Annotated in this window: 42 protein-coding genes and 2 pseudogenes; 25 read left to right on the plus strand and 19 right to left on the minus strand. The window is 62.8% G+C overall.

Features of this window, described 5'->3' with window-relative positions; genetic code table 11:
- The 3 genes from GSQ88_RS19660 to GSQ88_RS19670 form a co-directional block, all read right to left on the minus strand.
- A partial coding sequence (locus tag GSQ88_RS19660) for an ATP-binding cassette domain-containing protein (protein ID WP_159009368.1) occupies nucleotides 1-267 on the minus strand: 267 nt, incomplete at its 3' end.
- 4 nt (nucleotides 268-271) lie between these two features.
- Nucleotides 272-970, minus strand: a complete 699-nt coding sequence (locus GSQ88_RS19665) for a GntR family transcriptional regulator (protein WP_159009369.1) — start codon at nucleotides 968-970, stop codon at nucleotides 272-274.
- Nucleotides 971-980: 10 nt separating this feature from the next.
- Nucleotides 981-1904, minus strand: coding sequence for an ABC transporter substrate-binding protein (locus GSQ88_RS19670; RefSeq protein ID WP_159009370.1), 924 nt, complete (start codon nucleotides 1902-1904; stop codon nucleotides 981-983).
- An 88-nt stretch (nucleotides 1905-1992) separates the two neighbouring features.
- Between GSQ88_RS19670 and GSQ88_RS19675 the strand changes: the two genes are divergently transcribed.
- Both GSQ88_RS19675 and GSQ88_RS19680 read left to right on the plus strand, forming a co-directional pair.
- On the plus strand, nucleotides 1993-2991 hold the full coding sequence (locus GSQ88_RS19675) for a fumarylacetoacetate hydrolase family protein (RefSeq protein WP_159009514.1): 999 nt from the start codon (nucleotides 1993-1995) through the stop codon (nucleotides 2989-2991).
- 36 nt (nucleotides 2992-3027) lie between these two features.
- The gene (locus GSQ88_RS19680; protein ID WP_159009371.1) at nucleotides 3028-3804 is read left to right on the plus strand and encodes a cyclase family protein; all 777 of its coding nucleotides are present in this window, start codon (nucleotides 3028-3030) and stop codon (nucleotides 3802-3804) included.
- Nucleotides 3805-3999: 195 nt separating this feature from the next.
- Here GSQ88_RS19680 and GSQ88_RS19685 read toward each other — a convergent pair whose 3' ends face one another.
- Nucleotides 4000-7281, minus strand: coding sequence for an Rne/Rng family ribonuclease (locus tag GSQ88_RS19685; protein WP_159009372.1), 3282 nt, complete (start codon nucleotides 7279-7281; stop codon nucleotides 4000-4002).
- A gap of 727 nt (nucleotides 7282-8008) precedes the next feature.
- On the opposite strand from GSQ88_RS19685, the gene GSQ88_RS19690 reads away from it, so the two are divergent.
- The 6 genes from GSQ88_RS19690 to GSQ88_RS19715 all read left to right on the plus strand — a co-directional run bounded on the left by GSQ88_RS19690 (nucleotide 8009) and on the right by GSQ88_RS19715 (nucleotide 20492).
- Complete coding sequence (locus GSQ88_RS19690) at nucleotides 8009-9379, plus strand: N-acetylmuramoyl-L-alanine amidase (RefSeq protein WP_159009373.1); 1371 nt, start codon at nucleotides 8009-8011, stop codon at nucleotides 9377-9379.
- A gap of 251 nt (nucleotides 9380-9630) precedes the next feature.
- Nucleotides 9631-12126 carry a penicillin-binding protein 1A gene (locus tag GSQ88_RS19695; protein WP_159009374.1) on the plus strand — a complete coding sequence of 832 codons (2496 nt, stop codon included), beginning with the start codon at nucleotides 9631-9633 and terminating at the stop codon, nucleotides 12124-12126.
- 210 nt (nucleotides 12127-12336) lie between these two features.
- The gene (locus GSQ88_RS19700) at nucleotides 12337-14826 is read left to right on the plus strand and encodes a penicillin-binding protein 1A (RefSeq protein WP_159009375.1); all 2490 of its coding nucleotides are present in this window, start codon (nucleotides 12337-12339) and stop codon (nucleotides 14824-14826) included.
- A gap of 212 nt (nucleotides 14827-15038) precedes the next feature.
- Nucleotides 15039-16170 (plus strand): peptide chain release factor 2 gene (prfB, locus tag GSQ88_RS19705; protein ID WP_159009376.1). Its coding sequence is split into 2 segments (ribosomal slippage): nucleotides 15039-15107 and nucleotides 15109-16170, totalling 1131 coding nucleotides; the frame shifts between segments, so codons are not numbered across the junction.
- A 3-nt stretch (nucleotides 16171-16173) separates the two neighbouring features.
- Nucleotides 16174-17058 (plus strand): NAD(P)-dependent oxidoreductase, encoded by an 885-nt coding sequence (locus GSQ88_RS19710; protein WP_159009377.1) that lies wholly within the window; start codon nucleotides 16174-16176, stop codon nucleotides 17056-17058.
- Between the two features lie 257 nt (nucleotides 17059-17315).
- On the plus strand, nucleotides 17316-20492 hold the full coding sequence (locus GSQ88_RS19715) for a CHAT domain-containing tetratricopeptide repeat protein (protein ID WP_159009378.1): 3177 nt from the start codon (nucleotides 17316-17318) through the stop codon (nucleotides 20490-20492).
- On the opposite strand, the pseudogene GSQ88_RS19720 reads toward GSQ88_RS19715, so the two are convergent.
- Nucleotides 20489-20593: pseudogene (locus tag GSQ88_RS19720) on the minus strand (IS5/IS1182 family transposase); the annotation flags it as partial. The gene GSQ88_RS19715 and the pseudogene GSQ88_RS19720 overlap by 4 nt on opposite strands.
- 101 nt (nucleotides 20594-20694) lie before the next feature.
- Here GSQ88_RS19720 and GSQ88_RS19725 point away from each other — a divergent pair.
- Together GSQ88_RS19725 and GSQ88_RS19730 are read left to right on the plus strand one after the other, a co-directional pair.
- Complete coding sequence (locus GSQ88_RS19725; protein WP_159009379.1) at nucleotides 20695-21576, plus strand: AraC family transcriptional regulator; 882 nt, start codon at nucleotides 20695-20697, stop codon at nucleotides 21574-21576.
- 191 nt (nucleotides 21577-21767) lie between these two features.
- Complete coding sequence (locus GSQ88_RS19730) at nucleotides 21768-23003, plus strand: ABC transporter substrate-binding protein (protein WP_159009380.1); 1236 nt, start codon at nucleotides 21768-21770, stop codon at nucleotides 23001-23003.
- A 206-nt stretch (nucleotides 23004-23209) separates the two neighbouring features.
- Here GSQ88_RS19730 and GSQ88_RS19735 read toward each other — a convergent pair whose 3' ends face one another.
- Both GSQ88_RS19735 and GSQ88_RS19740 read right to left on the minus strand, forming a co-directional pair.
- A complete protein-coding gene (locus tag GSQ88_RS19735; protein ID WP_174248061.1) occupies nucleotides 23210-24577 on the minus strand; it encodes a M23 family metallopeptidase in 1368 nt (455 codons plus the stop codon).
- A 138-nt stretch (nucleotides 24578-24715) separates the two neighbouring features.
- On the minus strand, nucleotides 24716-25594 hold the full coding sequence (locus GSQ88_RS19740) for a peroxiredoxin family protein (protein WP_159009382.1): 879 nt from the start codon (nucleotides 25592-25594) through the stop codon (nucleotides 24716-24718).
- 217 nt (nucleotides 25595-25811) lie between these two features.
- Here GSQ88_RS19740 and GSQ88_RS19745 point away from each other — a divergent pair, with 217 nt between their 5' ends.
- Nucleotides 25812-29552, plus strand: a complete 3741-nt coding sequence (locus tag GSQ88_RS19745; RefSeq protein WP_159009383.1) for a YhdP family protein — start codon at nucleotides 25812-25814, stop codon at nucleotides 29550-29552.
- A gap of 186 nt (nucleotides 29553-29738) precedes the next feature.
- On the opposite strand, the gene GSQ88_RS19750 is transcribed toward GSQ88_RS19745, so the two are convergent.
- The 3 genes from GSQ88_RS19750 to tyrS form a co-directional block, all read right to left on the minus strand.
- Nucleotides 29739-31433, minus strand: coding sequence for a methyl-accepting chemotaxis protein (locus tag GSQ88_RS19750; RefSeq protein WP_159009384.1), 1695 nt, complete (start codon nucleotides 31431-31433; stop codon nucleotides 29739-29741).
- Nucleotides 31434-31517: 84 nt separating this feature from the next.
- Nucleotides 31518-32765 (minus strand): MFS transporter, encoded by a 1248-nt coding sequence (locus GSQ88_RS19755; RefSeq protein ID WP_159009385.1) that lies wholly within the window; start codon nucleotides 32763-32765, stop codon nucleotides 31518-31520.
- A 55-nt stretch (nucleotides 32766-32820) separates the two neighbouring features.
- Nucleotides 32821-34074 (minus strand): tyrosine--tRNA ligase, encoded by a 1254-nt coding sequence (gene tyrS, locus GSQ88_RS19760; protein ID WP_159009386.1) that lies wholly within the window; start codon nucleotides 34072-34074, stop codon nucleotides 32821-32823.
- Nucleotides 34075-34233: 159 nt separating this feature from the next.
- Between tyrS and GSQ88_RS19765 the strand changes: the two genes are divergently transcribed.
- Entirely contained in the window at nucleotides 34234-35337 is a 1104-nt protein-coding gene (locus GSQ88_RS19765) for an anhydro-N-acetylmuramic acid kinase (protein ID WP_159009387.1), read from the plus strand.
- Between the two features lie 19 nt (nucleotides 35338-35356).
- Here the strand turns inward: GSQ88_RS19765 and GSQ88_RS19770 are convergent, their stop codons facing one another.
- Both GSQ88_RS19770 and GSQ88_RS19775 read right to left on the minus strand, forming a co-directional pair.
- Nucleotides 35357-35869 (minus strand): DUF1697 domain-containing protein, encoded by a 513-nt coding sequence (locus tag GSQ88_RS19770; protein WP_159009388.1) that lies wholly within the window; start codon nucleotides 35867-35869, stop codon nucleotides 35357-35359.
- Nucleotides 35870-35879: 10 nt separating this feature from the next.
- A complete protein-coding gene (locus GSQ88_RS19775) occupies nucleotides 35880-36527 on the minus strand; it encodes an alpha/beta hydrolase (protein WP_159009389.1) in 648 nt (215 codons plus the stop codon).
- On the opposite strand from GSQ88_RS19775, the gene GSQ88_RS35305 reads away from it, so the two are divergent.
- The 9 genes from GSQ88_RS35305 (at nucleotide 36527) to GSQ88_RS19815 (ending at nucleotide 44453) form a co-directional block, all read left to right on the plus strand.
- The gene (locus GSQ88_RS35305; RefSeq protein ID WP_210253855.1) at nucleotides 36527-36844 is read left to right on the plus strand and encodes a hypothetical protein; all 318 of its coding nucleotides are present in this window, start codon (nucleotides 36527-36529) and stop codon (nucleotides 36842-36844) included. The genes GSQ88_RS19775 and GSQ88_RS35305 overlap by 1 nt on opposite strands.
- Before the next feature lie 29 nt (nucleotides 36845-36873).
- The gene (locus GSQ88_RS19780; RefSeq protein WP_159009390.1) at nucleotides 36874-38031 is read left to right on the plus strand and encodes a cysteine desulfurase family protein; all 1158 of its coding nucleotides are present in this window, start codon (nucleotides 36874-36876) and stop codon (nucleotides 38029-38031) included.
- Between the two features lie 94 nt (nucleotides 38032-38125).
- Complete coding sequence (gene sufB / locus GSQ88_RS19785; RefSeq protein ID WP_159009391.1) at nucleotides 38126-39604, plus strand: Fe-S cluster assembly protein SufB; 1479 nt, start codon at nucleotides 38126-38128, stop codon at nucleotides 39602-39604.
- Nucleotides 39605-39727: 123 nt separating this feature from the next.
- Nucleotides 39728-40480, plus strand: coding sequence for a Fe-S cluster assembly ATPase SufC (gene sufC / locus GSQ88_RS19790; protein WP_159009392.1), 753 nt, complete (start codon nucleotides 39728-39730; stop codon nucleotides 40478-40480).
- Nucleotides 40481-40494: 14 nt separating this feature from the next.
- The gene (gene sufD, locus GSQ88_RS19795) at nucleotides 40495-41820 is read left to right on the plus strand and encodes a Fe-S cluster assembly protein SufD (protein ID WP_159009393.1); all 1326 of its coding nucleotides are present in this window, start codon (nucleotides 40495-40497) and stop codon (nucleotides 41818-41820) included.
- On the plus strand, nucleotides 41817-43064 hold the full coding sequence (locus tag GSQ88_RS19800) for a cysteine desulfurase (RefSeq protein ID WP_159009394.1): 1248 nt from the start codon (nucleotides 41817-41819) through the stop codon (nucleotides 43062-43064). Before sufD ends, GSQ88_RS19800 begins: the two co-directional genes overlap by 4 nt.
- A 74-nt stretch (nucleotides 43065-43138) precedes the next feature.
- Nucleotides 43139-43477, plus strand: coding sequence for an SUF system Fe-S cluster assembly protein (locus tag GSQ88_RS19805; RefSeq protein ID WP_159009515.1), 339 nt, complete (start codon nucleotides 43139-43141; stop codon nucleotides 43475-43477).
- A gap of 95 nt (nucleotides 43478-43572) precedes the next feature.
- Nucleotides 43573-43983, plus strand: coding sequence for a HesB/IscA family protein (locus GSQ88_RS19810; protein WP_159009395.1), 411 nt, complete (start codon nucleotides 43573-43575; stop codon nucleotides 43981-43983).
- Nucleotides 43984-44003: 20 nt separating this feature from the next.
- Entirely contained in the window at nucleotides 44004-44453 is a 450-nt protein-coding gene (locus tag GSQ88_RS19815; protein ID WP_159009396.1) for a TfoX/Sxy family protein, read from the plus strand.
- Between the two features lie 165 nt (nucleotides 44454-44618).
- Here the strand turns inward: GSQ88_RS19815 and GSQ88_RS19820 are convergent, their stop codons facing one another.
- On the minus strand, nucleotides 44619-45677 hold the full coding sequence (locus GSQ88_RS19820; RefSeq protein ID WP_246784879.1) for a GGDEF domain-containing protein: 1059 nt from the start codon (nucleotides 45675-45677) through the stop codon (nucleotides 44619-44621).
- 203 nt (nucleotides 45678-45880) lie between these two features.
- A complete protein-coding gene (locus tag GSQ88_RS19825) occupies nucleotides 45881-47347 on the minus strand; it encodes a DEAD/DEAH box helicase (RefSeq protein ID WP_159009398.1) in 1467 nt (488 codons plus the stop codon).
- Nucleotides 47348-47751: 404 nt separating this feature from the next.
- On the opposite strand from GSQ88_RS19825, the gene GSQ88_RS19830 reads away from it, so the two are divergent.
- Nucleotides 47752-48339: a TMEM175 family protein gene (locus tag GSQ88_RS19830; protein WP_159009399.1), complete on the plus strand. Its 588-nt coding sequence runs from the start codon at nucleotides 47752-47754 to the stop codon at nucleotides 48337-48339.
- A 127-nt stretch (nucleotides 48340-48466) separates the two neighbouring features.
- Nucleotides 48467-49981 carry a caspase family protein gene (locus GSQ88_RS19835; RefSeq protein ID WP_159009516.1) on the plus strand — a complete coding sequence of 505 codons (1515 nt, stop codon included), beginning with the start codon at nucleotides 48467-48469 and terminating at the stop codon, nucleotides 49979-49981.
- Nucleotides 49982-50163: 182 nt separating this feature from the next.
- Here the strand turns inward: GSQ88_RS19835 and GSQ88_RS19840 are convergent.
- The 4 genes and pseudogenes from GSQ88_RS19840 to parE all read right to left on the minus strand — a co-directional run bounded on the left by GSQ88_RS19840 (nucleotide 50164) and on the right by parE (nucleotide 54463).
- A pseudogene (locus GSQ88_RS19840) lies at nucleotides 50164-50933 on the minus strand (SDR family NAD(P)-dependent oxidoreductase).
- Between the two features lie 104 nt (nucleotides 50934-51037).
- On the minus strand, nucleotides 51038-51223 hold the full coding sequence (locus tag GSQ88_RS19845; RefSeq protein ID WP_159009400.1) for a hypothetical protein: 186 nt from the start codon (nucleotides 51221-51223) through the stop codon (nucleotides 51038-51040).
- A gap of 194 nt (nucleotides 51224-51417) precedes the next feature.
- Entirely contained in the window at nucleotides 51418-52203 is a 786-nt protein-coding gene (locus GSQ88_RS19850) for an outer membrane protein (protein WP_159009401.1), read from the minus strand.
- A gap of 202 nt (nucleotides 52204-52405) precedes the next feature.
- Nucleotides 52406-54463, minus strand: a complete 2058-nt coding sequence (gene parE, locus GSQ88_RS19855) for a DNA topoisomerase IV subunit B (protein WP_159009402.1) — start codon at nucleotides 54461-54463, stop codon at nucleotides 52406-52408.
- A gap of 351 nt (nucleotides 54464-54814) precedes the next feature.
- Between parE and GSQ88_RS19860 the strand changes: the two genes are divergently transcribed.
- Nucleotides 54815-55345 carry a DedA family protein gene (locus GSQ88_RS19860; RefSeq protein ID WP_159009403.1) on the plus strand — a complete coding sequence of 177 codons (531 nt, stop codon included), beginning with the start codon at nucleotides 54815-54817 and terminating at the stop codon, nucleotides 55343-55345.
- Nucleotides 55346-55354: 9 nt separating this feature from the next.
- Here GSQ88_RS19860 and GSQ88_RS19865 read toward each other — a convergent pair whose 3' ends face one another.
- Nucleotides 55355-56212, minus strand: coding sequence for an alpha/beta fold hydrolase (locus tag GSQ88_RS19865; protein WP_159009404.1), 858 nt, complete (start codon nucleotides 56210-56212; stop codon nucleotides 55355-55357).
- A gap of 254 nt (nucleotides 56213-56466) precedes the next feature.
- On the opposite strand from GSQ88_RS19865, the gene GSQ88_RS19870 reads away from it, so the two are divergent.
- The gene (locus tag GSQ88_RS19870) at nucleotides 56467-57468 is read left to right on the plus strand and encodes an MBL fold metallo-hydrolase (protein ID WP_159009405.1); all 1002 of its coding nucleotides are present in this window, start codon (nucleotides 56467-56469) and stop codon (nucleotides 57466-57468) included.
- Nucleotides 57469-57671: the final 203 nt, after the last annotated feature.

A 57671-nucleotide genomic window follows, 5' to 3' on the forward strand; every position in this document is an offset into this window, starting at 1 on the left:
ATCGCGGCGTGGTTGCAGCATCGGCTGGCCGTCGAACAGGACCGCGCCACGGCTCGGCTGATAGAGGCCCGCCGCCAGACGAAGTGCTGTGGTCTTGCCACAGCCGGAAGCGCCGACGATGCAGAGGAATTCGCCCGGCCGGACGCCGAGGTTCAAATTCTCGATGATGGTCTTGCCGCCGAGCATCAACGTGGCATCGATAAATTCGATCTGCGGCGCTGCGAGGCCGGACACCGGCGCCTCCTGGCGTTTCAGGGCGATGGCCATGACGTCAGCTCCTGTTGCCTGGCGGATAGACGAAGTTGATCGTCGAATGCAGATGCTCCGACAGCATGGCCTGGGCACCGGGAACGTCGCGCGAGAGAACGCAGTCGGCGAGCAACTGATGGACACGCACGAATTTCTTGCCGCTGTCCAACTGGCGCATCATCGCGCGGCGGTACCGATACGCCTGATCGTAGAGGTCGGAATGGGCGGCGAGCATGCGCTTGGAGCCGCACGCTCCCAGCAAGGCGGTGTGAAAACCCTTGTGCAGCCGGTCGAAATCCTCCGCACCTTCGCGGAATTCATTGCCGGTGCGCTCGATATGCCGGCGCAACTGGTGCAGCGCGCTGAGAATGTCGGCCTCCCAGGCATCATTGCCGTTCGCGATGGCCAGCCGGATCGCTTCGATCTCGACGGCGGTGCGCATGGTGGTGATGTCGGCTAAATCCTCGCGGCTGATGTCGGCGACGCGGAAGCCGCGTTGCCCGATGCCGACGATCAGGCCGCGCGAAACCAGCCGCGACAGACCCTCGCGCAACGGCGTCGCGCCGATGTCATAGCGTTCGACCAGATCGACAATCCCAAGCCGCGCTCCCGGCGCGAGGTCGCCAATGAGGATGTCGCGCTCGACCAATGTCGCGGCGCGCTCGCTCAGGGTTGCGGCCTCCGCGGCCGGCACACTCTGGTCGCGCTCGGGAGTTGGCATCGCGACGTCCTCAATTCAGGACCAATGTGGCGGTGTCGAGCTTGGACTGTAGCATCTTCTGCGACGACATCACCTCGATCCACCAGGCTAACTGCTCGGGCTTAAGCACCGGTTCGGAGTGATTCGGTGGTGTTGCTTTCACCAGTTCTAACGGCTGCTTGGTGAATTTGGCAATCGAAGCGAACGCTTTCTCGGGATCGCCGTTGACGATCTGCGCGGATTCGGCGATCGCTTCGCGGAATTTCCTGATGGTGTCGGTATTCTTCTCCGCCCATTCGCGCGACGCCGCGTAAAAAATAATCGGGTCGTTTCGTGCGAGTTCGACCGCGTAGCGCGCACCGACCGAGCCCAGTCCGGCATTGGTCATGCGCGTCACGAACGGCTCGGCGGTGAGTACGGCGTCGACGCCGCCGGATTTGATGATGTCAGCCATGGTCGGGAAGGTGACTTCGACAAAGTTGACGCTCTTGGGATCGACGCCTTTCTCGACCAGCCACTTGACGAACAGCACATGCAGGAAGGCGTTCAGCCCGGGCGCCCCGATTTTCTTGCCGACGAAATCCTTTGGCTCCTTGATGGTGATGCCGTTGCGAACGAACGCAGTGATGTTGCCGTTCGACGCCGGATTCATGGTCGAGGCGCCGGCGATGGCGACGAGGTCTAGGCCGCCGTCCACCGCCTGCAGGAACACGGTTGAGGTCGGTCCGCCGATCTGGATCGAGTTCGACAGGATGGCGGCAGGGATATTCGAGTTGATGCCGATCGGAGTCATCTCGGCATCCAGCCCGTGCTTTTTGAAAATTCCTTCGTCGGCTGCGACCATCGCCGAGGCACAGTCCGACGTCGCGGTGCAACCGATCTGAATCCTGGCTTGCGCCGCCGCGGACCCGGTCAGCGCCAGACTGATCGCGAGGGTCGCCAGGACCTTTGTCATCGCCGTCTCCTCGTTTTACATTTTTCATACTTGATTATCGATATTTTATATGATCATATATTTCATCTCCACGCAAGAGGGCACCCAGATGAAACTCGCAACGTTCACGTCCGGCGGTCAGGAAAAGGTGGGAGTCGTGCATTCGGGCGACAGCCTTCTGTTCGACCTCGCGGCCGCCGCCAGTCGCACCGGCGCCGAGAATCCGGCGTTCGCCTCCATGCTCGCCTTGATCGATGCCGGGCCGCGGGCGCTCGATCAGGCTGCAACCATGTTCGACAAGCACGGCAAGGACAGCGCGCTGTCGCTAGCCGTCAAGAGTGCAGCCATCCTCGCGCCGGTGCCGGAGCCGCGGCAGATGCGCGACGGCATGTCGTTTCCGCTGCACATCCTTCAGGCGCCACGAGGCCAGTTCAAGCTTGCGGCGCGCGCCAACAACGACATGGCGGAACTGGCGCGGCTCGAGGCCGAGCCGCTCGGCGAATTGCCGGAGATCTACCGCAAGCAGCCGATCTACTACATCACCAACCGCTTCAGCGTGCGCGGCACCGATACGACGGTGAAATGGCCGCGCTACAGCCAGGTAATGGATTACGAGTGCGAGTTCGGCATCATCACCAGGAACAAGGGCGCCAATATTTCTGCTGCCAAGGCCAAGGACCACATCTTCGGCTACACGATATTCAATGATTTTTCGGCGCGCGACGCCCAGCGTATCGAAATGGAGGGGCGGTTGGGTCCGGCCAAAGGCAAGAGCTTTGACGGCGGCAATGTCATGGGACCCTGGATCGTGACTCCCGATGAAATCGGCGATCCCTACCAGCTGAAGATGGAAGTCCGCGTCAATGGCAAGATGCGCTCGCAAGGGGTTTCCGAAGGCATGCTGTTTTCGTTCGAGGAGATCATCGAACACGTGACCAGGGACGAGACGCTGATGCCCGGCGAATTCATCGGCTCCGGCACGGTCGGCAATGGTTGCGGCCTTGAAATCGGTTGGTACCTTGAACATGGCGACACGATCGAACTCGAGGTCGAGAAGATCGGGGTCCTGAAGAACAGGGTTGAACGGCAAGACGCGAAGGCCGTTTAAGGCCGATCAATAAGAAACACAGAACGAGGAAACGCCATGGCGCGCAGATTGATCGATATCTCCGTCCCCCTGCAAAACGACGTGCCCGCCGATCCGCCGGGCGGGCAGCCGACCATCCAGTACATCGATCATCAGCAGGGCCTGCCGCGCATGCTGCAATTCTTCGATGGTCTCAAGGCCGCCGACTTACCTGACGGGCAGGGCTGGGCGGTTGAACAGGTCCAGCTCTCGACCCACAACGGCACCCATCTCGACGCGCCCTGGCATTTTCATCCCACCATGAATCGCGGTGAGCGGTCATGGACCATCGACGAGGTCCCGCTGGAATGGTGCCTGCAGCCGGCTGTGAAACTCGACTTCCGGCATTTTCCCGATGGCTATGTTGCGACCGCGGAAGATGTCGAAGTTGAACTCAAGCGCATCGGTCACACGCTCTCGCCGCTTGAGATCGTCGTGGTCAATACCAGCGCCGGCGCCAAATACGGCCGTCCCGACTACGTCAGTTCTGGCTGCGGCATGGGCTACGGGGCGACCATGTATCTGCTGGAGCGCGGTGTGCGGCTGACCGGGATCGACGGCTGGAGCTGGGATGCGCCGTTCGTCCACACCGCGAAGAAGTACGCCGAGACCAGGGATGCCAGCCTGATCTGGGAAGGTCACAAGGCCGGCCGTCACATCGGCTATTGCCACATTGAGAAGCTGCACAATCTCGAGCTATTGCCATCGACCGGTTTCACGGTGTCCTGCTTCCCGGTCAAGATCGAGCGCGCTTCGGCGGGCTGGACCAGGGCCGTTGCGATCATCGATGGATGAACCGCGCCGTCCGGCATAAGCGATGTGTTCATGCCGGGGCGGACCCCCGGGATGAACTTTGGGTCGGCTCATTCACCGGGGAGCGGATCGCGAAATTCCAATACAGGTCACACGACGGTATTTTCTGACGCTTCCCGCCCATTAAAAAACCGCCCGGTTTTGCCGGGCGGTTTTTCGTTCCAGAAAGCGGATGTCTTATTCGCCGTTGCCGAAGCGCCGCGACCACCAGCCCGCCTTGCGGGGCTGGGCCTCGGTGGTTGCCTCGGTCGCCGGTTGCGCTGGAGCAGGGGCCGCCGCTGCCGGCTCAGCATGGACCTGATCGGCCACGGCCTCCGCGGCATGCGAGGGCGCCGCAGCCGGTGCGGCATCGGCCAGGAAGCTCACCTTCTCCCGAACCGTTGACCGCCGCCGTGCGGCTTTATCGGACTCGTGGGCGGCTTCTTGAGTTTCCTTCTGGATAGCCGCTTCCGGCGCGGGTACGGAGGCCGTTTCCGGTTGATGCCGATCGGCCTCGTGCGGCGCGGCCTGTGGTGCGATCGATTCGGGCTGAATCACCGGCAGCGCCGGCTCAGGCATAAATCCATGCGGAACCGAATCGAGATCGGCAACCGCGTCGAGGGCTTCGGGAGCGGTCGTCGGCCCGAGTTCATCGGCAATCGATCCGGCCAGACCGTCTTCCGGTCCACCGCGCCGGCGGCGCCCGCCACGGCGACCGCGGCGCCTCGGCCGGCGCTCGCCGTCCGCGCCCTGGTCGTTGCGCGCTTGAGTTTCCCCTTGGGTCTCCCCCTGGGCTTCCTCGGATTCGTCCTCGTCGGAGCCGGCTTCTTCAACCGAACCGACGCTTTCATGGGTCTCGCCATCCGCCGCGATCCGGGGAGCGTCGTGCTCCTCGCGCACCGGTCCGCCTTCGCGCGGTTCGCCGGAGCGGCCACGCCGACGGCGTCTGCGCTTGCGCCGCGGGCCATCCGCATCGGCACTGCCACCCGCGCTTTCACCGGCGGCAATTTCGTCGCCAACGTCTTGGCCAAGATCCTGGCCAGCATCCTGACCAAGGCCTTCGCTCTCGTCGGTTTCGACTTCGGATTCGGCCTCGATGTCGTAGGCCTCTTCGTCGTCATAGGCTTCCTCGACCTGCGGCACGGACGAAGCGACCTGTGCTGCCAGCAGCGCCTTGGCTGCCTCCAGCGTGTGAACCTGCTCGCCGCGTTCGATGATGAACGATTGCTGGCCGCTCACGGTCGGATCGGCGATCACGGCCAGCGTAACCTTGAAGCTGTTTTCGAGGTCGCGCAGATGGCCGCGCTTGTGGTTGAGCACGTAGAGCGCAACGTCGGTGCGGGTGCGCACCACGAGATTGTGGGTGGCGCCCTTCATCAATATTTCTTCAAGTCCACGCAGCAATTGCAGCGCGACCGAAGACACCGAACGGACATGACCGCTGCCGCCGCATTGCGGGCACGGCTCGGTCGAGCTCTCCAGCACGCTGGCGCGGATGCGCTGGCGCGACATCTCGAGCAGGCCGAAATGCGAGATGCGCCCGACCTGGATCCGGGCACGGTCCTGCCGCAGGCAATCGGAGAGCTTGCGTTCGACCGAACGGTTGTTGCGCTTCTCGTCCATGTCGATGAAGTCGATGACGATCAGGCCGGCGAGGTCGCGCAGGCGCAATTGCCGCGCGACTTCCTCTGATGCTTCGAGGTTGGTCTTGAGCGCGGTATCCTCGATGTGATGTTCGCGGGTCGAGCGGCCGGAGTTGACGTCGATCGACACCAAAGCTTCGGTCTGGTTGATCACGATGTAGCCGCCGGACCGCAACTGCACGGTTGGCGAGAACATCGCATCGAGCTGACTCTCGACTCCCATTCGGGAAAACAACGGCTGGCCGTCGCGATATTGCCGGACCGCGCGCACATTCGACGGCATCAGCATTTTCATGAAGTCGCGGGCTTCCTGATAGCCGGCTTCGCCGGCGACCTGGATCTCGTCGATTTCCTTGTTGTAGAGATCGCGCAGCGACCGCTTGATCAGCGATCCCTCCTCGTAGACGAGGGTCGGCGCCTGCGAATTCAGGGTCATGTCGCGCACGGTTTCCCACATGCGGATCAGGTACTCGAAGTCGCGCTTGATCTCGGGCTTGGTGCGGGAGGCGCCGGCAGTGCGCAGAATGATGCCCATGCCCTCGGGCACGTCGAGATCCTGTACCACTTCCTTCAGCCGCGAACGGTCCTGCGCCGAGGTGATCTTGCGGCTGATGCCGCCGCCGCGCGCGGTGTTGGGCATCAGCACGGCATAGCGGCCGGCCAGCGAGAGGTAGGTGGTGAGGGCAGCGCCCTTGTTGCCGCGTTCTTCCTTGACGACCTGAACCAGCATCACCTGACGGCGCTTGATGACTTCCTGGATCTTGTACTGGCGGCGCGGCCGGAAGGCGCGCTCCGGCACTTCTTCCAGCACATCGTCGCCACCGACGGATTCAACGACTTCTTCCTCGGCCTCGTCGCCATCATCATCGTCATCGTCGTGTGCGTCATCGCCATGCGAAGCTGCCGGCGATTCGGCGTGATCGGATGCCGCGGGCTCGCCGTGGGCATGCTCGGCATGAGCCGCGTCTTCGGCATGCGCTGCATTTTCCTGCGCATGCTCGGCGTGTTCATCGTGGCCGTGGGGATCATGCGTGTGGTCATCATGTACATGATCGTGGTGGGCGTGAGCCTCATGCGCGTGATCGTCGTGCGAATGATCGGCGTGAACGTGATCAGCATGCTCGCCGTGAGCTTCCGCGCCAGCCGGAGCGGAGGCTTCGACGGCAGCAGCAGGCGTCTCAGACTGCCATGACGCAGCAGGGGTCTCGCCATCGTGCGCTTGATCGTGGCCATGGCCATCATGGGCATGATCATGGTCGTGCGCAGGCTCGTGACCCTCGTGGTCGTGATGGCTCGCCTCGGCGGGCTGATAGGTCTCGCCCTCGCCGTGATGAACATGTCCCTCATGAACATGTCCTGCGCCGCCGTCTTCATGCGGCTGATGATCGTGCGGCTCGTCGCCGTGGCCGTGATCTTGGCCGTGATCCGGGCTGGTTCCCTCGACCACGCCGCTCTGTACGCGGTCGCTCTGGCCGCGACGGCGTGCGTTGCGGTGGCGTGGGCGGCGGCGGTTGGAACGATTTTCAGTTTCTTCCTCGGCCTCGCGATGGGCGCGCTCATCGGCTTCGATCAGCGCCTGACGATCGGCGACCGGGATTTGATAATAGTCGGGATGGATTTCGCTGAAGGCCAGGAAGCCATGGCGGTTGCCGCCATACTCGATGAAGGCCGCCTGCAGCGACGGTTCTACGCGCGTGACCTTTGCGAGATAGATGTTTCCACGAAGCTGTTTGCGTTGGGCGGTCTCGAAGTCAAACTCTTCGACACGATTGCCGCGGACCACAACGACCCGGGTCTCTTCCGGGTGGGTGGCATCGATCAACATTTTGTTGGGCATTTTTGAGCTCTTGACGGCGGCGGGCGCGTATCGCGGTGCGCGCATATCGCGCGTCCGGGTGACGCGACGGTCCACCTGATTCGGGGGTGAGGGGAAGGCCAAAACGCAACCCAGAGCGCCGCGCCGAACATGTTCCTCGCAGAGCAAAGCGACGCGCAGAGCTTTCGCTCCGCGTCGGCGCGGTTCCTTGCTGGATCATGGTCGGCAACACAGTCTGGCGCATCAAGCGTCGGCCCGTCTGAACACGTTGGCGGCAAAAAGCGCCGCCTTGTCTGTCGCTGAAGGCCCGGCGTGGCGCCGAAGCGCTCGCCGGCCATCGCATATCGGAGCCTTGCGGCCCGGTATTCGGTTATGCCGTGTCTTACAGTCGTCCCTGCACCAAGATGGTAACCTGGGACCGAACGCCGCTCGGGCTCAAAACCGCCGCTCCATGTCAGCCGCGCGCTGCACTGGCTGGGGAGGGATCGGAAAGACGCTGGAAACCCCGAAAAGAACCGAAGGTTCCGGCGCTGCACCGGGAGGCTGAACGCGACACAACCGGGAGTATTAACCGTCAGCCCCTCGTACATACGTGGAATGACGCCGAGGTGCAAGGGACGACCAAAGGACGTGCAAAGCAGCGTCGCAGCGCGGCAACACTCCGCAGGTATTCTCGTCAAGCTCCTTAAGGCACGATTAACCCTGCACTCCTATTGCGGTAAGAGGGCTGGTCGGAGGCACCGAATCGTTGGCGAGCCGCGCAAATCATCGTATTTTGCTGGGGTGTGCGCTGTTGTGCGCCGCAGCATTTCTGTGTTCCGATATTAGTCTTGTCGAGGCCGATGAGGGACAGCCGGCGAACCCTGTTGTGGCGTCAGGCTTTCCCGTTGCCTCGGATGCCCGGCTGGCCGGCGACGTCAAGCAGACCCGTTTTGTTCTAGATCTCGACAAAACCGTGTCGTTTCGTGCCTTTGCGCTCGCGGATCCCGACCGGGTCGTGGTCGATGTGCCCCAAATCAACTTTCAGCTTCCGGCTGGGACCGGCACGGCCGGCCGCGGACTGATCAAGGGGTTCCGTTATGGCCTGGTCATGCCGGGCGGGTCCCGAATCGTGTTCGACCTGTCTGGGCCTGCCAAAATCGCCAATTCCTACGTGCTGGAGGCCGCCAACGGCCAGCCGTCGCGGCTGGTGCTGGAGTTTGCCGAGACCGACCGCGCCAGCTTCGTGCAGTCGCTCACGACCGAAAGCCGGCCCGAGCTGAGGCCTGCCATCGCCGATGCCACGGCCAACACGCCGACGCCGGCCGAGGCCAGATCCGACGCCGGGCCAGGGTCCAAGCCTTCTGACTCCAAGCCTTCTGACTCCAAGCCTTCCGACTCCAAGCCTTCTGACTCCAAACCCGAGGCTGCCGATTCGCGCCCTCTGATCGTGATCGATCCCGGCCATGGCGGTCCTGATAACGGCACCCAGGCCAACGGCCAAAACGAGAAGAGCCTGGTGCTGGCATTTGGGCTGGCGCTGCGCGACCGCATCGAAAAAACCGGCAAATACCGGGTTATCATGACCCGTACCGACGACACCTTCATTCCGCTCAACGACCGGGTGAAGATCGCGCGCAGCCAGTCGGCGGCGCTGTTTGTGTCGATCCATGCCGATTTTCTGCCGCACCGTGAGGGCGATGTGCAGGGGGCGACGATCTACACCGTGTCCGACCGGGCCTCCGACGCCGAGGCCGAACGGCTGGCGGAAGCCGAAAACAAGGCCGATGCGATCGGCGGGGTCAATTTGACCGAGGAACCGACCGACGTCGCCGACATCCTGATCGACCTGGCCCAGCGCGAGACCCGCACCTTTTCGAATCGCTTCGCGCGGCTACTCGCCGGCGAGATGAAGAACGCCACGCGGATGTACAAGCACCCGCTGAAGTCGGCGGGCTTCCGCGTGCTGAAGGCGCCCGACGTGCCGTCGGTGCTGGTCGAACTCGGCTATGTCTCGAACAAGAGCGATCTCGAACATCTGGTATCGGAGAACTGGCGTTCCAAGACCGTGGGCTCGATGGCGCAGGCCATCGACGCCTTCTTTGCGAAACGTCTGGCGACCGCAGGATCCGCGAACTGAAGCGCGGGCCTTGCGGCGGTGTAAGCCCTAGTTTGGCCACAGCGGCGGCTTTATAGAAAATACCGCAAGGCCTTCGGAATCGATCATAATTCCGGCTTCGACAATGTTTCTTCTACAGTGTTTTTTGGACGATGGTATTGTAAGCCCGCGCGGGAGGGAACATTCCGCAAGCAGCCTCCCGCACCAGGGCGTGGGTCTGATGTGACGGCGTCAAATGTGACGGCGTCAAAAATTGAAACGGACGATCGATAATGCGCTTGCTGGTGCGGTTCCTCGGTTTCCTGTTCGCTGCCGGAACAGTTGTGTTCCTGGTCGGCGTCGCCGCGGCGGCCGGATTGATCTGGCATTTCTCCAAGGATCTGCCGGATTATTCGCAGTTGCAGGATTACGAGCCGCCGGTGATGACACGCGTGCATGCCGCCGACGGCGCGCTGCTTGGAGAATATTCCAAGGAGCGCCGGCTGTATCTGCCGATCCAGGCGGTTCCGAAACTCGTGATCAACGCGTTCCTCGCCGCCGAGGACAAGAATTTCTACGAGCATGGCGGCATCGATTATTCGGGCATGGCGCGCGCGGCGATGGTTTACGCGCAGAACTACGGTTCCAACCGCCGTCCGCAGGGGGCCTCCACGATCACCCAGCAGGTGGCGAAGAACTTCCTTCTGACCAATGAAGTCTCGTTCGCGCGCAAGATCAAGGAAGCGCTGCTCGCGATGCGGATCGAGCGCGCCTATTCGAAGGACAAGATTCTCGAGCTCTATCTCAACGAAATCTATCTCGGCCTCGGGGCTTACGGCATCGCCGCGGCGTCGCTGGTCTATTTCGACAAATCGGTGAACGAGCTCACGGTCGCGGAAGCCTCCTATCTCGCGGCGTTGCCCAAGGCGCCGGCGGCGCTGCATCCGGTTCGCAACCACGACCGCGCGATCGAACGTCGTAACTACGTGATCGATCGGCTGCTGGAAAATGGCTGGATCAAGCAGGCCGATGCCGACAAGGCCCGCAAGGACCCGCTGATCGTGACCAACCGCACCAATGGCGCGCATATCTTCGCCGGCGAGTATTTCGCCGAGGAAGTCCGCCGCGACATCTTCGAGCGCTACGGCGAGAAGAAGCTTTACGAAGGCGGCTTGTCGGTCCGCACCACGCTCGATCCGAAGATCCAGGTGATGGCGCGCACCACGATGGCCGCCGGCATCGTCAACTACGATGAAGCCCAGGGCTGGCGCGGTTCGCAGAGCAAGCTCGATATAACAGGCGATTGGGGCGTCAAGCTCGCCGACGTCAAGTCGCTCAACGACATCTCGCCCTGGCGAATGGCCGTGGTGCTCGAGACCAGCGATCAATCCGCGCGAATTGGTTTACAGCCGGGCCGCGAGCTCGGCGGTGCCGTAGCCAAGGACCGGCAGACCGGCCTCATCACGCTGGACGGCGTCAAATGGGCCAAGCCTACCGCGGGACCTGCGAAGGGCAAGACGCCAACCGCGGTATCGCAGGTGCTTGTCCCGGGGGACGTGATCTATGCCGATCCGCTGATCAAGGATGGCAACGCGGTCGACGGCCAATTCAGGTTGCGCCAGTTGCCGGAAGTCTCAGGTGCTATGGTGGTGATGGATCCCTGGACCGGTCGCGTGCTGGCGATGGTAGGCGGCTTCTCGTTCGATCAGAGCCAGTTCAACCGGGCCACGCAGGCTTACCGGCAGCCCGGTTCGTCGTTCAAGCCGATCGTATACTCGTCCGCGCTCGACAACGGATATACGCCGTCCACGACCGTGATCGACGCGCCGATCGAAATCGATCAGGGGCAGGGCGCCGGGGTCTGGCGGCCGGAGAATTTCTCGAGCGGCAAATACAACGGCCCGACCACGCTGCGCAATGCGCTGAGATTGTCGCTGAATGCGGTGACGGTGCGGCTGGCGCAGGATATCGGCATGCCGCTGATCGGCGAATACGCCAAGCGCTTCGGCGTCTATGACGAGTTGCCGAACTATCTGTCCTACGCGCTGGGCGCCGGCGAGACCACGGTGATGCGGATGGTTACGGCGTATTCGATGCTCGACAATGGCGGTCGCCGGGTCAAGCCGACGCTGATCGATCGCATCCAGGATCGTTACGGCCACACCATCTTCAAACACGATGCGCGTGAGTGTCGCGGCTGCGACGCCCCCGGCGGCTGGAAGAGTCAGCCCGAGCCGCAATTGATCGATCGCCGCGAGCAGGTGCTGGATCCGATGACCGCCTACCAGATCACCTCGATGATGGAGGGCGTGGTCCAGCACGGCACCGCGACCGCGGTCGCCGCCGTCGGCAAGCCGATCGCCGGCAAGACCGGCACCACCAACGATGCCAAGGACGCCTGGTTCGTCGGTTTCTCGCCGGATATCGTGGTCGGCATTTATCTCGGTTACGACAAGCCGCGTACGCTGGGCAGGGGCAATGCCGGCACTGGTGGCCATCTGGCAGCGCCGATCGCCCGCGATTTCCTGAAACTCGCGCTCGCCGACAAGCCGGCGATCCCGTTCAAGGTTCCCGCCGGAATCAAGCTGATCCGCGTCGATTCCAAGACCGGCGTGCGGGCCGGTCCGGGCGATAGCGGAAACATCATTCTCGAAGCGTTCAAGCCGGGCACCGCGCCGCCGGATAATTCTTCGGCGATGGGTGTTGCCGATGCCGATGGCCGCACGCTGACGGTGTCGCCGGACGCCGACCGGAGCATCCTGCGCTCCGGAACCGGTGGCCTGTATTAGACCGGATCCGTTGGCGCAGGCGCAACCTGAATGGTCGTATTCAAGCACCGTGTCTGGTGCGGGCAAAGTTTACTCCAGCATAGCTTTGTGTCAGAGACACCATCAAACGCCCGCAATTAAAACGGATCAAAATCTCAGTTAAATGGCGTCGCAGCGGTGCAGATCTATTCTGGCAACGCATGAGGGCGGCCTTACGATCGGGTACGACTTATGAGGCTGCTCATCCGTTTCTTCGGGTTCCTGTTCACCGCCGGAACCGTGATATTCTTGGTCGGCGTCGCCGCGGCGGCGGGTTTGATCTGGCACTTCTCCAAGGATCTGCCGGATTATTCGCAGTTGCAGGATTACGAGCCGCCGGTGATGACGCGCGTGCATGCCGCCGACGGCGCGCTGCTTGGGGAATATTCGAAAGAACGTCGGCTGTATCTGCCGATCCAGGCGGTTCCGAAACTCGTGATCAACGCGTTCCTCGCCGCCGAGGACAAGAATTTCTATGAGCATGGCGGCATCGATTACTCGGGCATGGCGCGCGCGGCGGTAGTTTACGCACAGAATTTCGGGTCCGGACGCCGGCCGCAAGGCGCCTCGACCATCACCCAGCAGGTGGCGAAGAATTTCTTCTTTTCCAGCGAAGTCTCGTTTGCGCGCAAGATCAAGGAAGCGCTGCTCGCGATGCGGCTTGAGCGCGCCTATTCGAAGGACAAGATTCTCGAGCTCTATCTCAACGAAATCTATCTCGGCCAGGGCGCTTACGGCATTGCCGCGGCGTCGCTGGTTTATTTCGACAAATCGGTCAACGAGCTCACGGTGGCGGAGGCGGCCTTCCTCGCCGCGTTGCCGAAAGCGCCGGGAACGCTGAACCCGGTGCGTAACCACGACCGTGCGGTCGAGCGGCGCAATTACGTGGTGGATCGTCTGCTCGAAAACGGCTGGATCAAACAGACCGACGCAGACATCGCGCGCAAGGATCCGCTGGCTGTCACCAATCGAACCAATAGCGCGCGAACTTTCGCCGGCGAGTATTTCGCCGAAGAGGTCCGCCGCGACCTGCTCGAGCGCTATGGTGAGAAGAAGCTTTATGAAGGTGGTCTCTCGGTACGAACCTCGCTGGATCCCAAGTTGCAGGTGATGGCGCGCAAGACCATGGCGGCGGGGCTCGTCAATTTCGACGAGACGCAGGGATGGCGAGGCGCGATCAGCAAGCTCGATATAACGGGCGATTGGGGCGTCAAGCTTGCCGACGTCAAATCACTCAACGACATTTCGCCGTGGCGGATGGCGGTGGTGCTCGAGACCAGCGATCAGTCGGCGCGGATCGGTTTTCAGCCGGGTCATGAACTCGGCGGCGTGCTATCCAAAGAGAGGAAAACCGGCATCGTCACGCTTGACGGCGTGAGGTGGGCAAAGCCGACGGCGGGACCCGCGAAAGGCAAAACGCCGACCGCCGTATCCCAGATATTGTCGCCCGGCGACATCATCTATGCCGATCCGCTGATTGCCAAGGATGGCTCGTTGGTCGATGGCCAATACCGGTTGCGCCAGTTACCGGAAATATCCGGCGCCATGGTGGCGATGGACCCGCATACCGGCCGGGTGCTGGCGATGGTCGGCGGATTCTCGTTCGACCAGAGCCAGTTCAACCGTGCAACGCAGGCCTATCGACAGCCGGGCTCGACCATCAAGCCGATCGTCTATTCCTCGGCGCTCGACAACGGCTATACGCCGTCGTCCGTCGAGATCGATGGACCGATCGAAATCGATCAGGGGCAGGGCGGCGGGGTCTGGCGCCCGGAGAATTTCTCGGTCGGAAAGTACCAGGGACCGACCACGCTTCGTAACGCGCTGCGGCTGTCGCTGAATACCGTGACGGTGCGGTTGGCGCAGGATATCGGCATGCCGCTGATCGGCGAATACGCCAAGCGTTTCGGTGTCTACGACGAACTGCCGAATTACCTGTCCTATGCGCTCGGCGCCGGCGAAACCACCGTGATGCGGATGGTTACGGCCTATTCGATGATCGACAATTCCGGCCGGCGGATAAAGCCCACGCTGATCGACCGGATCCAGGATCGTTACGGCCACACCATCTTCAGGCACGACGCCCGCGAATGCCGCGGATGCGATGCGCCGGAAGGCTGGAAGAACCAGCCGGAGCCGCAGCTTGTCGATCGGCAGGAGCAGGTGCTCGACGTGCTGACGGCTTACCAGATCACATCGATGATGGAGGGCGTCGTTCAGGGCGGCACGGCGATCGCGTTGCGCGACGTCGGCAAGCCGATCGCCGGCAAGACCGGTACCTCGAACGAAGGCAAAGATCTCTGGTTCGTCGGCTTTTCGCCGGATCTCGTTGTCGGTCTGTATGTTGGTTACGACAAGCCGCGCAGCCTGGGCAGAAACGCGCAAGGCGGTCATACCGCCGCGCCGATCGCCAGGGATTTCATGAAACTTGCGCTCGCCGACAAGCCGGCAACCCCGTTCAAGATCCCGGCCGGTATCAAGCTGATCCGGGTGGACGCCAAGACCGGCCTGCGGGCAGGTCCCGATAGCGGCAAAATCATCCTGGAAGCGTTTAAGCCCGGCACCGCGCCGTCGGACAATTATTCGGCGATCGGCGTTGCCGACGCCGACGGTCGCGTGCCGCAGGCGGAGCCGGATGGGGATCGCAGCCTGTTCCGGCCCGGTACTGGCGGATTGTATTAGAGCGTTTTCGAGCCAACGGGTCGCGCGCCTGCGCGCCCGATGACAGGCTCCGTGGGCACCGGTTCGCGTGAAGAAAACGCGTCAAAACAAAAGACTAAAGCCCCGTTCCGATTCTATCGGAACGGGGCTTTAGCGGATTGCGCTTTGCGCCGCCCGTCGCTACATCCTTCCGAGCATTTCAATGGCGGCCTCACGCCGCGGATCGAGAAACCATGCGCGCCGAAATCGAACGCCTTGTTGAAGAGATCAAGCAGTCTGTCGGGCTGCTGAGGAGGCATCTTTGACGTCGATGCTTCCACGGCGCGGCTTGCCGAGCTGAACAAGCTCGCAGAGGATCCCAACCTCTGGAACGATCCGCAGAAGGCGCAGAAGCTGATGCAGGAGCGGACCTCGCTGGAGGATTCGCTTGGCGGCATCGGCAAGGTCGAGCGCGAGCTCGAAGACAATATCGGCATGATCGAGCTCGGCGAGGCCGAGAACGATCAAGGCGTCGTGGCCGAGGCCGAGGCCGCGCTGACGGCCCTCAAGAAGGAAGTCGCGCGCCGCGAACTCGAAGCCTTGCTCAGCGGTGAGGCCGACCGGTTCGATTCCTATCTCGAAGTGCACGCCGGCGCCGGCGGTACCGAGAGCCAGGATTGGGCCTCGATGCTGCTGCGCATGTATACGCGCTGGGCTGAGAAGCACGGCTTCAAGATCGAATATCTCGAAGAGACGCAAGGCGAGGAAGCCGGCATCAAATCCGCCACCATCCAGATCTCCGGTCACAACGCCTATGGCTGGTTGAAGACCGAAGGCGGCGTGCACCGGCTGGTGCGGATTTCACCGTTCGATTCCAATGCGCGCCGGCACACCTCGTTCTCCAGCGTCGCGATCTTTCCGGTAGTCGACAACAGCATCAAGATCGATATCGCCGAGTCCGACGTTCGGGTCGACACCATGCGCTCGGGCGGCGCCGGCGGCCAGCACGTCAACAAGACCGAATCCGCGGTGCGCTTGACGCATATCCCGACCGGCGTGGCGGTGGTCTGTCAGGCCGGCCGTTCGCAACACAAGAACAAGGCGCAAGCCTGGGACATGCTGCGCGCGCGGTTGTACGAAATCGAATTGAAGAAGCGCGAAGCGCAGGCCGCCGCCGACCAGGCCGCCAAAACCGATATCGGCTGGGGTCACCAGATCCGCTCCTACGTGTTGCAGCCTTATCAGATGGTGAAGGACCTTCGCACCGGCGTGCAGACCTCCGACACCTCGGGCGTGCTCGACGGCGACCTCGATGAATTCATGGCGGCGACCTTGGCGCAGCGCGCCTTCGGCACCACGCCCGGCGCGGTCGAGGATGTGGATTAGTCCATGACACGCGTTGCCTTCATCGGGTTGGGACGCATGGGCCATGGCATGGCCGCCCGCTACCTCGACGCGGGCTTTACGCTGTCGGTCTGGAATCGCAGCCGGACGAAAGCCGAAGACCTGATCGCGCGCGGCGCGCGCTGGGCGACTTCGCCGGAAGACGCCGCTGATGATGCCGATGCCGTCGTGACCATGGTGGCCGACGACCAGGCGTCGCGCGCGGTGTGGCTTTCCAGGGATGGCGCGGCGGCAGCCATGAAGGCCGGCACGCTCGCGATCGAATGCTCCACAGTGTCCTATCAGCATGCGCTCGATGTTTCGCGCGAGCTGCGTCACCGCGGGCTGGTTTATATCGACAGCCCCGTGACCGGCTTGCCGGATGCGGCGGCTGCGGGAAAATTGACCTTGCTGGTCGGCGCGGACGCAGCCGACCTCGAGCTGGCGCGGCCGTATCTGGCGCCACTCTCCAGCACGATCCGCCATTTCGGCGCCGTTGGCTCCGGCACCGTCTACAAGCTGATCAACAATCTGATGGGCGCGATCCAGATCGCCGGCGTCGCGGAGGGCCTTGCCATTGCCGAGCAGGCCGGCCTCGACATGAAACTGGTGCTGGAGGCTTTGGAGACCGGGGTCGCCGCCAGTCCGCAGGTGATCCGTCATTCCAAACGCATGGTGGCGCGCGATTTCTCCGGCGCCACCTTCACCGCGGCACTCCGGCACAAGGATGCGGCCTACGCGGTGGCGTTGGCCGAGAGCCTGTTGTCCGCCGCCCCGATCATGGGACGCGCCGCCGTCGAGGCCTACGACCGCGCCAAAGCCTACGCGCCGGATGATGACGAAGGCAAATTGATCGAGATCGTGTCGCGCGGCAAAGGCAGCGCAACCTAGGGCGCTCGCGAGCACGCTGAGCGGTAGCCGTGCTGATCTCATTCGTTTGGATGACGCGCACCCCTGAAGCCCGTGATTTTCTTTCCGCAGCGTCCGTATATTGCGCTGCTCTCTGTCGTGAAACGTGATCCGCGTCATACATTTTGGGCGCTTCACCTGATTATCATGCGTGAGCCGCGCAAGTTCCTTCACGCGTGGCCGGTCGTTCGCCTGGATTAGGGCACGGAGCCCAACACCATTAAAGAGAAGCGATAATAATGATATTTGGAAAATGGCGGGATATTGCGGTTGCGGTCGGACTGGTAACAAGCTTCGGGTTCGGCCTTGCGGGTGCGGCGGAAGACCTCGACGCCATCCTCAAGCGCACCAATCAATATGTTGACAAGGGTAACTACGACGCGGCCCTGACCGAAGCCCGCAAGCTCGAAGCCGGCATCAAGGCGCAGTTCGGTATCAATCACCCGAACTACGTTATCGCGCTCAATCAGTTGCTGCGTATCTATGCGGCTCAAGGCAAATACGCTGACGCCGAGGCCGCCGCGCAGCGCGGACTTGCGATCCGGCAGAAAGTCTTGAACCCGGCGGATCCCACGATCGCGGAGAGCGAGGTCAATCTCGCCAACATCTACAAGCTGGAAGGCAAGTATGCTCCCGCGGAGGACCTTTATCAGCGCGCGCTCGCGCTCGAGAAGAAGGTGCTCGGCGAAGAAAATCTGAATGTGGCGGCAGCCATGAACGACCTCGCCGCGTTATACGAGGCCGAGAACAGACTTGGCCAGGCCGAAGAACTCTATCAACGCTCGCTCACGATCCGCGAAAAGCTCGCCGGGCCCGACAATCCCGTGTTGGCGGAAACCCTGGGCAACATCGCCATCGTTTATCTGGCGGAAGGACACTACGCGCAAGCCGAAGACGCCTTCAGGCGCACGCTCGCCATTCAACAGAAGACGCTTGGCGCGGGCCATCCGCTGGTGGGCTCGACGCTCAATAACCTCGCCGAGGTTTACCGCGCCGAGGCCAAGGACGCGGATGCCGAGGCGCTGTACCAGCAAGCCCTTGCGATTTGGGAAAAGACGCTCGGCCCTGAAAATCCCTCGCTTATGCTCGGTCTTCGGAACTTAGCCGAACTGTACCAGACCGAAGGCAAATACCAGCAATCGGAAGCGCTCTATCAACGCGTGCTCGCGACCGAACAGAAGGTGCTCGGCGCAACCCATCCCGAGACTGGCGCTACCATCAATAACTTCGCCGGCCTGTACGTTGCCGAGGGCAAATACGCCGAGGCAGAGGGCCTTTATCAGCGGGCGTTGTCGATCTGGGAGAAAGCCGCAGGCGCAGACTCCCCGAACGTGGCCCAGTTCTCGCAGAACCTCGGAATGGTCTATGAGGCCGAAGGCAAGCCCGTTGAAGCCGAGCCCAGGCTTCGCCATGCGCTCGAGATTCGGGAAAAAGCATTTGGCGGCGAGCATCCGGATGTTGCGGCGAGCCTGTTCGGGCTTGGCATGGTCTTGCAGAGCGAAGGCAAGGTTGCGCCGGCCGATGCAAGCTATCAGCGCGCGCTTGCCATCAAGCTAAAGACACTCGGCCCGGATCACCCTGATGTCGCTCAGATCCTGATGAATCTTTGCGTGCTTTATAGCGGTCCCGGCGGCAACGAGGCTCAGGCGCTGGCCTATGCCCGCAAGGCCACCGCGGCCGTCATTGCACATAATGCGAGCGCCTCCGCAGCCGGCGATCAAGCCTCCGGCCTCGGCTCGATCGCGCAGCGCGCGGATTTTTTCCGTGTCCAGGTTGGAACGCTCGCCGTCGCGTCCCACGATAATATCGAGCCGGCTGCCACGCTCGGTCATGAGGCGTTTGAAGCCGCGCAATGGGCGAACCAATCGGCAGCGGCGCTCGGATTGCAGCAAATGGCGGCGCGGTTTGCCGGCGACGGCGCGCTCGGCGCGTTGGTACGGCAGCGGCAAGATCTTAGCGTGGCATGGCAAAACCAGAACAAGGCGCTGATTGAGGCCGAGTCCAAGCCACAAAACCAGCAAGACCAGAGCGCGACGGATGCCGCCCGCAAGCAGATGGCGGATACCGAGGCCGCAATCGCCGCGAACGAGGCGCAACTCGCCCAGAAGTTTCCGGACTACGCCGCGTTGGCCAATCCGAAGCCGCTCAGAATCGAAGAGGTGCAGCAGCTTTTGCGAGCCGACGAGGCCATGGCGTTCTTCCTGACCGGCGCCGACGAAAGCTACGTGTTCGCGCTGACGCACGACAGCTTCGACTGGAAGGTCATCCCGCTTACCGGCAAAGCGTTGACGGAAAAAGTCACCGCGTTTCGGCGCGGACTGGACGTCGATAGCCTGAATTCGACCACCCCGTCGGGCAAGCCCGAGCTGTTTGACCTTGATGCGTCGCATCAACTCTACAGCGCGCTGTTGGGCCCGGTCGATGAACTGATCAAGGGCAAGAAGATGCTGATGATCGTACCGTCAGGCGTGCTGACGGCGTTGCCGTTTCATCTTCTGCTCACGGAAAAACCAAATGCCTCGAAGCCGGACAATCTGGACGGCTATCGCGATGCCGCCTGGTTGATCAAGCGCCAGGCCGTATCGGTCTTGCCGTCGGTCGCGAGTCTGCAGGCACTGCGCACCTTCGCCAACAAGAGCAATACAAACGTCAAGCCGATGATCGGATTTGGCGACCCCGCCTTCGATCCGAACGCGACCACTCCGGATAGACCGGCAACTCCCAACCAACATGGCCCACGCAGTCTTGTCACACGATCCTACACCGACTTTTGGCAAGGTGCAGGCGTTGATCGTTCGGCGTTGAGCCGGTCGTTACCGCAATTGCCGGATACCGCCGTCGAGTTGAGGACCGTCGCACAAAAGCTCAACGCACCCGAGAGCGACATTCATCTTGGCCGCGACGCCAGTGAAACGACCGTCAAAAAGGCGACGCTCGCCGATTACCGCATCGTCTATTTTGCAACGCATGGACTGGTTGCCGGCGATATCAAGGGGGTGGCCGAACCATCGCTCGTGCTTTCGATCCCCGCGCACCCGTCCGATTTCGATGACGGATTGCTTACCGCAAGCGAGGTCGCCAGGCTGAGGCTCAATGCCGATTGGGTGGTGCTGTCCGCCTGCAACACGGTCGCCGGCGGCAAACCCGGCGCCGAGGCGCTATCAGGACTGGCGCGCGCGTTTTTCTATGCCGGAGCGCGAGCGCTTCTGGTGACGCACTGGTCGGTCGACTCCGATGCGGCGACACGTCTGACAACTTCGACCTTTGGCATTCTGGCAGCCGATCCGACCATCGGCCGCGCCGAAGCCTTGCGTCGCGCCATGCTCGCTTACCTCAACGACAATTCCAGCCGGAATGCGGCTTATCCCGCCTTCTGGGGGCCCTTCGAAATCGTGGGCGAGGGGGCGGCAGACTAGGCGGTAGATTCATAAGCGCGCAGCCACAGCCGCATTGAGGCGCGCTGGAGCATGGCGAGGAAGTTGGCGGCGAGCTTGTCGTAGCGAGTAGCGACCGTGCGGTTTCGGGGAGGTTCCGGTTGATCCGCCCCAAAACCGCAAGATCGGTCGAGCACGTTACGGCTATCAGCGACTAACTGGTGCCGCCACGGAGGAAGGGAAGATGAAGGCGGCGCTTCAAAACTATCAGGCCCGGATGCGGCGGGTGCTGGACCATATTGACCGGCATCTTGACAGTGATCTGGACCTGGAAACGGTGAGCGGTATTGCGGCCTTCTCGAAGTTTCATTTCCACCGGCAGTTTACGGCGACCTTCGGGTTGTCCGTGCATCGCTATGTCCAGCTTGCCCGTATGAAGCGCGCTTCGCACCGGCTGGCCTACATGGGCGCTCAAAGCGTCACAGACATAGCGATGGATGCCGGTTACGACGCACCGGATGCCTTCGCCCGCGCCTTTCGGCAACGGTTCGGGCAATCGCCTTCGTCGTTCCGGAAGTCTCCCGACTGGGAGCCGTGGCTTGCGGCCTTCGGGCCTCTCGACAACGCGAGGAGCAAGCTCATGCAGAAGACTTTTACCACTGACGACGTGGCGATCCGCGACGTGCCTCCCACGCCGGTGGCGATCATGCAGCATCGGGGCGACCCGGCGACGCTCGGCGCCACCATCCAGCGGTTCATCGCGTGGCGCACGGCCGCTGGTCTGCACCCCAAGACAAGTCCGACCTTCAATGTCTGGCGTTCCGAGCGACGTCCGGCGTCGCCTGCCGATTATAGCGTGGACCTTTGTGTCGGGACCGACCAACCGATCGAGGCGAACGGCGAGCAGATCAAAGCCGGCGAGATCCCTGGCGGACGCTGCGCGGTGCTGCGCGTCGTCGGCAACACCGACAATCTGGAGCCCGCCGCGCTATATCTTTATCGCCACTGGCTTCCGGCCAGCGGCGAGGAAGCACGCGACTTCCCGATCTATTGCCAGCGGCTGAGATTCTTCCCGGAGGTGCCGGAGCATGAGACGGTCGCGGAACTTTTTCTGCCGCTGAAATAGCGCCTTCTGACGGCGGCCTGTCCCTTCCGATCGCAAGAAGCGGTCAGGCTGCTGTCCACCTCTCTCGGTCGCTCCCGATTTATGGGTTCACGGCCTAGTACAAGGCGCTGCTTGCATGCCTGCGCCCGACTTGCGACACTTGGTCAAAATAACAGACCTGGTCAGAATAAAACGCCAGTCGGGAGAGAACGATGCCGGTTCGGTTCCAGAGCCTTGTTGCCTTGATGGCGTTCGGCGTTGCGGCCATGGTCGCGACGCCATCCAGCGCCCAGAAGAAATACGGTCCGGGCGCCAGCGATACCGAAATCAGGATCGGCAATATCATGCCCTATAGCGGGCCCGCCTCGTCCTATGGCGTGATCGGCAAGACCGAAGAAGCCTTCTTCAGGATGATCAATGCGGAGGGCGGCATCAACGGCCGCAAGATCGATTTTATCAGCTACGATGACGCCTATAGTCCGCCGAAGGCGATCGAGCAGGCCCGCAAACTGGTGGAGAGCGATGAGGTCCTGCTGATCTTTCAGTCGCTCGGCACGCCATCGAACTCGGCGATCATGAAATACATGAACGCCAAGAAAGTGCCGCAGCTCTTCGTGGCTTCCGGCGGCACCAAGTTCGGCGATCCCAAAAACTTCCCCTGGACCATGGGCTTTCAGCCCAACTACCAGAGCGAAGGGCGGATCTACGCCAAATACATCCGGGATCACTTTCCGGACAGCAAGATCGCGGTGTTCTGGCAGGCCGACGATGCCGGCAAGGATCAGTTCAAAGGCTTGAAGGACGGTCTCGGCGACAAGGCCAACATGATCATCGCCGACAAATCCTACGAAGTCAGCGATCCCTCGGTCGATTCGCAGATCGTGGCGTTGCACGATTCCGGCGCCGATATCTTCTTCTCCTGGGCTGCCCCGAAGGGATCGGCGCAGGCGATCCGCAAGGTGGGCGAACTCGGCTGGAAGCCGAAATTCTTCCTCGCCAACACGGCGACCTCGGTGGCTTCGGTGCTCAAGCCGGCGGGCCTGCAATATTCCAAGGACATCATCTCGACGGCGTATCTGAAGGACCCGACCGATCCCACCTGGAACGACGATCCCGCGGTGATGAAGTGGCGCCAGTTCATGGACAAATATTATCCCGACGGCGACAAGGCCAATGCCAACAACCTCTATGGCTACGTCGAAGCCGAAGCCATGGTGCAGGTGCTGAGGCAGTGCGGCGACGATCTCACGCGCGAGAACGTGATGAAGCAGGCCGCCAACTTGAAGAACTTCCACTCCGACCTGATGCTGCCGGGCATCATGGTGAACACCTCACCGGACGATTTCTTTCCGATCGAACAGATGCAGTTGATGAGGTTCAACGGCGAGGCCTGGCAATTGTTCGGCGATGTGATCACCGGCGAAGTCGGGCACCAGATCGGCAATTAGAGCTAGAACATCGTTTCCGAAGTTTGAATCATATCAAGTATGCCCGACCTCATCCTGAGGAGCGGCGTCTTCGCCGCGTCTCGAAGGATGATGTTCAGCTCGGTGCTTGCGGCCATCCTTCGAGACGCGCGCGAGTGCGCGCTCCTCAGGATGAGGCCCAGAAGTACGAACCGGGTGGTTCCATGGAATCGATCCACTAGGCGGCTTCAGCCCGCGCTGAGGCGGACGCCGGCGCGTAGGAACTTCTGCGGATCGACCGCTTCGCCATCGATCCGGGTTTCATAATGCAAATGCGGACCGGTCGATCGGCCGGTTGACCCGACCGCGCCGATCACCTGTCCGATCTTGATGGGCTCGCCGACCTTGACGCCGATCTCCGACAGATGGCCGTAGCGGGTCGACAGGCCGTTGCCGTGATCGATCTCCACCATGCGGCCATAGCCGCCGGCCCAGCCCGCGGAAGCGACCTTGCCGTTGGCGGTGGCGCGCACAGGATCGCCGGTCGCGGCCCGGAAATCGAGCCCGGTATGCATCGCCGGGCGGCCGAGGAACGGATCGCTGCGGACACCGAAACCGGATGTGAATTCGACTTCGCCGACCACCGGTTTGCGATAGGGCACCAGCGCTAGCACCCGGTTGAGCCGATCGACCTGGGCGCGCGTGATGTTGATCCGGGTGAGCTGGCGCTCGAACGGGCCGGCATCGCCCGGAAGTTTCACCGGAATGAAGGGGCCCCCCATGCCGGCGCGCGGGGTTGCGGCCTCCAATTGCGCCATGTCGAGACCGAGATCCGAGAACACGCCGCGCATCCGGCGTACCCGCGATTCCATGCCGTCTTCGACCGAGGTCAGCGCCGCGATCTGCCGGCTCTCGACCTGATCGAGCGAGGTCTGCAGGCGGACCAGCACGTTGTCGACGCCGCCGGCTTTGGCGAACTGGGTGGTTGGCGCGGCGACGACCGGCGCGCGCGATTCGAGCCGCGCTTCACGATCCGGCGGCGCCACGAAAATCACGGTATCGCTGATCGGGGAGGGTTTTGGCGTCGCCTGGGACGCCGCATCGCTGGGCGCCGCGCCGCGCGATGGCGACGTCGGCTTGATCGATCCGGTGACGAGGGCGTCCGGCATGGCGCCGAGCGCCGTGGCGCGGGTTTCCAAGGTCGCTTCCCGGCGCATGATCTGGTCGAGCTTCTTGTCGAACTGCTCCTGGTCCAGCAATTGGCGGCTGGTGGTACGATCGACCTTGGCGCGCAACTCGGCGATCCGGTCTTCGTAGGCGTATTGCATCTCCGCCTGGCGCGCGATCAACCGCGTCAGCACGTCGTCGCGGAACGCGAAATAGGTCGCGGTTGCCGCCGACCACATGCCAAGCACGGTGACCGTGCCGACCACGATCCAGAACACTACTGGCCCAAACCGGACCTGCTTGCCGGCGTGGACGATCGTATAACCATCCTGCGCGCCGGAGGCTGCCGCGGAGGCATGGCCTGCCGCGGGGCGGCGGGAGGATGTCCTGCCATGGTCACGTGGATGATGTTGGGGATACTCGGCATGATGACCGGAACGGTACGACATCGGCACTCCCGCGCCGGTCGGAAATGAGTTCCGTACGGCCAAATTGACGGGGGATATCTGACCTTCTCATGGTTAATTTTCAGGAAACGATGTCGTCGCAAGTCCTTCAGATCAAGGCTGCCGGATCAGGCCGCCGGATCAGGTTCCCTTGGCCGCCGCCAGGACCTCGTCGGCATGGCCGTCGACCTTGACATGGCGCCATATCCGGATGATCCGGCCGTCCGCGCCAATTAAAACCGTTGTACGAAGAACCCCAAGGAAGGTCTTGCCATACATGGATTTTTCACCCCAGACTCCATAAGCCTCAAGCATCCCATGTTGTTCATCTGAAACAAGAGGAATGCCAAGCTCATGCTTGTCACGAAAGGACTCTTGGGCTTTGAGCGGGTCGGCCGAGACGCCGAGCACCGCGGTCTGGCTTTCGGCGAATGCCCCGGCCAGCCGCGTGAAGTCGATGGCCTCCTTGGTACAGCCGGGCGTGTTGGCGCGGGGATAGAAAAACAGCACCAGTTTGCGGCCCGCGAAATCGGCCAGTGAGACCGTTTCACCGCCGTCGCGCGGTAGCCGGAACGCCGGCGCCTTGCTGCCTTCGGCCAGCGCGGCGTGACCGGCGACCGGTGCGACGGCGGGCTTCGTAGCGACGGTCGGCTTCGATTCGGGCGTCGCCGGCGGGCTGACTTCAGCGGGGGCCGGCGGTTTTAACGGTTTCGATGGAACCGGATGCGATACTTTCGGCGCGGTCGTCTTGGACGCGGTCGTCTTGGACGCGGCAGGTTTGGACGCGGCAGGTTTGGACGCGGTCGTCTTGGCCGCGGCTTTGGCGGCCGGTTTGCTGCTGGCAGGAATAGATTTGAGGGTCGATTTGGGCGGTGATTTCACTGCCGATTTTTTTGCCGGCGTCGCGCGCTTTTTCGCCGCAGGCTTTTTGGTTGACGTTGCGGATCGCGCACGGGCGGCCTTGCCCACCGCGGTCTTGGAGGATTTCTTAAGCGTTTTCTTGCGCGTTTTCTTGGACATACGCCTTCCTTTCGTCGCTTTCGACGGATCAATCAATAGGCTATCTCAGGCAATGTCCTGGCAAGCTCGAATCGAGTACGCCGCTGGGCAAATCTGATGGCCCCGGAGTAAGGTTACAAGGAATTCGACGCACCACCCGTCCGCCAGTTGAACATGCTCCTTGAAATAATCTTGGGCCGGATGACGGGGAACGGTATCAATCGAGGGATTGGCAGCGATGCCGGCACGGGAGAGCTCGTTACCACGCGACGAGTGCGGCCTTGGCGGTGATCAATCTTACCATCAGCGCCGGCACCGAGAGGCCATGGCAAGCAACACGTCGCCCCAAGGGTCCGAAGGGTCCAAATCGCGTGCTGTCGTCCAACCTTCGCCGTTGGACGACGCCGGTTGGGATCACGACCACGACGAGGCGGCTGGCCACCGCGCGCGGCGGCTGCTGGCGCGGTCGAGCCCGGGCTATCACCGGTTTGGCGACCGCCTGGGAGCCATTGGCCAATGGCTTGCGAGCGAACGCTGGGTGATGCGCCTTGCGATCGTGATCGGGGCGCTGCTGGTGATCTTCGCGGGCTGCTTCGGCGCCTTGTGGTGGCGGCTCGGCGCCGGTCCGATCAATCTCGATATGGCGACGCCGTGGCTTGCCGCGGCGATCGAGGAAAATATCGGCCACGACAACACCGTTGAGGTCGGCGGCACCCAGATCGAGCGCACCGGCAGGATTCGCATCGCGGTGCGAATCCGCGACATCGTCGTCAGGGATCGCGACCATGCCGTCGTCGCCAGCGCGCCGAAGGCCGAGGTGCGATTATCTGGCCTGGCGCTGTTGACCGGGCGCCTTCGCGCCGAAAGCCTCAATCTGGTCGATGCCACGCTCGCGGTGCGCATTACCCCGGATGGCTATGTGACGGTTTCGACCGGGGACAACGCGCGGCCGCTGGCCACCGGCGTAACCTCGAAGCGCCAACTCGGTGTGCCGCCGCCAGCCGCGCAACCGGATCAATCCGGGCGGGCTCCCGCATCGTTGCCGCAGGCCGCGGTCTCGCCGCCGCCGTCGGTGGCGCCATCCGGCGGTGCGGCAACAGTTCCCGCGGCAAACGGATTGCTGGCCGGGCTCGACTGGCTCGACAGTTTGAGCCTGACCGGACTGGACGGACAGAACCTCAACGAAATCGGTTTGAAGAACGGCAACCTGACCGTCGACGATCAGCAGCGCGGCAACAAATGGAACTTTGAAAACATCACCCTCAGTCTGCGCCGGCCGAGCGGCGGCGGGGTGGCGCTGAGCGTCGGCGAAGAGGGCGCCCATGCCTGGTCGCTGCGGGTCGCGGTCGGCGCCCCCGCCAACGGCGTGCGGTCGGTCGATATCCGCGCCGACAAGGTCTCGACCAGCAATATCCTGTTGGCGCTGCGGCTGAAGGATTTGACCTACAGCGCCGACCTGCTGCTGACCGGCGAATTAAAAGGCGAACTCGGGCGTGACGGCTTGCCGACCTATTTCCGCGGCAAGGTCACATCCGGCGCCGGCCACATCATCGACGGTGACACGCCCGATTATCCGATGGCGATCGATTCGGCGGAGGTTAACCTTGAATGGGATGCCGGGCGGCGCGTGCTGGTCGCGCCCTTCAAGATCATATCGGGTGCGAACCGGATCACCCTGCTGGCCCATCTCGAGCCTCCAAACGACAATGTCACCGATTGGCAATTGGGCTTCTCCGGCGGCACCATCGTATTGCCGGGAGCCGAGGGTGAAGCGCCGCTGATCTTTAACCGCATCTCCATCGCGGTGCGCTTCGACACCGACAAGCGCCGCGTGGTGATCACGCAAGCCGACATCAGCAACGGCGAGATCGGCGTCGCCGGCACCGGCAACCTGGATTATTCGGGAGAGGCGCGGCTGCAGCTCGGTTTTGCGGGAACGCCGATGTCGGCGTCCGCCCTGAAACGGATGTGGCCGGTCCTCATCGTCCCGGAGGTTCGCGAGTGGGTGATCGACCGGGTCGAGCGCGGTTCGCTTCAGCGCATCGAAGTTGGGGTCAACTCGCCGGTTCACAATCTGTCGCGGCGAGGGCCGCCGATTCCGGATGACGGCCTTTCGGTCAACATTTTCGCCAGCGGCGTGACATTGCGGCCGGTGGATGATTTGCCGTCGGTGCATGATGCGGATTTGAAAGCCCATGTCACCGGCCGCACCGCGACCGTCACGATCGGGCAGGGAACCGCCGATACGCCGGCGGGCCGCAAGCTCAACATTTCGGATTTTGTCTTCGAGGTGCCGGATATGGCGCCCAAGCCGTCACCGGCGAAAGTGAGATTCCACATCGACGGCCCGGTGCCCGCCGCGGCCGAGATTCTCGCCTCCGACCGCCTCAGCGAATTTGCCGGCACCTTGATCGATCCCAATTCGAGCAAGGGAACGGCTTCGGCACAGGTCACCCTGGGCCTGCCGATCAAGCGCGAAATCACCAAGACCGACACCACCTACGCCATCACCGCCGATCTCACCGGGTTCGCCGCCGACCGGCTGGTGATGAACCAGAAGCTCGAAGCCAACAGCCTGAAAATCATGGCCAATAACCAGGGCTTTCAGGTCAAGGGCGACGTCAAGATCAATGGCCAGCCGGCCACGCTGGACTACCGCAAGCCCAACGACGGCGATGCCGACATCAAATTGCAAGCGACGCTCGATGACGCGAGCCGGGCCCGCCTCGGGATAGATCTCGGCTCCGCCGTGAGCGGCGCCATCCCGGTCAAGGTCAGCGGCAAGATCGGAACCGACAGCCGCGTCGGCATCGATGCCGACCTGACCGCGTTGAAGCTGGACAATATTCTGCCGGGCTGGGTCAAATTGCCGGGCAAGTCGACGCACGCCGTGTTCAACGTGTTGCAGAAACCGCAATCGACCCGGTTCGAAGATATCGTCGTCGATGGCGGCGGCGTATCGATCAAGGGATCGCTGGAGCTCGACCCGAACGGCGACCTGATGAACGCCAACTTCCCGACCTATTCGCCGTCGGAAGGCGACAAGGCGTCGCTGAAGGCCGAGCGCGGGCCCGACGGCGTCTACAAGGTGACGATGCGCGGCGATGTGTTCGATGGCCGCGGCTTTCTCAAATCGGCGATGTCGGGCAAGGAAGCCGACGCCAAAAGCAAAACCAAGAACATGGATTTCGATATCGACCTGAAGCTCGGCGCGGTGGCCGGCTATGATGGCGAAGCGCTGCGCAGCGCCGACGTCAAGATTTCGCGCCGCAACGGCACGGTCAAGAACCTGACGCTGAGCGGCAAGCTCGGACGGGATACGCCGCTGACCGCGGACATGCGGGCGCGCACGCCGGGCGGCCGCGAAATGGTCTTTCTCGAGACCAGTGACGCCGGTGCCTTCCTGCGCTTCACCGACACCTATTCCAAGGTGGTCGGGGGCCAGCTCGCGCTGGCGATGGATCCGCCGACCAGCGAACCGCGGGCCAGTGAGGGCCTGATCAATGTGCGCGATTTCACGATCAAGGGCGAGGCGTCGCTCGATCGCGTGGCCGGAGGCGGACCGAATGGCGCCCTCCAGGGTGGCGTCGCGTTCTCGCGGTTGCGCGCCGAATTCAGCCGGCAAAACGGCCAGTGGACGATCCGCGAAGGTGTGGTCAAGGGCCCGATGATCGGCGGCACGATCGAGGGCGTCATCAACTACCCGGCAAACCAGGTGCGCATGAGCGGCACCTTCGTTCCGATGTACGGATTGAACAACATGTTCGGCCAACTGCCGGTGCTCGGCCTGTTCCTCGGCGGCGGCAGCAATGAAGGCCTGATCGGCGTGACCTATGAGCTGGTCGGCACCCCCGGCGCGCCGGAACTGCGCGTCAACCCAATCTCGGCGATGGCGCCGGGCGTGTTCCGAAAAATCTTCGAATTCAACACCGGCAAGCAAAACAACCAGGTCGAATTCCCCGGCGCGCCGAACCAGTGACGGCATGCGGCTGGTTCCGCAACGGCAAACCGTAGGGTGGGCAAAGGCGCGCTTGCGCCGTGCCCACCGTTCTTATCAACGCGTTGCGTTGAATGGTGGGCACGCTTGCGCCTTCGCTTGCTGAGCTACGGCGGATGAGTGCGCTTTGCCCCCCCTACGATTCTTACGTACGGCCGCTTGCCGCGCCTAAGCCGCCCGGACGCCGGCCAGGAACGTGGTGACCTCGCCGGATAGTTGCTCGGCCTGCTTGGAGAGGTTGGAGGCCGCGGTCAGCACCAGGCCGGCGGCGCCGCCGGTCTCGTTGGCGGCGGCGCTGACGCCGCCAATATTGGTGGTGACGTCCTGGGTGGCTTGCGCGGTCTGCGTGACATTGCGCGCGATCTCGGCGGTGGCCGCGCCCTGTTCCTCGATCGCCGAGCCGATCGTGGTCGCGATCGTGCTGACTTCCTCGATGGTCGCGGTGATGCCCTGGATGGCCTCGACAGCCTCCTTGGTCGCGCTCTGGATCTGGGCGATGCGGGTGCCGATCTCCTTGGTGGCCTCCGCGGTCTGGCTGGCGAGGCTTTTCACCTCAGCCGCGACGACGGCAAAGCCTCGGCCGGCCTCGCCGGCGCGGGCGGCTTCGATGGTCGCATTCAACGCCAGCAGGTTGGTCTGCCCGGCGATGCTCGAAATCAGTTCGGCGACGTGCTCGATCTGCTTGGCGCCATCGGCCAGCGCCCGCACGGTGGTATCGGTGCGGCGGGCGGTTTCGACCGCGCGGCCGGTGATCGCGGCCGATTGCGCGACCTGACGGCTGATTTCCGAGATCGACGACGACAATTCTTCGGCGGCGGCGGCGACCGTCTGGACGCGCGTGCTGGCCTCGTCGGCGGCGGAGGCGACGACCGACGCGCGCTGGTTGGTGCGCTCCGCCGTACCGGTCATCGATTTCGCGGTGGATTCCAGTTCGGTCGATCCCGATGCCATCAGTCCGACCAGCGCGCCGACCGAGGTATCGAACCGATCGGCGAGGGCGATCAGCGCCTCGCGTTTTTCCTTCTCGGCGTGCTGCTTCGAGGCGACCTGTTCGGATTCAAGCGCGCGCGCCGTCAACGCGGTCTGCCGCAGCACCTCGAGCGTTTCCGCCATCCGTCCGATCTCGTCGCCGCGGTCGGTTTCCTCAACCGCCTGGTCGAGCGATCCATGGGCGATCGACTGCATCCGGCTCTTCTGCCGGTCGAGCGCGCCCAGCACGTCGCGCGCGATCAGCCACGACAGCAATCCCATCAGAACCATCAGGCCGGCGCCGATCTCGCCCAGACGCCACAGCAAGGCATTCACGTCGGCATCGATATCATCGACATAGAGTCCATAGCTCATGACCACGTTCCAGGGCGCAAAGCTGCGGACAAAGACCATCTTGCGAACCGGCACGGTCTGGCCGGGCCGAGGATAGAGATAGGACGCCGTGCCGCCTTCGGGGCTCTTTCTGGCGGCTCCCATCTGGGCATCGGCGATCACGACGCCGTTGGAATCGGTCGCGCCGGTGATTTTGCCCTCGAGTTGCGGATTGGCGCCGTTCAGCATGATCGACGTATCCGCGCTGTAGACGACGGGATAGCCCTGTCCATTGTTGAACGACATCCGCCGGCCGCGTTGTCTAAACTGGGCCTTGGCTTCGTCCGGCGTCATTTTTCCGGCCGTGACCTCGTCCTGCAGCGTCTGGGCCATGCCGACCAGCAAATCGGTCGCGGTGTGCATCTGAACGATCCGGTCGTTCATCATGCGGCTTTCGCTGAGCGAGGCCGACGCGGCGATGATGGCGCAAACGGTGAGGGCGGCGAGAGCAACCATGCTTGCGAGTTTGGTGCGGATCTTGAATCGGCTAAGCAGGTTCATGTCGACCTCTGAAAAAGGGTTTCCAAAGGCGATAACAGGAACCTGCTTACCAATCGTGAACGTCGATTAAGGTTGAGCGTTTCTTTAGCTGCGCAGCGCGGGCACCATCAGGAACGGGATCATTCCCAGGATCACCGCGATCAACGCGAACAGCAGCAGCGGATTATAGCTGTGGGTCCAGTCGTGGATCAGGCCGCCGCCCCAGGAGCCGAGCGCCGAACCTAGGCCGCTGCCGATCGTGATGGTGCCGTAGATGGTCCCGAGCCGCTCGCCGCGAAAAATCTTCATGGCGGTGGCGGCCAGCAGCGGACCGCGTGAGCCGATCATGCTGCCGAAGCAGATGACGAACCCGGTCAGCATCCAAAAGGTCGGGTACCATTGCAACAGCCAGAGCAGAATGATCCCGACGATGGAGATCGCATAGCTGAGCAGCACCGACGGCCTGCGGCCGATGACGCCGTCGAGCCAGCTGACGCTGAGCATGCCGAACAACAGCACGACGCCGGAAAAACCCCAGGCGGTGGCGGCCTGCAACGGCGGAAACCCGGCATCGATCAGATAGGCGACGACCTGCGGTGCAACGGCATACATCCCGATCGCGGTGAAGAAGAAGGTCGAGAACAGCGCCCAGAACGCGTGATGCCGCATCGCGCTCAGCAAGGTCCAGCCCTCGTCGATAATGTCGTTCGCCGGATTCTTGACGATAGTTGGCGAACCGCTGGAGAACAGCCGCCACGGCAGCGCCACCAGCGGCAGCAGCAGCACCAGCGTGGCGCAGCCGAAAATCTGATAGGCGCCGCGCCAGCCGAAATGATCGATCAGGACTTGCGATGCCGGCAGCAGGATCAGCACGCCGGCGCCGGTCGCCGAATACACCACGGACATCGCGGTCGGCAGCCGCGGGCCGAACCAGCGGCCGAGCAGGATCGAATTCGGCACGTTGCCGATAAAGGCGATGCCGACCCCGACGCAAAGGCCGAGCGAAAGCTGGAACTGCCACAGCTGCTGCGCATAGGCCGCGATCAGGAAGGCGCTGCCCAATAGCAGCATGCCAAGCGCGTAAACCACGCGCGGCCCCGAGCGGTCGAACAGCCGGCCGACCAGCGGCGAGGCCAATCCGCCGGTGAGTGCGGCCAGCGAGTAGACCGAGACGACCTGGGCGCGGTCCCAGCCGAAATTCTCCGAAATGGGTTTCAGGAAGACCGTAAAACTCTCGCCGAGCCCGCGGCCGATCACCGATAGCGCAAAGCACAAAGCGAGCACGGCAAGCGCCACGCGGCTCGGCTTGAGCGGTTGTGTGAGCGTTTCCCCTGGCGGTATATTTCGATTCATGGAGGGCAGGGAGCGCGTTTCCGGCGCTCCCTGCAACCGTCAAAAGCGAATGCGCCTATGCAGGCTTGAGCAGGACGTGGCGCTTCTTGCCGACCGACAGTTTGATCACGCCTTCCGGCGTGAGGTCGACGAGCTTGAGGGCCATCTTTTCGTCGGTGACCACAGCGTCATTGACGCGCAGGCCGCCGCCCTTGATCTGACGCCGCGCCTCGCCATTCGAGCCGGCCAGGCCCGCTCTCACGAACAGTCCGAGCACGCCGGCGCCGGCTTCGAGTTCGGCGCGCGGAACCTCGATGGTCGGCAGGCTTTCGGCGATCGTGCCTTCCTCAAAGGTCTGCCGCGCGGTCTCGGAGGCCGCATCGGCCGCCTCGCGGCCGTGCAGCAGCGCGGTGGCTTCGGTCGCCAGCACCTTCTTGGCCTCGTTGATTTCGCCACCTTGCAGCGCGGCAAGTTTGGCGATCTCGCTGATCGGCAGGATCGTGAACAGCTTGAGAAACTTGACGACGTCGGCGTCTTCGACGTTGCGCCAGTACTGCCAGAAATCATACGGGCTGAACTGGTCGGCGTTGAGCCAGACCGCGCCTTTGGCGGTCTTGCCCATCTTGTCGCCCGATGCGGTCGTCAGCAGCGGCGTGGTCAGCGCGAACAATTGCGGCGTGCCCATGCGGCGGCCGAGATCGACGCCGTTGACGATATTGCCCCATTGATCGGAGCCGCCCATTTGCAGGCGGCAACCGGTGCGCCGCGACAATTCGACGAAGTCGTAGGCCTGGCAGACCATGTAGTTGAATTCGATGAAGCTCATTTCCTGCTCGCGTTCGAGACGCAGGCGCACCGAGTCCATCGTCAGCATGCGGTTGACCGAGAAGTGCCGGCCGATGTCGCGCAGCATTTCGATCCAGTTCAGCTTGGTCAGCCACTCCGCGTTGTCCAGCATCACGGCATCGCTGGCGCCGGAACCGTAACGCAGCACCTTGGCGAACACGCCGCGGATCGAGGCCTTGTTGGCTTCGATTTCGGCGACGCTGCGCAGCGCGCGCGATTCATCCTTGCCGGAGGGATCGCCGACCATGGTGGTGCCGCCGCCCATCAAGGTGATCGGCTTGTTGCCGCTTTGCTGCAGCCAATACAGCATCATCATGGAGAGGAAGTTGCCGATGTGCAGCGACGGCGCGGTGCAGTCATAGCCGACATAGGCGATAGCCTCGCCCTTCGCGGCGAGCGCATCGAGCCCGTCGAAATCGGAACACTGGTGGACGAAGCCGCGTTCCTGTAGGGTGTTGAGGAAATCTGATTTAAATGCGGTCATCTGTCGGCGACTCTGATCATTCTTATTTCACATTATTTGCAGGCAATTGTGGAACCATAACGGAAAGGCTGCCGCGGCCCAGCCTGTTGTGGCATTATAAGATGTGCAGGTTTGACACAAGCTGGGCGTCAAAAGAGGGCCGTAAAGGGCACTGATGCGATGATGATGACGGCAATCGGTCTGATGAGCGGCACCTCGCTCGACGGGGTCGATGTCGCCATGATCGAAACCGATGGTAAACGCATCAAGGGTTTCGGCCCCACCGGCTACCGAGCCTATACCCCCCAAGAGCGCACCTTGCTGCGCCAGGCCTTGACCGAGGCGGTCCACCTGCCGCAGCGCGATGCGCGGCCGGGCATCCTGGGCGAGGCCGAGCGCGCCGTGACCATCGCGCATGCCGAAGCCGTGGCCGCCTTTACCGCGCAGAACCGCATTAGCTGCGAGGAGATCGATATCGTCGGCTTTCACGGTCAGACCGTGCTGCACCGGCCGGAGCGGGGATTGACCGTCCAGATCGGCGATGCGGCGGCGCTCGCCAAGGCGATCCACATCCCGGTGATGCATGATTTCCGCGCCGCCGACGTCGCCGCCGGCGGGCAGGGCGCGCCGTTTGTGCCAGTCTATCACCGCGCGCTGGCGCAGTCGCTGGAGCGCGAAGGCCCGATCGTCGTGGTCAACATCGGCGGCGTTTCCAACATCACCTATATCGATGGCGCCGATCATTTGATCGCCTGCGACACCGGCCCCGGCAATGCGCTGCTCGACGATTTCATGCTCCGCGCCATGAGCCAGCCGTTCGATCGCGAAGGCCGGCTGGCCGCGCAGGGTTTGCCGGATCAGGCCTGGATCGAGCGCGCGCTGCAGCTTCCGTTCTTCGCGCTGCCGCCGCCGAAATCGCTCGATCGCAACGACTTTGCCCAGCTGAGGCTCGGCGCCGTACCGCCGGCGGATGGCGCGGCCACGCTGACGGCGTTGACGGTGGCGGCCATTGCCCGGATCGTCCCGCTGCTGCCCAAGGTGCCGCAAAGCTGGATCGTGGCCGGCGGCGGCGCCCGCAACCTCACCATGCTGCGGATGCTGCGCGAGCGGCTGGCGCCTGCCACCGTCGAGGCCGCCGACGCGCTCGGCTGGTCGGGCGATGCGATCGAGGCGCAGGCGTTTGGTTTTCTGGCGGCGCGCGGCATGAAGGGCCTGCCGCTGAGCTATCCCGCGACCACGGGCGTTCCGATCCCGATGACCGGCGGCATCATCGCGCGGCCGTAGCGCCGCACAGCTCCGCGCCTTACAAATCCGAGGCCAGCTTGGCGAGCGTGGCGATCGTATTCATGTTGCGCGCGGTGCCGGTTTTTGCCGCGGGCACCACCAGTTTCGATTTCGCCATGCCGTTGCCGTAGTGGATGTAGATCTCGCGCTTGCCCAGGGCGATCGCTTCATCCTTCCGGCCGCGCACGGCCGCGATCGTGTCCTTCGGCGGCACCGAATCGAGAAATACCGCGACGACGCGGTTGGCCGGTGCCTTGGGAAATGGATTGCCCGCCAGAACGGCGTACATCTCGGCGGCGGAGCGTACGACGACGCCGACCGGTTTGCCGGCGTAAGCTGCAAGCTTGGCTTCGAGCGCCTTTTTCACCGACGCTTCGGATTTGCCGCTCGTGAACACGACATTGCCGCTGGCGATGTAGGTGCGAACACCGGAAAACCCTGAAGCTTCGCACATCGCCTTGAGATCGCTCATCGGCAGCTTGCCGGTGCCGCCGACATTCACTGCGCGTAACAGGGCAATGAAGGCGGCCATGATGGCGGGCTCAGCGAACGTTGGCGAGCCGCATGTCGAGATAGCCCGTCACCGTTTCCATCAGCGGCTGCAATTTGCCGTCGAAGAAGTGATTGGCGCCCGGGATGATCTGCTGATCGATCACGATGCCTTTCTGGGTCTTGAGTTTCTCGACCAGGGTGTTGACGTCCTTGGGCGGCACCACCGCGTCTTTCTCGCCGTGCACGATCAGCCCGGAGGACGGGCAGGGCGCCAGGAACGAGAAATCATAGAGGTTGGCGGGCGGCGCGATCGAAATAAAACCTTCGACCTCGGGGCGGCGCATCAGAAGCTGCATGCCGATCCAGGCGCCGAACGAGAAGCCGGCGACCCAGCAGGCCCGCGCCTCCGGATTGATGGTCTGCGCCCAGTCGAGCGCGGAGGCCGCATCCGACAATTCGCCGGTGCCGTGGTCGAACGATCCCTGGCTGCGGCCGACGCCGCGGAAATTGAAGCGCAGCACCGAAAAGCCGCGATGCGCGAACGCGTAATAACACTGGTAGATGATCTGGTGATTCATCGTGCCGTGAAACTGCGGATGCGGGTGCAGCACCATCGCGATCGGCGCGTTCTTCTGCTTGGCCGGATGATAACGGCCTTCGAGGCGGCCTGCGGGACCGGTGAAAATAACTTCAGGCATTGATGATCCTCGGCAGCAATCAACCGGCTTTGCACGGGCTCCATCTGGCGCTCAGACGGATATCGCAGCGAAAGGGTGATCAGGCGGCGCTTGGCGATGCGCAAGCAACGCGGGGTGAACTGGTGGCGCGTTCTAACATGAGGCGAGGGGCAAAAAGCAAGCTTCTTGAACATCCCGCGAGCGCGTTCAACGCGTTAGCAATGCGATTGCATGGCGGCGCTGGATCGCCAATTGTCACCATGTCAGCGATGGCTGCGGATCACTTGGCTGACGACTTGGTCGATCACTTGGCCCATACCGGCCCGCAAGCCGGCTGAAATCTGCTCTTACGGTAATATAATACTGGATGTCTGACAGGGTCTATCTCGATTGGAACGCGACCACGCCGCTTCGCCCCGAGGCCAAAGCGGCGATGGCGGCCGCTTGGGATCTGGACGGCAATCCGTCGTCGGTCCATGCCGAGGGCCGTCACGCCCGCAGGCTGGTCGAGCAGGCGAGGGCCGCCATTGCCGAGGCGGTCGGTGGGCTCGCCCGCAACGTGGTCTTTACCTCCGGAGGCACCGAGGCCAACGCCTTGGCACTGACGCCGGGGCTGCGGCGGCCGTCCGGACCCGCGGTCGAGCGGTTATTGGTTTCCGCCGTCGAGCATGCGTCAGTGCTGGCCGGGGGGCGTTTTCCGGCTGACGCCATTGGCACCGTGGGCGTCACGCGCGCCGGCGTGCTCGACCTTGACCAGCTTTCCGCGAGCCTTGCGGCCGGTCCTCCGGCGCTGGTTTCGCTCATGCTCGCCAACAACGAGACCGGCGCGCTGCAACCGGTGGCCGAGGCCGCCGAACGCGTGCACGCCTGCGGCGGCGTGCTGCATGTCGATGCGATCCAGGCGCTCGGCAAGATCCCGGTCGATATCAGGGCGCTTGCCGCCGATCTGGTGACGGTGTCGGCGCACAAGATCGGCGGCCCCAAGGGGGTCGGCGCGGTGATCCTCGCCGACGGCTTGTCAGGGCTCGAGCCGCTGCTGCGCGGCGGCGGTCAGGAACTGGGCCGACGGGCAGGAACCGAGAATGTCGCGGGCATCGCCGGCTTTGCGGCGGCGGCCAAGGCCGCGATGGCCGCTTTTAGCGAGGACGCCAGCCGTCTGGAGAGCCTGCGGGATCGGCTAGAGCGAGGCTTAAGGCAGTCGCCCGGTATTATTGTCTTCTCCGACACCATAAGACGGTTGCCCAATACCACATTGTTCACGGCTCCCAGCCTGAAGGCAGAAACCGCCGTGATCGGCTTCGACCTGGCCGGTATCGCGGTATCTTCGGGTTCCGCCTGCTCGTCAGGCAAGGTCCAGCCTTCGCATGTCCTGGAAGCGATGGGTTTTGGCGCCGACCTCGCCCAGGGCGCGGTGCGGCTCAGTCTGGGCTGGTCCACCTCCAGCGCAGAGGTTGATCGCTGCCTTGAGGCTTGGCGAAAGCTCTCCGGTACCCTACTTACAGGGGAGCGACGAAACACAGCTTGAACGATTCTAAGCAGGTGATTTCGCCAGAAAAACATCGTAAGAAGCTCTCGTAATTGATCCACCGCGGTCCTTGAAACCGCGAGCGGAGGATGGAATGGCTGCTGTACAAGAGACGGTCGACCGCGTCAGGCGGATCGACGTCGATCAGTATCGATACGGGTTTGAGACGTTGATCGAGTCCGACAAGGCCCCCAAGGGCCTGTCGGAGGATACGGTCCGTTTCATCTCCGCGAAAAAGAACGAGCCGGCCTGGATGCTGGAGTGGCGGCTGGAAGCCTATCGGCGCTGGTTGACCATGACCGAGCCGAAATGGGCGCGGGTCGATTATCCCAAGATCGATTACCAGGACCTGTATTACTACTCCGCCCCGAAGAAGAAGGAGATCGGCTCGCTCGACGAGGTCGATCCGGAAATCCTCAAGACTTATGAGAAGCTCGGCATTCCCCTGCGCGAGGTGGAGATGCTCGAGGGTGTGGTGCGGCCGGAAGGCGAGCGCCGGATCGCGGTCGATGCCGTGTTCGATTCGGTCTCGGTTGCCACCACGTTCCAGAAGGAACTCAAAGCTGCCGGCGTCATCTTCATGCCGATCTCCGAGGCGATCCGCGAGCACCCGGAACTGGTGAAAAAGTATCTCGGCACCGTGGTGCCGACCACCGACAATTATTTTGCGACCTTGAACTCGGCGGTGTTTTCTGACGGCTCGTTCGTCTACGTGCCGCCGGGCGTGCGCTGCCCGATGGAGCTGTCGACCTATTTCCGCATCAACGAGCGCAACACCGGACAGTTCGAGCGTACGCTGATCATCGCCGACAAGGGCGCTTATGTCAGCTACCTCGAAGGCTGCACCGCGCCGCAGCGTGACGAAAACCAGTTGCACGCCGCCGTGGTCGAACTGGTCACGCACGATGACGCCGAGATCAAATATTCGACGGTGCAGAACTGGTATCCCGGCAATTCCGAAGGCAAGGGCGGCATCTACAATTTCGTCACCAAGCGCGGCGATTGCCGCGGCAACAATTCGAAGATCTCGTGGACCCAGGTCGAGACCGGTTCGGCGATCACCTGGAAATATCCCAGCTGCATCCTGCGCGGCGACAATTCACGCGGCGAGTTCTATTCGATCGCGATTTCGAACGGCCACCAGCAGGTCGATTCCGGTACCAAGATGATCCATCTCGGCAAGAACACCACGAGCCGGATCATCTCCAAGGGCATTGCGGCCGGCGTTTCGCAAAACACTTATCGCGGCCTGGTCACCGCCCATCGCAAGGCGACCGGCGCGCGCAACTTCACCGCCTGCGACTCGCTGCTGATCGGCGACAAATGCGGCGCGCACACCGTGCCCTATGTGGAAGCCAAGAATTCTTCCGCGCTGTTCGAGCACGAAGCGACCACCTCGAAGATTTCCGAGGACGTGCTGTTCTATTGCGTGCAGCGCGGGCTCAGCCAGGAAGAAGCCGTCGGCCTCGTGGTCAACGGGTTCGTGAAAGACGTGCTGCAGCAACTGCCGATGGAATTCGCGGTGGAAGCGCAGAAGCTGATTTCGATCAGTCTTGAAGGTTCGGTTGGATAGTGAAGCCGTCATCCTGAGGTGCTTGCGAAGCAAGCCTCGAAGGGTGACTGAACAAACGGAAATCATCCTTCGAGGCTCGCCGAAGGCGGCTCGCACCTCAGGATGACGCACTGGGAAAACATGATGTCACTACTCGAAGTCAAAAATCTGCAGGTCCGTGTCGAGGAGCGTGAAATTCTCCACGGGCTGTCGCTGACGGTCAATCCCGGCGAAGTGCATGCGATCATGGGGCCGAACGGCTCCGGCAAATCGACGCTCTCGCATGTGATCGCGGGCAAGCCGGGCTATCAAGTCACCGGCGGCGAGATCCTGTTCAAAGGTGAAGACCTCCTGGAGATGGCGCCCGACGTGCGCGCCGCCAAGGGCGTATTCCTGGCGTTCCAATATCCGGTCGAAATCCCCGGCGTCGCCACCATGAATTTCCTGCGCACCGCGCTGAACGCCCAGCGCAAGGCGCGCGGCGAGAGCGAATATTCGACGCCGGATTTCCTGAAGAAAGTGCGCGAGGTCGCCGCGTCGCTGAACATCCCGCAGGACATGCTGCGCCGTGGCGTCAATGTCGGGTTCTCCGGCGGCGAGAAGAAGCGCAACGAAATTCTGCAGATGGCGTTGTTCCAGCCCAGCCTCTGCATCCTCGATGAAATGGATTCCGGCCTCGATATCGACGCGCTGCGGGTCGCCGCGGACGGCGTCAACGCGCTGCGCTCGCCGGAGCGCGCCATGGTGGTGATCACGCATTACCAGCGGCTGCTCAATTACATCGTGCCCGATGTGGTGCACGTGATGTCGAAGGGCCGTGTGGTGAAGAGCGGCGGCAAGGAACTGGCGCTGGAACTCGAGGCTTCCGGCTACGCGCAGTTCGAAGACGCGGCCTGAACAACGGATCGATGATGAATTTGGTATTGGCAAAAACCGACACCGGACGCGCGATCAGCGATATTTTCGCTGTGGCGCGCGATCGGCTGCCCGGTGCCGGCAAAATCGCCGACGCGCGACGACAGGCGTTCGAGAGCTATGAGCGTGCGGGCCTGCCGCATCGGCGCATCGAAGACTGGAAATATACCGATTTACGCGTGCTGATGCGCGACGTGCTGCCGCTGGCCGCGGCGCCCGATGCGGCTGCGCTGAAGCGCGCCGAGGCCGCAGCGAAGGCGCATGCGGTCGAAGGCGCGCGCCGCCTGGTGCTGGTGGACGGCGTATTTGCCCCAAAACTGTCCGATGTCGGCAGGCTGGAAAGCGGGCTTTCGATCCGGACGCTGCGCGACGTGCTGGAGGCCGATGACGCCGCCTTGCACGCGCAATTGCTGGCGCCGGACAATTCCGATGCCATGGTGGCGCTCAACAGCGCGATGATGACCGACGGCCTCGTGATCGAGATCGCCGACGGCACGGCGCTGACGCAGCCCTTGCACATCGTTCATATCGCGAGCTCCGCGCAGCCTGCGGCGATGTTCACGCGCTCGCTGCTGAAACTCGGCAAGACCGCCGGCGCTACGCTGGTGGAAAGCTACATCGCCGCGGACGGCGCAAAGTCCTATCAGGTCCATGATGCGCTGGTGCTGGCGATCGGTGACGGCGCGCGGCTCGACCACGTGCGTTTGGTGGAGGATGGCCGCGACGCCTTCAATATTTCCTCATCGGTGGTGACGCTCGGCACACGGGCGCATTTCAATACGTTCGGGATGACCAGCGGCGCCGGCGTCAGCCGCTATCAGGCGGTGATCGCGGTTGCCGGCGAGCATTCCCGCGTCGAGACCAATGGCGTCAATCTGTTGAACGGCCGCCAGCACGCCGACTCGACGCTGTTCCTCGATCACGCGGTGCCGAACTGCTCGAGCCGCGAGATATTCCGGGCCGTGGTCGACGACCGCGCCCATTCGGTGTTCCAGGGCCGCATCATCGTTCGGCCCAAGGCGCAGAAGACCGACGCCAAGATGATGACGCGGGCGCTGTTGTTGTCCGATGAAGCCGAAGCGGACAACAAGCCGGAACTCGAGATTTTCGCCGACGACGTCACCTGCGGTCACGGCGCCACCACCGGTGCGCTCGACGAAAGCCTGCTGTTCTATCTGCGGGCGCGCGGCCTCTCCGAGAAGGAAGCGCAGGCGCTGCTGATCCAGGCCTTTGTCGGCGAGGCGATCGAACAGATTGCCAATGACCATCTGCGAGAAATGGCGATCGCGACCGCGCAACGCTGGCTGGAGGCGAGGGCATGACCATGCATCCGGCCGTCTCCAATGGTTCCTACGACGTCGCGCGGGTGCGGGAGGATTTTCCGGCGCTGTCGCTGAAAGTCTATGGCAAGCCGCTGGTCTATCTCGACAACGCGGCGTCGGCGCAGAAGCCGAATGCGGTGCTCGATCGCATGACCGAGGCCTACAAGAGCGAATACGCCAACGTCCATCGCGGCCTGCATTACCTCGCCAATGCGGCGACGGAGGCCTATGAGGGCGGCCGCGCCAAGGTCGCGAAATTTCTCAACGCCGGGCGGCCCGAAGAGATCGTCTTCACCCGCAACGCCACCGAGGCGATCAACCTCGTGGCTTCGTCCTGGGGTGCGCCGAATATTGGCGAGGGCGACGAGATCGTCATCTCGATCATGGAACACCATTCCAACATCGTGCCGTGGCATTTCCTCAGGGAACGTCAGGGCGCCGTGATCAAATGGGCGCCGGTCGATGACGAAGGTAACTTCCTGATCGAGGAGTTCGAGAAGCTTCTGACCCCGCGCACCAAGCTGGTCGCGATCACGCAGATGTCGAACGCGCTCGGCACGGTGGTCCCGGTCAAGGAGATCGTGAAGCTCGCCCATGACAGAGGCATCCCGGTGCTGGTCGACGGCAGCCAGGCCGCCGTGCACATGACGATCGATGTCCGGGATATCGATTGCGACTTCTACGTCTTCACCGGCCACAAGCTTTATGGCCCGACCGGCATCGGCGCGCTCTATGCCAAGCATGAGCATCTGGTGGCGATGCGTCCCTATAATGGCGGCGGCGAGATGATCCGCGAGGTTTCCCGCGACGTCGTCACCTATGGCGATCCACCGCACAAATTCGAGGCCGGCACGCCGGCGATCGTGGAATCGATCGGTCTTGGCGCCGCGATCGATTACGTCAATTCGATCGGCAAGGAGCGCATCGCAGCCCACGAGCACGATCTGATGGTCTATGCCCAGGAGCGCCTGCGCGAAATCAATTCGCTGCGCCTGATCGGCACCGCCCGCAACAAGGGCCCGGTGATCTCGTTCGAGATGAAGGGCGCGCATCCGCACGATGTCGCGACCGTGATCGACCGGCAGGGCATCGCGGTGCGCGCCGGCACCCATTGCGTGATGCCGCTTTTAGAGCGGTTCAATGTGACGGCGACCTGTCGCGCGTCATTCGGGATGTATAATACCCGCGAAGAAGTCGACCATCTGGCCCAGGCGCTCATCAAGGCACGGGAATTGTTTTCATGACCGACACCGCCCAAATCGAAACTGGCGAAGCCAAAGCCGGCGACGTCAAAACCGTCGAAGTCAAAACCGCCAACATGGAAACCCAGTCGGCGCTGCCGCCGGAGGAGACCGAGCGGCTGGGTGGCGAGATCGTGGCGGCGTTGAAGACGGTGTTCGATCCGGAAATTCCCGCCGATATCTACGAGCTCGGGCTGATCTACAAGGTCGACATCAAGGACGACCGCGCGGTGGATGTGATGATGACGCTGACGACGCCGAATTGTCCGGCGGCCGGCGAACTCCCGACCATGGTGGAGAACGCGGTCGCCAGCGTGCCCGGCGTCGGCGTGGTCAATGTCAATCTGGTCTGGGAACCGGCGTGGACGCCGGACCGGATGAGCGACGAGGCGCGCCTCGTCCTCAATATGTGGTGAAGTGTTCGCAAGGCTTAACGGGTTCGAGGCAGGATAGCGCTGAGATACATAGAGCTAAAGACAACCGGCATTGATTTGCCGCTGGGATAGACCACATGACTGACATGGCACCCGCTTCACCCACACCTGCTTCCAAGCCGAAGCCGCGGCCGCGCCCGCAGGTCATGAAATTGACCGACGCCGCGGCGCAGCGGATCGTCGAGCTCACCAATCGCGCCGATTCGGAGATCGTGGGCCTGCGGGTCGGCCTCAAGAACGGCGGCTGTGCCGGGCAATCCTATACGGTCGAATACGCCCATGAGGTCAAGCCGACCGACGAGGTCGTCGAAGACAAGGGCGTCAAGATCCTGGTCGATCCCAAGGCCGTCCTGTTCCTGCTCGGCACCGAGATGGACTACAAGGCCGACAAGATGCAGGCCCAGTTCATCTTCAACAATCCCAACCAGATCAGCGCCTGCGGCTGCGGCGAATCGGTGCAGCTGACGCCCGCCAAGATCGACGGCTGATCGCGGGTCGCGGGCCTCCCATGGACCGCGATTTCCTGATCGATCTGTTTGCGGGCTTCGGGCCGGTCACGATCCGCCGGATGTTTTCCGGCTTCGGCATTTCCGCTGATGGCACCAACTTCGCGCTCGCTCTTCGCGGCGGGCTGTATTTGCGCGCCGACGAGCAGACCATTGCGCGGTTCGAGGCGGAGGGATCGAAGCCGTTTTCGTACCAAACCCGGGCCAAGACCGTCACGGTTGCTTCCTATTGGACGCTGCCGGAGCGTCTGTACGACGATCCCGACGAGATGACGGATTGGGCCCGGGCGTCGCTGGCCGCCGCGCAACGCGCGGCCCTGCGCAAGCGCCCGAAGGCGAAGAAGGTGGCGGAGAAGAAGGCTGCGGTGAAAACAACTGCGAAGAAGAAGCCTGCGCCGAAGAAATCAGCCAAGAAAGCGCCTAAGAAAAAGAAGTCGTCATCCCCGGGATGAACGCAATTGCGTTCACCCGTGAGGAGCGCGTCTTCGCGCGTCTCGAAGGATGGCCGCACGCACTGCGCTGAACAGCATCCTTCGATGCTCGCCGAAGACGGCGAGCACCTCAGGATGACGGCGGAGATAGCTTCACGCGCTCTCAGGATGACAGGGCATTGGCGCTCACGCCACCTGGGTGTGCGCTTCCGCGACGTATTCCGGATCGACTTCGCAGATCACGCGGTTGCGGCCGTTGCGCTTGGCGGCATAGAGGCAGGCGTCGGCGCGTTCGATCAGCGAATCGGTATCGTCGCTGGGCTTGAGGATCGAGACGCCGACCGAAATGGTGACGCGGCCGAGAATTTCGCCGGTCGATTTCTTCTTCAGCTCTTTCGACATCACGGCGCGACGGATGTGGTCGGCAACCGTCAGCGCCTGGCGCAGCGCGGTATTCGGCAGCACGACCGCGAATTCCTCGCCGCCATAGCGCGCGGTGATGTCCTGGCCCTTGATGGTTTGCTTCAGCGACATGCCGACCAGGCGCAGCACCTGGTCGCCGGTCAAATGGCCGTAGGAATCGTTGAATGATTTGAAATGATCGATATCGAACATCAGCAGCGAGAGCGGCTGGCCGCTGGCGAGCGCGCTCTGTACGGCGTGCTCGATCGAACGATCGAAATATTTGCGGTTGCCGAGGCCGGTCAAGGGATCGGTCAGGCTCTCGGCCCGGATCGCCTCGAGGCTGTGCTGCAGATTGCTGATTTCCGTTTTCGACAGCGCCAGCCGTGTTTCCAGCGCTTTGTTGGTGTCGCGCATTTCGCGCGTGGCCTTCACCAGCGTTTGGATGACGGTCTTGACCTGGTCGTGATTGTCGGCGGCCGCGAGCGTGTTCGCGGCACCCGACAGGCTGGCGTCGTAGCTCGCCGACATGCCAAGGGCGTCGGTGATCAGGGTCATCACGTCGTCGATTTCACCGATCACGCGCGCGCCGACCTTGTCGATGCGGTCGGTGGTCTTGATCTGGGAAAGGTAGGTTTCGTAAATCTGTTCGAGATCGGCCTCGGTCAGTTTGCCGTTGCGGGCCAGCGTCTCGTTGATGATCTTGTTGAGGGGAGAATTGTATCCGGTCGCATAAACGTACCAGATCTCGTAATTGCGGGGGACGGCGGTTTGCCGGAGCGACTTGATCTGACCAAGCGCCACTTCCGCGAAGGCCAATGTGCGTTCGTGTTCGTCGAGCACTTCATGTCCCCAAATAGCGAGCGTTCTGCCCGTCGTACCAACCGCAATATCCAGAAATAATGCGATCAAGCTAACGGAGGAGAGTGAACGGCCGGTAAACGGGTTCCCTCGGCTGATTGTCGCAGCCGAATGCAGCATGAAGATTGGGCTTCTGTCTGCTCAGGCTTTGCCGGAGCAGACATTGTCGGATCGGCTTTGCCGGATCAAACCCGGGCGCGAACCGGCCGCAACAGGAAGGCCGGCAGATGCGAATGATCGGCGGGCTCCGATGCTGCATCGCGGGGGGCACGTGCCGCCTCGGCGCGACCGATCGAGGGCGTACGCGAAGCCGGGGGAGCGCTGGGCGGGGTAAAAGCCGCCGCGGGAGCCTGCTGCGGCTGCGGGGCCGAAGGGCGGTCGCGGTCGCCGCTGGAGCGTTGGCGCTCGCGGTCACCGCGGCGCGGCTTGCGGCCACCGCGCGAACCTTCGCGCGTGCGCGGCTCGCGGGGCTGTTCGGTATCGCGGCTGTGGGCTTCGCTCGCACCACCCTCCGAGGGCTCGATCGCGGCGCCGCCATCGGCGTGGGGAATGGTTTGCCCGGTCAGCTTTTCGATCGCGACCATCGACTTCTGGTCGAGCGGCGTGACGATCGAGATCGCGGTACCGGCACGGCCGGCACGGCCGGTGCGGCCGATGCGGTGGACGTAATCGTCGGCATGATGGGGAACGTCGAAATTGAACACATGGCTCACCGCCGGGATATCGAGGCCACGGGCGGCGACGTCGGAGGCGACCAGCAGCGGGATTTCACCGTTGCGGAATTGATTGAGGGCCGCGGTACGCGCCGACTGATCCATGTCGCCATGCAGGGCGCCGACGCTGAAGCCGTGCTTTTGCAGCGACTTGTAGAGCAAGGCGACTTCACGCTTGCGGTTGCAGAAGATGATGGCGTTCTGCAGATCCTTGGCATCGCGCAACAGGCGGCGGAGCACGTCGCGCTTCTCGTGCGGCTCGCGGCCGACCGCGACCTGAAACTGCGATACGCCCACGGCGGTGGTGGCGGGCCTCGAGACTTCGATCTTCTCGGGATTGTGCAGGAAGGTTTCGGTGATGCGGCGGATTTCGGCGGGCATGGTCGCCGTGAAGAACAGCGTCTGCCGCGTGAACGGGATCATCTTGCAGATGCGCTCGATGTCCGGAATGAAGCCCATGTCCAGCATGCGGTCGGCTTCATCGATGACCAACAGTTCGACGCCGGTGAGAAGCAGGCCGCCGCGCTCGGTGTGGTCGAGCAGCCGGCCGGGCGTTGCGATCAGCACGTCGACGCCACGGGTCAATTTGGTGTCCTGGTCGCCGAACGAGACGCCGCCGATCAACAGCGCGACATTGAGTTTCTGGCCAGCGCCGTATTTGTCGAAATTCTCCTTCACCTGGGCGGCGAGTTCGCGCGTCGGTTCAAGGATCAGCGTGCGGGGCATTCGGGCGCGGGCGCGGCCCTTTTCCAGCATGGTGAGCATCGGAAGGACGAAGGCCGCGGTCTTGCCGGTGCCGGTCTGGGCAATGCCGAGAACGTCTCGGCGGGCCAGAACATGGGGGATCGCCTGTTCCTGAATGGGAGTAGGGGTGGTGTAGCCGGTGGCCGCGACGGCGGCGAGCACCTTGTCGGACAAGCCAAGATGGGAAAAGGACATTGAGCCTCTGGTAGATACCGCCGCTTGGAATCTCAGAAAAAGCTGTCGCGCTCAACCCCGGAACGGCACGCAAATTTGCACGGGGTTTTTGGTTACGCAGACAGGCGGCTTAATCAAAGCATCGCGTTTCGATACCGGGCCGCGTCAAGCCGGAACATAGGGGCGAATTGGCCAAAGTCAATGGAGCTGGTCGGGAAGCATCGAAAAAGCTTAATGTTTCTGCACATTGGCGGCGTCTTGGACGGTGTTTTGGGCGGTGTTTTGGGTTGGTTCCGAGAACGCTCGGGGTGTCACGAAAGCTTCGTTTTTGCTCCACCTGCCGCGCCCGGTTCCGCTACGCTGAAGCGGCCGAATCGGCCCGCATTTGAGGGGGCGGTGGGCGGCGCTGGCACACGGGCGAGGGCATGTTCCCAAAGGCGCGTCTCGATACGCTAAGCGACGGAATCTACAGCGTCGCCATGACGCGATTGGTGCTCGATGTCCGGCTGCCGGATGATTTCCATCCGCAGGACGGCAACGAATTGCTGCGCGGCCTGATCGCGCTGTGGCCGAAATTCCTGCCCTATGTGCTGAGCTTCGGCGTGCTCGGGCTGCGCTGGCTCGCCAATATCCAGATCAGGACACGCGCCGAATTCGTCAGCCGCGAATACACCTCTTGGTGGCTGTTCTACCTTCTGCTCATCACCTGCGTGCCGTTCACCACCATGGTGGTCGGCCGCTACGGGCATTTCGCGCCGGCGATCTGGCTTTACGCCGGCCATACCCTGCTGATTGCCGCGGTCGGGCTGCGCTTGATCCTGATCACGCCGCATCTGGAGCAGGGCGAGCATTTGCGCGAACGGCAATTGTCGGCGGTGCTGCTGATGGGCCTTTCAGTGCTGGCGATCGCGCTCAGTTTTGTTCACCCGCGGCTGGCGCTATGGGTTCTTGTCCTGAATTTCGCCGCGCCGCTCGTGCACAGATGGCGCCGTCCGGCCAGCGTGCCGGATTGAACCGGCCAGAACGGAACTAGCAAGAACTGAACTACCAAGAATTGAACCGGCAAGACCGGTTTGCCGACCAAGGCACGGGTGGTTTGTGCGCGCCGGGGATGGATTGGATCAAGCGGGAAGTGCGATGATGAATTGGCTGCCGTTTCGAGCAGCGCTGGTTGCAGGCCTGGCTGCGTCCCTGATGGCGTTGGCGCAGCCGGCGCACGCCGAAAAGCGCGTCGCGCTGGTGATCGGCAACAACGACTACAAGAACGTTCCTAAGCTGCAAAAGGCGGTCAACGACGCCCGCACCATGGGCGAGACGCTCAAGCAATTGGGTTTCAGCGTGATGGTCGCCGAGAACCAGACCCGGCAGGCGTTCAGCGAAAGCCTGCTGGCGTTCGACGCCGCGGTTGGGCCCGGCGATACCGCGTTCTTCTTTTACGCCGGCCACGGCTTTGAAATCGCCGGCCAGAATTTCCTGCTGCCGACCGACGTGCCGGCCGCCGGCGAAGGCCAGGAAGAGCTGGTGCGCGATGCCTCGGTGCTCGCCGATCGCATCATCGAGCGGCTGCAGAACAAGAACGTGCGCACGGCGATCCTGGTGTTCGATGCCTGCCGCAACAATCCATTCGAGCGCGCGGGCACGCGGGCGTTGGCGGGCGGCGGCGGACTGGCGCCGATGACGCAATTGCCGGAAGGGGTGTTCTCGGTGTTTTCGGCAGGCCCCCGGCAGACCGCGCTCGATCGTCTCTCGAACACCGACGACAATCCGAATTCGGTGTTTACGCGCACGTTCTCAAAGGAGCTGCTGCAACCCGGCGAGAATATGGTCCAGGTCGCCCAGCACACCCGCCGGCTGGTCAGCGAGATGGCCGAGACCGTGAACCACAAGCAGATCCCGGTTTATTTCGACCAGATGGTCGATGACGTCTTCCTCAACGGCCTGGCAAAGGGGCTGCCGGAAGCGGCGACCAAGCCGCAGCAGCCTGCCGCGCCGCAGCAGCAGGTCGCGGCGTTGCCGCCGGTGCCGGCGCCGCGCGCACCGCCATCGAACGAGACCGTCAACGCGCCGATCGCGCTGTTCTCGCGCCACAATGGCGGCTGGACCGTGGTGTTCTCGATCCTCGATCCGACGCTCGGGATTTCCTGGCGGATGGGGGACGCCGGTGACTTCCGCGAGACCGGCTTTCTGGACACGCTCGATCCGCGAACCCGCAAGCGAATGCCCAACCCGTCGATCGAGATGTCCGCCGATGCGCCGGCGGCCACGCTTCAGGTTCGCTATGTCGATCTGTCGGGCGAGATGCAGGGGCCTTTTCCGATCAAGTTCGATCCGGAAGCGGCCCTGATCCACGACCAGCGCAAAATCCTCGACATGACCGCGACGAGCTGGCTGTCGTTTCGCGAGTTCAACGGATTGCTGGTCTATTACACCCAGCTGATGTCGTATCGCTGCGCGATCCGCGAGGCGCGCGTCGGCATCGACACCGCGGTGCCCGACAAGGTTTTGAAGATGCCGCCGTGCGATCCCAGGGATCCCAGCGTTATTCCGGGCGACGCGGTGCCGTATCTCAAATTGCCGCCCGCAACCAAATCGGTATCGGTTGAGTTGACCTATCGCGACGGCAGCGTGTCCGAGATCAAAAGCTTCCGTCGTTAGATTAGGATTTGTTTGAAGCGGCGGGCGGGCAAGTTCGTCACCTCGCCCGCTTGGGGGGAGAGGTCGAAATTCGCAAAGCGAATTTCGGGTGAGGGGGCCTATCCGCGAGTCAGAACTCGTTGCAAGAGCCCCTCACCCCACCCTCTCCCCGCAAGAGCGGGGCGAGGGAGAAGTGACGGAGGCTATCCCGAAACGGAAAAGCCGCCATCGACCGGAATCGCGGTGCCGGTCACAAAATCCGAGGCCGCCGAACTCAGGAACACCGCAATTCCGGCGAAGTCGGCGATATCGCCCCAGCGTGCCGCGGGCGTGCGCGCCAGCACCTTGTCGTGCAGCCCATCGATCTGTTGCCGCGCGCCCTTGGTCAGGTCGGTGTCGATCCAGCCCGGCAGCACGGCATTGGCCTGGATGTTGTCGGCGGCCCAGGCACACGCGCAGGCGCGGGTGAACTGCACGATACCGCCCTTGCTCGCGGCGTAAGCCGGGGCGAAGCTCGCGCCGAAGATCGACATCATCGAACCGATGTTGATGATCTTGCCGCCGCCGGCGGCCTTCATGGCCGGGTAAACCGCCTTCGAGCACAGGAAGGCGCTGGTCAGGTTGGTGTGGAGGACGCGGTCCCATTCCTCGATCTCGAGCGCCTGTGGCGGCTTGCGAATATTGATGCCGGCGTTGTTGACGAGAATATCGATGCGGCCGAGCTCGCTCGTGACGCGTTCGACCATGGCCGTGACGGCGCCTTTGTCGGTGACGTCGGTGACAACTGAGATCGCCTTGACGCCGTGCCGTCCCAATTCGGCGACTGCTTCATTCGACTTCGCCTGATTACGCGCGACGATCGCAATCGCAGCGCCGGCCTCGGCAAGCCCGCGCGCCATGCCAAGACCGATCCGCCATTGCCGCCGGTCACGATCGCGACCTTGCCGCTGAGATCGAACAGTTTCGCCGTCATGAGCATTCCCCATTGTTGTTGGGCGGGCAGGCGACTTCGCCAGGCCCACCAGGTTGGTCATGGATTCAATATCAAGGCTTTATCAGGCTTTGATGTCGCGCGCTTCAGCGCTTGCTCTGCCAGATCAGGATCAGGCCGAGCCCGCTTAAGGCGGCGCCATAGCCTGCCCATTGGAGCTGGCTGATCATGAAGCTCGATGCCGGCCAGCGGATCACGCCGGTGCCCTGGCCGATCCAGAGCAGTCCGATGGCGAGCGCAACAAGGCCGACGGTCAGAAGCAAATTGCGCATCAATTGATCCTCATCGGCACTGGCCGCGCGGCGCCCCAGCGCAACAGGCGTCAGAGTGGCGCATGGCTAACTACGGAGCAAGGGCGGATGAGGTTTTCGAATTTTCGCGCCGCGCCCTTCATCAGGGCACAAAAAAGCCCCGGACGATGCCGGGGCTTTTTATCAGATCAGTAAAGACCTCAGTACTTGAACGATCAGTACTTGGCGACGACCGGGCCACCCCAGTTGAAGCGGTAGACCAGCGAGGTGCTGACGGTCTGAACCAGGGAGTCGTTGAAGTTGTTGGTAATGCCGGTCGGCAGATTGGTGCCGTCGGCGAGTACGTTGATGCTCTTGTTGCCGTAGTAGGCAGCGCGATATTCGGTCTTCATGAACCAGCCGGGCGAGGTGATGCCGAAGATGTTCAGGTTGTTTTCGACGCCGCCGCCGATGAACCAGCCTTCACCCGTGAAGCCACCGGTGTGGAGACCCGACGGAGTGACGGTGACCGGGTTGAGCAAGGTCGAGCCAGACCAATCCGAACCGGTGTAACCCGCGTTGACGTAGGACAGAACGTTCGGCGCCACCAGATAGCCGAGGCGAGCACCTGCCGCCCAGGTATCGCGAAGCTTCTCGTTGCCGACGAGGCCACCATCCGAGATCGAACCCTTGATGCTGCCAAACTGACCGTCAGCGAGAATGCCGAAGACCCAGCTGCTGTTGAACTGCCAGTCGTAACCCGCGCCGACCGTGCCAAACACGCCATCGCCGCCCTGCTTGTTGTTTGCGCAGAGAACGCAATTGCCGGTCGCTGTGTTGGTGACGCCGGTGTTGGCGTCCCAGATGCCGCCGCCAGCGCCGCCGAAGATGTACAGGCCGGTCCAGCTCGGAGCGACCGCAATCGGCGCTGCCTTGGTGTAGGTACGGGCCGGAAGGTCAGCTGCAAAAGCCGATCCGCTAAAGGCCGCAACCGCGGTCAGAGCAAGCAGAAATTTTTTCATTTTAATCCCTCAGCCAGTTAAGCGCCCGAATTCGACCGCTCGAGAATCTCGAAATCTTCTGTCCCTGTTATAGACGGTTTCGTTCCGAAAGCTGTTGCGCGGTAAGCACACCCGCCGGAAAACGGCCTGAAGACGGCTTTTGGGTGGTTTTGCTGGAATTCATGTAAGTATCTGTAACTACTTAAGAAAACTACAGGTAGGGTTATACGTCCAGCAAGTCGTCGCGGGCGTACGGCGCCTTATCGGAAATGAAGGCAAACCGGGCCTCGGCTTTGGTGCCCATCAGCCGTTCGACCGAATCGGCGGTGCCTTCGCGGTCGTCGGCCAGAAGCACCACGCGCAGCATGCTGCGCTTGGCCGGGTCCATGGTGGTTTCCTTCAACTGCGCCGGCATCATTTCACCGAGGCCTTTGAAGCGGCCGACGTCGACCTTGGCGTTGGCGTTGAACTCGCTTTTGAGCAGCGCATCCTTGTGGGCGTCGTCGCGGGCGTAGACCGTCTTGCTGCCATGGGTGAGGCGGTAGAGCGGCGGCACGGCGAGATAGAGGTGGCCCTCGTCGATCAGCCGCGGCGTCTGCCGGTAGAAGAACGTGATCAGCAGCGAGGCGATATGCGCCCCGTCGACGTCGGCGTCGGTCATGATGATGATGCGCGAATAGCGCAAATCCTCTTCGCGGTAGTGCGGCCCGGTACCGCATCCGATCGCCTGCATCAGGTCGGAGAGCTGCGCGTTGGCGGTGAGCTTGTCCTTGGTGGCGGAGGCGACGTTGAGGATCTTGCCGCGCAACGGCAGGATCGCCTGGGTCTTGCGGTCGCGCGCCTGCTTGGCGCTGCCGCCGGCCGAGTCGCCCTCGACGATGAAGAGTTCGGAGCCTTCGGTGGCGCTGTTGGTGCAATCGGCGAGCTTGCCCGGCAGCCGCAGCTTCTTCACCGCGGTCTTGCGCGAGGTTTCCTTTTCGGCGCGGCGGCGCAGCCGTTCGTCGGCGCGTTCGATCACGAAATCCATCAGCCGCGAGGCCTGCACCGGATTGCCCGACAGCCAATGGTCGAACGGATCCTTGATGGCCTGCTCGACGATGCGCTGGGCTTCGGCGGTGGCGAGGCGGTCCTTGGTCTGGCCCTGGAATTCCGGCTCGCGCACGAACACCGACAGCATCACGGCCGCACCCACCATGACGTCTTCCGAGGTGATGGAGGCGGCGCGCTTGCCCTGTCCGACGCGCTCGGCGTGATCCTTGAGGCCGCGCAGCATCGCGCTGCGCATGCCCGATTCATGGGTGCCACCGTCCGGCGTCGGCACCGTGTTGCAATAGGACGACAGGAATCCATCGGCATCGGCGGTCCATGCCACCGCCCATTCGCAGGCGCCGTGAGCGCCATTGCGGCCGGACTTGCCGGAGAAGATATCGGGATGCACGAGGGTGTCGGCGTGGATCGCAGCGGCGAGGTAATCCTTCAATCCGCCGGGGAAGTGGAATTCGTCCTCCGCCGGTACGTCCTCAAGCCCCTTGAGCAATTCGGGGTCGCAGCGCCAGCGGATTTTCACGCCGCCGAACAGATAGGCCTTCGAGCGCGCCATCTTGAACAGCCGCTGCGGTCTGAACGCGGCCTTGGCGCCGAAAATCTCGGTGTCGGGCTTGAAGCGGATGGTGGTGCCGCGGCGGTTGTTGATTTTGCCGAGCTCCTGGAGCTTGCCCTTGGGATGGCCCCGCTCGAACGACATCTTGTAGAGTTTTTGTTCGCGCGCGACCTCGACCTCGAGCAGCGAGGAGAGGGCATTGACGACGGAGACGCCGACGCCGTGCAGGCCGCCCGAGGTCTCGTAGACCTTGGAATCGAATTTGCCGCCGGAATGCAGCGTGCACATGATGACTTCGAGCGCGGATTTCTTCGGAAATTTCGGATGCGGATCGACGGGAATGCCGCGGCCGTTATCGGTGACGGTCAGAAAGCCGTCGGCGCCGAGATGCACCTCGATGAAGGTCGCATGGCCCGCCAGCGCCTCGTCCATCGAATTGTCGATCACTTCGGCGAACAGATGGTGCAGCGCCTTTTCGTCGGTGCCGCCGATATACATACCGGGCCTGCGGCGCACCGGCTCGAGGCCTTCGAGCACCTCGATATCGGCCGCGGTGTAGCCGGCCTCGGCGCTGGCGGCGCGCGCGGCGACCTTCAACGGGCCCCTTCCTTTCGGTTCCGGAGCGCCGAACAGGTCGTTAGCTGATTTTGTCTTGGCGTTCGATTTCAATGGTTTGGGCATGTATCTTCATGTGTTGCGCGCGCAAGGGCGCGGCGAATCGGTTACCGTGACTATGCCATGGATGGGCTTAAAAAGTGACCGTCGACGGCAGCATCCTTGCGCCGTGCCAGTCGTTCCAACAGATAGGGCACTTGCCTTGACGATGCGAGGCCCGGAATGCAATCACCGCAACTGGCGCTCGCACGTCACCCACGCTTCGGCGATCTCGAAAAAGGCGGGGCGCGGCGGGTTCACGGCCTGCGTCCAGCTTTGTGACTTGCCGTCACGCGACGGGCTGGCGTACCTGCTATCGCGGTACCAAATCCCAAAACAGACGAAGGCCAAAGAGGGCCGCAGAAGGGCGTTTCGTTAATGGAAGATTTTGCGCGCGCGCTCGCTGACTTCGTGCGTGACCACTCGGCCTGGGCTTCCCCGATCGTGCTGTTGCTGGCGTTCGGTGAATCGCTCGCCTTTATCTCGCTGCTGATTCCGGCCTGGGGCGCGCTGGTCGCGATCGGCGCGTTGATCGGCGTCAGCGGCCTCAGCTTCTGGCCGCTCTGGATTGCCGGCGGGGTGGGGGCGGCGCTCGGCGACTGGGTCTCCTACTGGTTCGGCTTCAAATACAAGGAGCGAGTCGCCCAGATGTGGCCGCTGTCGCGCTATCCGGAAATCCTGCCGCGCGGCGAATCCTTCGTGAAGAAATGGGGCGTGCCGAGCATTTTCATCGGCCGGTTTTTCGGGCCGCTGCGGGCTTCGGTGCCGCTCGCGGCCGGGATATTCGAAATGCCGTATTGGAGCTTTCAGGTCGCCAATTTCGTTTCCGCGCTGGTGTGGTCGGCAGCACTTTTGCTGTTCGGCGACGTGATCGGGCAGCTGCTCGAATGGCTGTGGCGGGTGGCCTGAAGCCAACCGCTATCCCGTCAGAAACTGCCGCGCGGCGGCCAGAAATCCCGCAGGCGCATCCAAAGGTACGCCGTGGCCCGCTCTGGGCACCACAGCCAGGCGCACGTCAGGAATGATTTGGACCATCCGCTCCGCGATCTCCGGCGCGAGAATATCCGAAAGCTCGCCACGGATCAGTTGTGTGGGCACGTTGATGTTGGCGCAGGATTGCCATGCCGTCGCAGCATCCCGTCGTCGTAAATTGAGCGGCGAACGCAGGACCCGGTCGTAGCGATAGGTCCAACGACCGTCCTCCAACCGCATCAGGCTGTCATCCGAGCGACGGCGATGAAGCGCCTCGGGCGGCAGGGCGTTGATCGACCGCGCGATCGCAAAGGCTTCGTCGCGGCTCGAAAACACGTCGCTGGCCTGCACGCTGGCCTGGATGCGGCTGGAGCCAGATTGGATGATCTCTGGGCCGATATCGACGATGACGCAGGCCGCCAGCTCTTTCGGCCGGCGGCCGGCATATTCCATCGTGACCATGCCGCCCATCGAGAGGCCGAGCAGCGCAAATCGCCGCAAGCCCAGCGCGCCAACGAAGGTTTCGAGGTCATCGGCCATGTCGTCGATGCCGTATCGGTCCGCCGCCGCCCAATCTGTCTCGCCGTGACCGCGCTGATCGAGGGCGAGCACGCGATAGCGATCGGTCATGGCCTCGGCGAAGGCGTCCCAGGATCGCGCATGGCTGGTGTATCCGTGCAACAGCACCAGATTTGGCGCGTCCGCCTGCTTCGATCGCCAATCGCGAAAATGGAAGCGCAGGCCGTGCATCTCGATCAGTTCGTCGACGACGGCGGTTTGAGTAGGTTCGAGATAGCCCTGCATGGCCGAAATTCCCCTGGTTCTTGCCGTCTTCGCCGGAAGGTCGATGGCGATCTCTATATTGTCCGGGTAAAATAAGATGTCAATATCATCCGGATAAAATTAGCTGCCGCCGGCCCGAAAATGCTGAGACGGTGAAGCCGCCACGCGTGTTTTGCGCTGTCGCACGCTGCGTGAAACGCTGGTAAAACGCGCTACGCCGAAAGCCGGAAAGCGGAAAACCGCACCGGAACATCCTTTTGCTGGGAGAACATCCGATGGAACTGACCCGACGTCACGCACTGGCCGGAGTAGGGGCTGGGGTTGCCGGGATCGCCGCGGCGCCGTTCTTGACGGCCATTCCCGCGGATGCGGCGGCGCCGGTGGCGGACAAGCAGGCGCCAAGTTTCTATCGCTACAAGGTCGGCGATATCCAGGTGACGGTGGTGTCCGACGGCAAGAATGTCTTCAAGCTCGAGGATACCTTCATCGTCAATGCCAGGAAGGAAGAGGTCAACGCCGCGCTCGAGAGGGCGTTTTTGCCGCCCGACATGTTCACGATCTACTTCGCGCCGCTGGTGCTCAATACCGGCGGCAAACTCGTGGTGATCGACACCGGCAATGGCGCGTTGGCAAAGGCCAACACCAAGGGCGCCAACGGACTGTTCGCCGACAACATGGCCGCCGCCGGTTTCGATCCAAAGGCGGTCGACATGGTGGTGATTTCGCACTTCCACACCGATCACGTGAACGGCCTGCTGACGGCAGATGGCACGCCGGCGTTTCCCAACGCTGAAGTGCTGGTGCCGGCGACCGAGTGGAAATTCTGGATGGATGACGGCGAAATGAGCCGCGCGCCGGCGGGCCGCATGGCGGGGCTGTTCAAGAACAACCGCAACATTTTCGAGGCTGGCCTCAAGAAAAAAGTCACGCCTTACGAATGGGGCAAGGAAGTCGCGCCCGGGCTGCTCGCGGTCGAAACCGTCGGTCACACCCCGGGCCACACCTCCTATGTGCTGTCATCCGGGTCGGGCAAGGTCTTCATCCAGTCGGATGTCACCAACAACCCGAATCCGTTCGCGACCAATCCGGGCTGGCACGCCTTCTTCGACCAGGACGGCGATGTTGCCGAAAAGACCCGCCGCCGAATCTACGACATGGTCGCGGTCGAGAAGCTGCAAGTGCAGGGCTTCCACTATCCGTTCCCCGGATTGGGCCATGTCGAAAAGGACGGCAGCGGTTACCGCGTGGTCCCCGCGCCGTGGAATCCGGTGATCTGATCCGCAACAGCGATGGCTTGACGAAAATCGCCCGCGGCCCTATAGCCGCGCCCATGATCAACGCTGCGACCATTTCTGTCGTTCGCCGCCGTACCTTCGCGGTACGGGCGGACATCTGCGTTTAAGATATCAGCCCCTGCCGCCGGATCCATTCCGCGGCGTTTCCCCTTAAAAATCTCGCGGTTCGATCTGGCGGCTCCTAC

The sequence above is a fragment of the Bradyrhizobium sp. S69 genome, assembly GCF_009766005.1.
Taxonomy (GTDB): domain Bacteria; phylum Pseudomonadota; class Alphaproteobacteria; order Rhizobiales; family Xanthobacteraceae; genus Bradyrhizobium.

What these genes read in the sequence shown, in the direction of transcription:
- GSQ88_RS19665 (WP_159009369.1), bottom strand. Translation starts at nt 970, where the DNA reads ATGCCAACTCCCGAGCGCGACCAGAGTGTGCCGGCCGCGGAGGCCGCA.
- GSQ88_RS19670 (WP_159009370.1), bottom strand. Translation starts at nt 1,904, where the DNA reads ATGACAAAGGTCCTGGCGACCCTCGCGATCAGTCTGGCGCTGACCGGG.
- GSQ88_RS19675 (WP_159009514.1), top strand. Translation starts at nt 1,993, where the DNA reads ATGAAACTCGCAACGTTCACGTCCGGCGGTCAGGAAAAGGTGGGAGTC.
- GSQ88_RS19680 (WP_159009371.1), top strand. Translation starts at nt 3,028, where the DNA reads ATGGCGCGCAGATTGATCGATATCTCCGTCCCCCTGCAAAACGACGTG.
- GSQ88_RS19685 (WP_159009372.1), bottom strand. Translation starts at nt 7,281, where the DNA reads ATGCCCAACAAAATGTTGATCGATGCCACCCACCCGGAAGAGACCCGG.
- GSQ88_RS19695 (WP_159009374.1), top strand. Translation starts at nt 9,631, where the DNA reads ATGCGCTTGCTGGTGCGGTTCCTCGGTTTCCTGTTCGCTGCCGGAACA.
- GSQ88_RS19700 (WP_159009375.1), top strand. Translation starts at nt 12,337, where the DNA reads ATGAGGCTGCTCATCCGTTTCTTCGGGTTCCTGTTCACCGCCGGAACC.
- GSQ88_RS19710 (WP_159009377.1), top strand. Translation starts at nt 16,174, where the DNA reads ATGACACGCGTTGCCTTCATCGGGTTGGGACGCATGGGCCATGGCATG.
- GSQ88_RS19715 (WP_159009378.1), top strand. Translation starts at nt 17,316, where the DNA reads ATGATATTTGGAAAATGGCGGGATATTGCGGTTGCGGTCGGACTGGTA.
- GSQ88_RS19725 (WP_159009379.1), top strand. Translation starts at nt 20,695, where the DNA reads ATGAAGGCGGCGCTTCAAAACTATCAGGCCCGGATGCGGCGGGTGCTG.
- GSQ88_RS19730 (WP_159009380.1), top strand. Translation starts at nt 21,768, where the DNA reads ATGCCGGTTCGGTTCCAGAGCCTTGTTGCCTTGATGGCGTTCGGCGTT.
- GSQ88_RS19735 (WP_174248061.1), bottom strand. Translation starts at nt 24,577, where the DNA reads ATGTCGTACCGTTCCGGTCATCATGCCGAGTATCCCCAACATCATCCA.
- GSQ88_RS19740 (WP_159009382.1), bottom strand. Translation starts at nt 25,594, where the DNA reads ATGTCCAAGAAAACGCGCAAGAAAACGCTTAAGAAATCCTCCAAGACC.
- GSQ88_RS19745 (WP_159009383.1), top strand. Translation starts at nt 25,812, where the DNA reads ATGCCGGCACGGGAGAGCTCGTTACCACGCGACGAGTGCGGCCTTGGC.
- GSQ88_RS19750 (WP_159009384.1), bottom strand. Translation starts at nt 31,433, where the DNA reads ATGAACCTGCTTAGCCGATTCAAGATCCGCACCAAACTCGCAAGCATG.
- GSQ88_RS19755 (WP_159009385.1), bottom strand. Translation starts at nt 32,765, where the DNA reads ATGAATCGAAATATACCGCCAGGGGAAACGCTCACACAACCGCTCAAG.
- tyrS (WP_159009386.1), bottom strand. Translation starts at nt 34,074, where the DNA reads ATGACCGCATTTAAATCAGATTTCCTCAACACCCTACAGGAACGCGGC.
- GSQ88_RS19765 (WP_159009387.1), top strand. Translation starts at nt 34,234, where the DNA reads ATGATGATGACGGCAATCGGTCTGATGAGCGGCACCTCGCTCGACGGG.
- GSQ88_RS19770 (WP_159009388.1), bottom strand. Translation starts at nt 35,869, where the DNA reads ATGGCCGCCTTCATTGCCCTGTTACGCGCAGTGAATGTCGGCGGCACC.
- GSQ88_RS19775 (WP_159009389.1), bottom strand. Translation starts at nt 36,527, where the DNA reads ATGCCTGAAGTTATTTTCACCGGTCCCGCAGGCCGCCTCGAAGGCCGT.
- GSQ88_RS19780 (WP_159009390.1), top strand. Translation starts at nt 36,874, where the DNA reads ATGTCTGACAGGGTCTATCTCGATTGGAACGCGACCACGCCGCTTCGC.
- sufB (WP_159009391.1), top strand. Translation starts at nt 38,126, where the DNA reads ATGGCTGCTGTACAAGAGACGGTCGACCGCGTCAGGCGGATCGACGTC.
- sufC (WP_159009392.1), top strand. Translation starts at nt 39,728, where the DNA reads ATGTCACTACTCGAAGTCAAAAATCTGCAGGTCCGTGTCGAGGAGCGT.
- sufD (WP_159009393.1), top strand. Translation starts at nt 40,495, where the DNA reads ATGAATTTGGTATTGGCAAAAACCGACACCGGACGCGCGATCAGCGAT.
- GSQ88_RS19800 (WP_159009394.1), top strand. Translation starts at nt 41,817, where the DNA reads ATGACCATGCATCCGGCCGTCTCCAATGGTTCCTACGACGTCGCGCGG.
- GSQ88_RS19805 (WP_159009515.1), top strand. Translation starts at nt 43,139, where the DNA reads ATGGAAACCCAGTCGGCGCTGCCGCCGGAGGAGACCGAGCGGCTGGGT.
- GSQ88_RS19810 (WP_159009395.1), top strand. Translation starts at nt 43,573, where the DNA reads ATGACTGACATGGCACCCGCTTCACCCACACCTGCTTCCAAGCCGAAG.
- GSQ88_RS19815 (WP_159009396.1), top strand. Translation starts at nt 44,004, where the DNA reads ATGGACCGCGATTTCCTGATCGATCTGTTTGCGGGCTTCGGGCCGGTC.
- GSQ88_RS19825 (WP_159009398.1), bottom strand. Translation starts at nt 47,347, where the DNA reads ATGTCCTTTTCCCATCTTGGCTTGTCCGACAAGGTGCTCGCCGCCGTC.
- GSQ88_RS19830 (WP_159009399.1), top strand. Translation starts at nt 47,752, where the DNA reads ATGTTCCCAAAGGCGCGTCTCGATACGCTAAGCGACGGAATCTACAGC.
- GSQ88_RS19835 (WP_159009516.1), top strand. Translation starts at nt 48,467, where the DNA reads ATGAATTGGCTGCCGTTTCGAGCAGCGCTGGTTGCAGGCCTGGCTGCG.
- GSQ88_RS19845 (WP_159009400.1), bottom strand. Translation starts at nt 51,223, where the DNA reads ATGCGCAATTTGCTTCTGACCGTCGGCCTTGTTGCGCTCGCCATCGGA.
- GSQ88_RS19850 (WP_159009401.1), bottom strand. Translation starts at nt 52,203, where the DNA reads ATGAAAAAATTTCTGCTTGCTCTGACCGCGGTTGCGGCCTTTAGCGGA.
- parE (WP_159009402.1), bottom strand. Translation starts at nt 54,463, where the DNA reads ATGCCCAAACCATTGAAATCGAACGCCAAGACAAAATCAGCTAACGAC.
- GSQ88_RS19860 (WP_159009403.1), top strand. Translation starts at nt 54,815, where the DNA reads ATGGAAGATTTTGCGCGCGCGCTCGCTGACTTCGTGCGTGACCACTCG.
- GSQ88_RS19865 (WP_159009404.1), bottom strand. Translation starts at nt 56,212, where the DNA reads ATGCAGGGCTATCTCGAACCTACTCAAACCGCCGTCGTCGACGAACTG.
- GSQ88_RS19870 (WP_159009405.1), top strand. Translation starts at nt 56,467, where the DNA reads ATGGAACTGACCCGACGTCACGCACTGGCCGGAGTAGGGGCTGGGGTT.